The following is a 57,258-nucleotide window of genomic DNA, read 5'->3' as shown; positions in this document are numbered from 1 at the left end:
CGCGATCGCCTCGGGTCTATGCGCGGATTTTGCATGTATCAGCGCCAGGTCGTGGCGCCTGGTCTCTCATTCCCCGTTGGCATTTTTGAACTCCCGTCCGGCATCGGTCGCCGCGGCAGGTTGCGCATGTTGAGTTCCGAGGGGAAGAGCATGGCCTTAGTGACAGAAACAGCCAAGGCATCTGCGGTGTCAGACGACGCATTGGCGCCGACCGCATGGCAGCGTTGGCGCTATCGAATGAAGGTCGCCTCGCGGGAGCCGACAACTTTGATTGGCATTCTGACCGCTCTTTTGTTCACCTATATCATCGTCGTTCCGATCATCTCGATCGTGCTTGACGCGGTGCAGGTTCAGTTCGGCCATGAGCGGCGCCTGGGCAAGGATTTCGGCGAGCTCACGCTCTACTATCTGGATCGCGCCTTCCTGTCGCCGGTCTCGGTTGACCTCTTCTGGCGACCTCTGCTCAACACGCTTTCGGTCGCACTCGGCGCCATCAGCCTGTCGCTTATGATCGGCACGGTGCTCGCGTGGCTGATCAGCCGCACGGACATGTTCGGAAGGCGCTGGTTTGCGACCGCGCTGATCGTTCCCTACATGCTGCCGGCATGGACCTTCGCGCTTGCCTGGACCACGCTCTTCAAGAACCGCACGGTCGGCGGCCAGCCGGGCTGGTTCGAAGCGATGGGGCTAACGCCGCCGGACTGGGTCGCCTACGGGCGTTTCCCGATCATCGTCATCCTGGCGCTCCACTATACGCCCTTCGTCATCCTGCTGTTCGGCTCAGCGCTGCGCCGTTTCGATAGCCAGCTCGAAGATTCGGCCCGCATCCTTGGTGCAAAACGTTATCAGGTGGCGATGCAGATCATCCTGCCGCTGATGCGTCCAGCCTTGCTATCCTCGATGGTTCTGATCTTCGCCAAATGCCTCGGCGAATTCGGCGTACCCTATGTGCTCGGCCTGCCGGTGAAGTTCGAGGTGCTCTCCACGTCGCTCTTCCGCAGCATCGCGTCGCGCCAGACCGGTGTGGCCGGCGTCGTTGCCGCCTCGATCATGCTGATCGGCATCATCACCCTGATGATCGACGCCCGACTTGTCCGAGAGGCCCGGCGTTTCGTGACCGTCGGCTCCAAGGGATCGATGAACCGCCAGAGCCGGCTCGGAAAGTACCGCCTTCCGGCGACCGGCTTCGCGGCCCTCATCTTCTTCCTGAGCGTTGGCCTGCCGCTGCTCACCCTGTTCTTGTCCACCGTCATGAAGCTGCCGGCGCAGTTCACGCTCGACAATTTCACGCTCGACTACTGGATCGGCCGCGACCTCCATACGGTGGCGCTACAGACCGGCGTGCTGTTGAGCCCAGATCTCTGGGCCGCCGCCAAGAACACGCTTATCATCGTCGGCCTCGCGTCGCTGACCTCGGGCATTCTCGGACTGCTCGTCGGCTATGTCGTCATCCGCACACCGGTCAAGGCCCTGTCGGTCTATCTCAGGCAGGTCACCTTCCTGCCCTATCTGGTGCCCGGCATCGCCTTTGCCGCCGCCTATCTCTCGCTTTTTGCCGTGCCGCGTGGACCAATGCCGGCGCTCTATGGCACGGTCACCATCCTGGTCCTGGCGTTGATCGCCGACCAGATGCCCTATGCCTCGCGCGCCGGTATCTCGGCCATGACCCAGCTTGGCAAGGATCCTGAGGAGGCAGCGCAGATCGCCGGTGCCGGCTGGTTCCGGCGGATGATCTCGATCGTCATCCCGATCCAGAAGGGCTCGCTCGTCACCGGCGTCCTGCTGCCCTTCATCTCCGGCATCAAGGGCCTGAGCCTCTTCGTCATCCTCGCCGTGCCGAGCACGGACGTGCTGACCACCTATTCGCTCAGGCTCGTCGACTACCACTACACGCAAGCCGCAAACGCGGTCGTGCTGATCATCGCCGCCATCGCCTACCTCGGAACCCTGGCAGCCCAGAAACTGACCAAGACCAATCTCGCAGAAGGACTCGGAAGCTGATGCCCACCATCAATCTCAGCGGCGCCCAGAAGAACTACGGTGTCAATTCCGCCAATGCCGTGTCGAACCTCGACCTCGAGATCCGTGATGGTGAATTCATGTGCCTTCTCGGACCCTCCGGCTGCGGCAAGACCACGACATTGCGCATGATCGCCGGTCTTGAAAACCTTTCTGACGGCGAGATCCGCATCGGCGAACGTCTGGTCGACTCGGTGAGGGCAGGCGTGTTCATCCCGCCGGAGAAGCGCGAGATGGGGCTCGTGTTCCAGAGCTACGCGCTCTGGCCGCACCTGACGATCGAGCGCAACACCGACTTCGGTTTGCGGCTGCGCAAGCTGCCGAAGGAAGAGCGCGAGCAGCGGGTCGAGAAAGTCATGCAGGCGCTCGACATCGCCAAGTACCGCGACCGCTATCCGTCGCAGCTTTCTGGTGGCCAACAGCAGCGCGTGGCGCTTGCCCGCATGCTCGCGGTTAATCCGGGCGTGCTTCTGCTCGACGAGCCGCTGTCGAACCTCGACGCCCGGCTGCGCCTCGAAATGCGAGCCGAACTCAAGCGCATCCACAAGGAATTCAAGACGACCATCGTCTTTGTCACCCATGACCAGTGGGAGGCGATGACGCTGGCAACGACCATCGCCGTGATGAACGAGGGCACGCTACAGCAGATGGGCACGCCCAACGACATCTACGACCGCCCGGCAAACCGCTTCGTCGCCGAATTCGTCGGCAGCCCGCCGATCAACATCCTGACCTTCGGCTCGTCAGCAGCCTCGGAATTGTCGCGTGCGGCCGAAGCGTATCTCGGCGCGCGTCATCCGACGCTACGCGGCATCGGCTCGGTCGGCCTTCGGCCGGAGGCGATCGGCTACGCCATGAAGGGCGGAGATGTTCCTGCCGGCAGCTTCGGCGGCGAGATGACGGTAACGGGCGTGCTGCCGACCGGCGGGAGCTGGATCCTTGAGCTTAGGAACGACAGCGACACCCTGTTCTTGACGACCAATAGCCTGCCGCGCGTCGAGACTGGAACACGGGTCTCGTTTTTTGCTCCGCCCGAGGCGCTGCACGTCTTCGACAAGGACGGGCAGCGCGTCGCCGAGGCGGATGCGCTTCTGCGCAAGAACGCCCTGAACTGAGCCGCTTTGGCGCCAGACAATGAACCGAAACATAATCTGAGGGAGGAACAGACGATGCATTTTCGGACGAAAGACAGGGCAGGGCGCGCGTTGAGGCGCGCATTGCTGGCAACCACCATCGTCGCTTTCGCCGGACCGGCGCTGGCGCAAGAGCCGTTCGACCTGAACGCGCTGATCGAGGCGGCACGCAAAGAGCCGCCAATCACCGTCTATGACAGCACCGGCAAGATCGTCGAAATGGCCAAGGCCTTTGCCGAGAAGTACGGCGTCGGCGCCGAAGGCTCCAAGGTCAAGGCGACCGCGCAGCTCGAGATGATCATTCGCGAAGCCCGTGCCAACAACATTCAGGGCGACGTCTCTATCATCAGCGACGCGCCGGCCGCCATGGCCCAGCTCATTCCGCAGGGCTTTGCCGAGAGCTGGCTGCCGCCGGATCTCGCAGAAAAGATCGCCGCCGAATATCAGAACCCGCTGACCGTTGTTACCAGCGCCAATGTCTGGGCCTACAACACCGAACTCTTCGACAAGTGCCCGGTCACCAACATCTGGCAGCTGACCGGACCGGAATGGAAGGGCAAGGTCGCCATGCAGGACCCGCTCGGCAAGGCGTCCTATGTCGACTGGTTCAACCAGATGTCCAAGCACGGCGACGACAAGGTGGCAGCGGCCTACAAGGAGCTCTACGGCAAGGAACTCGTGGCCGACGACGGCAGCGCGACAGCCGCCTGGGTGAAGGCGCTCGCCGCCAACGCGCCGCTCTTGACCGATGCCGATGCGGCGGCGGCCGATGCGGTTGGCGCACCGGGGCAATCGCAGCCATTCATGGGACTGATGAGTTCGGCCAAGTTCCGCGACAATGCCGAAAAGGGCATGAAGCTCGGCCTTTGCAAGGACCTGAAGCCGTGGCTCGGCTGGATGTATCCCGGCGTCGGGCTGATTACCAAGGGCACCAACAGCCCCAACGCGTCGAAGCTCTTCATCCACTACGTGATGACGGCCGAAGGCATCGCGCCGCAGGCCGAAGACGGGAAGATGTCCACCAACAAGGACGTCTCGCTGCCCGCCGACGAGCCGTCGGGCATCGGTGCCGTTCTCGACCAGGTCATGCCCTACCAGATGGCAACCAGCCTTGAGGACTGGGATGCGCGCGAGACCTGGCAGGATCTCTGGCGGCTCAACTACCAGAAGTAAGTGCAGCAACGTTTGAAACGGTCTCCTTGGGAGGGGAAACCATGAAGAAAGCAAAGAACAAATACTTGGCATTCGGGGCGGCATTCGCCGCCCTGACAACGGCCATCGCAGTCGAGGCACGTGCCGAGGAGGCGTTCAATCTCGATGCGCTCATCGAGGCGGCAAAAAAGGAAAAGCCGATCAACGTCTATGACAGCACCGGCAAGATCGTCGAAATGGCCGAGGCCTTCAGCGCGAAGTACGGTGTAAAGGCAACCGGCGTCAAAGTCTCGGCCAACAGCCAGCTGGAAATGATCATTCGCGAGGCCCAGGCCGGCAACGTCCAGGGTGACGTTGCGCTGATCACCGACGCGCCGGCAGCGCTGGCGCAGCTTCTGCCGCAAGGTTTCGTCGAAAGCTATTTGCCCGGCGACATGAAGGACAAGATACCGGCGGCCTTCCAGAATCCGCTGGCGATTTCGACCAATGCCAACGTCTGGGCCTACAACACCGAGGCCTACGACAAGTGCCCCGTCTCCAACATCTGGGAACTGACGGAAGCGAAGTGGAAGGGCAAGATCGCGTTGGTCGACCCCTTGACCAAGAGCACCTACACCGACTGGTTCAACCAGCTGGAAACGCATGCTGACGCCGCGGTGAAGGAGGCCTACAAGGTCCACTTCGGCAAGGATCTCGAAACCGCCGAGAAGAGTGCGGCCGCCGCCTGGATCAAGGCTTTGGCGCAAAACGGGCCGCTCGTGACAGACGGTGACGATCCCGTCGCCGAAGCGGTTGGCGCCAGCGGGCAGAAGGAGCCCTTCTTCGGACTCTTGAGTTCCGCCAAGTTCCGCGACAACGAGGGCAAGGGCTACAAGCTCGGGCTCTGCACCGAGCTTCAGCCATGGGTCGGCTGGACCTACACCAAGCTCGGCCTCGTCGCCTCGAAGTCGGCAAGCCCGAACGCCGCCAAGCTCTTCATCCACTATGTGCTGACGGAGGAAGGCATTGCGCCGCAGATGAAGGACGGCAAGCTGCCGACCAATATCGACATCAAGATGCCTGCAGACGAACCGTCGGGGATCATGGAAGTGGCGGACCGCCTGTTCCCCTACAATGCTGCCACCGGCCTTGATGACTTCGACCGACGCGAGGAATGGCAGGACTTCTGGCGCGTGAACTACAGCAAGTAGAAAACGCAGCCGGCGCGACAGCACGAGGACAAGGTCGCGCCGGCCTTTTCGGCATGGATGGGAAGAGAGCATGAACAACGCCAACAAGGCCGTGGGCCAGAGGGCCTCGATCGACGAAGAACGGCTCGACCGCTCACGCCAATTGATGCGCATTGCCGAGGGTGCTGCGCGAGCGGTCGGCGGGCCGCTGCTTGCGGCCTTTCGCTCGGATATGGCGGTCGACTACAAGCGCGACCTGCATGACATCGTGACCATCCACGACAGGAACGCCGAGACCCTGATCCGCGACTTCATCTTTGATCACGAACCGAACTCGGCCATGCTCGGCGAGGAGGGCGGCCAGGTCGGCGACGGCGAGATCCAGTGGTATGTCGACCCGATCGACGGCACCGCCAATTTCGCCCGCGGTCTCGCATTCTGGTGCATCTCGATAGCGGCCGTCGAACGGGGAGCCGTCATCGCGGGCGTGATCTACGATCCTGTCGCTGATCTCTTGTTTTCGAGCGACGCCACGCGCGCCTATCTCAACGGCGAGGTCATCGCGTCGAAGTCGGTGAGCGAGGAAAGCCGCGCGACGCTCATTACCGGCTATCCCGTTTCGCGCGACTTTCGCCTTGATGGACGGGTTGTCGCCCTCAGCCGTTATGGAGACCTGGTCGAAACCTTCTCGACCGTCCGCCGGCCCGGCAGCGCAGCACTCAGCATCGCCCATGTGGCGGCAGGATACGTCGATGTCGCCGCCGGTTTCGGCGTCAACGCCTGGGACGTGGCCGCCGCGATCTTGATCCTGAAGAATGCCGGCGGCCGCTATCAGCCACTTACGCTTGGCAAGGTGCCAGAGGGCTCCGCCGACTATTTCTGCCCCGGCTATCTGGCCTATGGCGCCGGTGCGGACTACCCGACCTTGAACCGCGTCGCCCAGGCCATCTGCGATGGCCGCAAGGGAAAAACACCATGAAGCACGAGGACAGCATGTACGGGAATTCAGCCGATGTCGCGACCACCAGCAAGGCCAGCAGGGAGCTCGCGACGCTCAGCCTCGTCTATTCCAAGCATCCGGCCTACGACGTCGACATCTTCATTGCCGGCAAGGAAGGCGCAAGCGATCTGGACCTGCTGCGCGCCAATGGCATCACCACCGTCGTGAATTGCGCCGTCAACCTGGACTTCAATTTCGTCGCAGAGCCCAAGCTTGTTTCGGATCACCGCAACAGCGTTCATGGTCCCGGAGAGATCCGCTACTACAAGATCGGGCTTATCGACGGCGACGGCAATCCCGATACGCAGATGCTCGCGGCGCATTACATCCTGAAGGCTGCGTTCGAACAGGTTCTGCCGGAAAAGCCCTCCTATCCGCGGCGCGAGCACGGCGGCATTCTCGTCAACTGCCGCGGCGGACGATCGCGCTCTGTCGTCGTCGTGTCGCTGTTCCTGCATCTGACGCTGCCGGCCGAGTTCCCGACGCTGGAGGCCGCGATCGCGTTCGTGCGCGACAAGCGGGGCCTGCCCGCGGACGAATGGTACAAGGCACCAAAACCGGTTCTTACAGCAGCTGCGCAACGAGCCGCAGCATGGGCGCGCGCGATCGAAGCCGGTGGTATCTGACCATGCAAATACGCCACCCGGCAAAGGTGGGTTTGCGGGGCTTTGCAAAGTATTTTTTCGACACCGCCAAAGGTTGTATTTACGCCTGAGTTCAGCACGCAGGGATGGCCTGAATCGGGCATCTCGTCTGCCCCAACCTAGCAAAAGTCATTGCCCTAGACAGTTCATCGGATGCCTTGCAGGCCATTGCAAAGATTCTTGCATCACAATCATTGACGGCAGCGAAACTTGCAGAGACCATACGTCCAGCAAATGAACTTGCAGGGACGTCATGACCATACTCGATCGCATCAAGGCGCATTCCAGGCGACTGACCGAGGCAGACCAGAAGCTGATCGCCACCATGCTGGAGAACCGGGCGGAAGCAGCCTTCCTGTCCGGTCCGCAGCTGTCACAGCGCGCAACGGTGCATGAGGCGACCGCCACGCGGCTCGCACAAAAGCTTGGCTACAAAGGCTTTCCGGATCTGCGCGCCCAGCTGCAGCGAGAGGTCCTCGATGATCAGGATGCCGCCAACCGGATGCGCCGCTCTGTCTCAAAGGTCGAGCATGGCGACTATCTGACCGATCTGATCGCAGCCGAGATAACGGCACTCGAAACGCTTGCACGCTCGGTGGAGCAGGCGGAGATCGACAGGGCGGCGGATCTGATCTTTGCTGCGCGCCGCGTTTTCATCTTCGGGCAGGGGCACGCGCAATCGGTGGCAGGTTTCCTGCAGCGCCGCCTTGATCGTTTCGGCATGACCACGGTTTCGCTCACCGGACGCGGCAGGGATATCGCCGAGCGTCTGGTCTGCATGGAAGCCGGCGACCTCGTGGTCGCGCTCGCTTTTCGCAAGCAGCCACAAAGCTACGGGCCGCTGGTGCGGCATGCGGCGCGGATCGGCGCCCAGTCGATCCTCATTTCCGATCTCGCCGGCCCGCTGATGGAGCCGCCTGCGGATCTCATGCTCTCGGCGCCCCGCGGGCGCTCGGGAAGCGAATTCCAGACACCGACGATCCCGTTTGCGATCGTCAACGCCATCGTGCTCACGATTGCTGGCCGTCATCAGGGGAAGGTGATCGGCAGGCTGGAGAAACTGTCGGAGCTGTTCAACGACTTCGACTGAGAGAAATTGATAAGGGAGGAGAACAACATGTTGAAAAGACTGACCAATGCCACGCTTGCCGCGTGTTTCATCCTGCCGTCGATCGCTGTCGCATCCGATCTCGACGGAATGACACCACAACAATTGCTGCCGCTGGCGCAGAAGGAGGGCAGCGTTACCGTCTTCTCCCTGTCGAGCCGCATCGCGAAGATCGAAAAGGCCTTCGAGGCTGCCTATCCCGGCATCGACCTGATCGGCCTCGACATGAGCTCGACGAAGCAGATCGCCCGCATCGAGGCCGAGCAGCAGGCAGGAGTCCATGCGGTCGACGTGCTCTACATTGCCGATACACCCGTCGTCTTCACCAAGCTTCTGGAGGCTAAGCGGATCGTCAACTACGTACCGCCGCGCGTGACTGGCGAATTGGAGGACCGCTACAAGGGGCCGCTTCTGACCCAGCGCCTTTCCACCAAGGTGCTGATGTACAATGAGAAGGCGTTCCCGGACGGTTCGCCCGTTGCCAATCTCTGGCAGCTGACGGAGCCGCAATGGCAGGGCAGGGTGCTGATGGTCGATCCGAGCCAGCGCGGCGAACTGCTTGATCTCTTGACCGAGATCGCGCTGCATCCGGACGAGATGGCCGCCGCCTACAAGGCACATTTCGGCAAGGATATCGAAGTGGAGGCCGACCTTCAGGGCGCCGGAGAGCAGTTCATCAAGGACCTCTTCGCCAACGACCTCATCCTCGTCCCCAACAGCGACGTGCTCAACAAGTCGGTCGGCGACGTCAACGCCAAGAACCCGCCAGTCGGCTTCGGCACCTATTCCGATCGCCGTGACAACGAGAAGGAAGGCTGGGCGCTGCAGATCGCCAACAATGTCGAACCGGCCAACGGTATCCTCTTCCCGGCTGTGCTGACCGTTGCCGACAAGGCACCGAACCCGGCGGCGGCGCGGTTGCTGATCGACTTCATGTTCGGCGACGACACACCATCAGGCGGGCCAGGCTTCGAGCCCTTCAACGTCCCGGGCGACTATGCCACCCGCAGGACGATCGCCGATCACCCGGACTCGGTCAAACTCGGGGAGTTGAAGGCCTGGACGATCGACCCGGCAAAGACGGCCGCCGCGCGCGGACGCATCGCCGATCTGATCATCACGCTCCAATAGGGAAGATGCCTGCCGGCACACATCTTGATGCGTGCCGGCAACCTTCGAGGCCTCTCATATGACATCGTTATCGCTCTTCGCGCCATCGGGCGGCCGGCTGCTCCGATCGGGCTTTCTCCTGCCGGCATTTCTCATCGCCGTCGTCGCCATTCTCGTGGTCGCACCGCTTCTGCGTATCCTTCTCACAACCCTGACGCCTGAGGGTCTCGCAGCCTGGAAGGCGGTACTCTTCAGTCCGCTTTCCGCCAATCTCTGGTGGCGACCGCTCTTCAACACCATGATCCTCGGCTTCAGCGTCGGCGCCGGTTGCCTGCTGATCGGCGGTTTCCTCGCCTGGCTGGTGGTGATGACCGACGTGCCGGGGCGGCGCTACCTCGGCCTGATGGCGACGCTCCCCTATATGATCCCGAGCTTTGCAGCAGCGCTTGCCTGGGGGACGCTCTTTCGCAATTCCCGCCTCGGCGGCTCGGCCGGTTTCTTCGAAACCAGCGGCCTTGCCATTCCCGACTGGCTCGCCTGGGGCCTCATCCCGACGGCGATCGTGTTGATCGCGCACTATTATTCGCTTGCCTACACGATCATCGCGGCGGCACTGAGTTCGGTTGGTGCCGATCTCGTGGAAGCAGGGCAGATGGCCGGCGCCAAACGCCCGCGTATCTTCTTCGGCATCATCCTGCCGGTCGTCACACCGGCGCTGATCGCCGCCGCGTCGCTGACCTTTGCCGGCGCCGTCGCCAACTTTGCAGCACCGGCGCTTCTCGGATTGCCGGTGCGCATGCAGACGCTGTCGACCCGCCTCTTCGGCATGATCGAGACCGGGCAGAACGAACGCGGCTTTGTGCTCGCACTGCTGCTGATCGCCGTCTCGGCACTGTTTCTCTGGCTATCGGACCGCATCGTCTCCGGCCGACGTGCATTCGTCACCGTGACGGGCAAGGGCGGGCGCACCAAGCGTTTCCCGCTCGGCGCCTGGCGCTGGCCGCTGTTTACCGTGGCCGTGGTGATTGGGCTCCTGACCACGGTGATGCCGGTGCTGGTCCTGGCCGCGTCGAGCCTGGCACCACAAAGCGGAGCGCTGTTTTCCAACTGGACGCTGCATTTCTGGATCGGGGAGGGCGGTGGCGAGATCGCGCAGGGACAGGCGGGTATCTTCCGCAACCCGGTGCTGATCGATGCGCTCTGGAACACGATCCGGCTCGGCCTGGTCGTCGCCTTCACGACCATGCTGCTTGGCCTTGCGCTCGCCTATACCATCGTGCAGCGCCGGGGCAGCCTGCTTGCGACCGTGCTCAGCCAGCTGGCCTTTCTGCCGCTGCTGGTGCCGAGCATCGCCTTTGCCGCCGCGTATATCGCGCTGTTCGGCGCGCCGATCGGGCCGCTGCCGTCGCTCTATGGCACCTTCGCGCTGCTCGTCATCGCAGCGTCGGCTCACAACCTGCCCTTTGCCGTGCAGTCGGGCCGGTCCGTGCTCGGCCAGATCTCGGCCGATATCGAGGAGAGCGCCCGGCTGACCGGGGCAGGGCTGATCCGACGCCTGTTCGCCATCATCTTTCCATTGGCGATCCGGGGCCTTTTTGCAGGCGCGATCCTCGTCTTCGTGAAAATGGTGCGGGACCTCTCGCTCGTCGTCCTTCTGTTCACGGCCACTTCGCCGGTGCTCAGCATGGTCGCCTATCGCTATGCCGCCGAAGGCTTCATGCAGTTCGCCAACGCCATCACCCTCGTCATCCTCGTCGTCTGCCTGGCAGCCTCGCTTCTTGCCCACAGCCTGCAGAACCGTGTCCAGAAATGGAAACAACCATGAATGCGATAGCAACCGGCGCTGCGGACGCCATCAAGATCCGCAGTCTCGTCAAACGGTTCGGTGCGTTCACCGCCGTCAAGGACGTCAATCTCTCGGTGCCCGCGGGCGCGTTCCTCGTGCTCGTCGGCCCGTCCGGCTGCGGCAAGTCTACCCTTTTGCGCATGCTGGCGGGACTTGAGGCCCCGAGCGAAGGCGAAATCGGGTTTGTTGGGCAAACCGTATCCAGTGGCGTGGGCGGCGTGATCGCCGACGCCGGTCGGCGTAACGCCGGCCTTGTCTTCCAGAGCTACGCGCTCTGGCCGCACATGACGGTTGCCGGCAATATCGCCTGGCCGCTGAAGGTCGCAAAATGGCCAAGGGACAAGCGCGATAGACGTGTCAGGGAAGTGCTTTCCCTTCTCGGCATCAATGCTTTGTCCGAACGTTATCCGGCAGAAATCTCCGGCGGCCAGCAGCAGCGCGTGGCCATTGCCCGCACGATTGCGCCGGAACCGAGCATCCTTTTGTTCGACGAGCCGCTGTCGAACCTCGATGCCAAGCTGCGCATCGAGATGCGCAGCGAACTGATGCGCATCCACAGGGCGACCGGGGCCACCTCGGTTTATGTCACCCACGACCAGGTGGAGGCCATGACCATGGCCACCCATGTTGCTGTGCTCAACAATGGCCGCGTCGAACAGTTCGGCAAGCCGATAGATCTCCTGCGTAATCCGCAAACCACCTTCGTCGCGACATTCCTTGGCACGCCGCCGGCAAATCTGCTAGGCGTCCGTCGCATTGACGACGGGTTGGTCTTCGGGGAAACGACGCTCGCGCCAGCTGCCCTTGCTGCAGACCACGATGAAGTGCAGCTGCTCTACCGGGCCGAGGACGTCTGCGTCGGAGTGACCGCCGGAGCACCGTCGCTTGTCGCCCGATTTGCCGAAGCCGCGCCGATTGCCGGTCGCACCATGGTCACCGCGATGATCGGCGAGCTGCGTGTGACGGCCATGGCCGACGGCTACTTCACCGCGACACCGGGGGAACAGATCCCCCTTTCGTTTATTCGCACACCCGATGCGGTTTTTGCCGCCACCGGAGAAAGGATCCATCAATGAGGCTCATCCTCATGCGTCACGGCGAAACGGAATGGAACGCCGAACAGCGCCTGCAGGGGCAGGACAATTCGCTGTTGTCCGAGCGCGGTGTCGCGCAGGTGAGGCGGTTCCGACCCTATGCCAAGGCGCTGAAGCCCGTCCGCATTATCGCTTCGGACCTTGGCCGGACACGGCAGACCGTCGCGTTGATCGGCCATCCTGACGCACCGACCGACGAGCGCTTTCGCGAGCTGGACATGGGGGAGTGGACCGGGCGTCGCAAGCCGGACCTGATCGCCGAGCGCCCGGAGGAGTATGCCGCCTGGCGCGCCGGAACGTTCACGCCGGCAAACGGGGAGACCTGGAGCGCGTTCCGGGGGCGTGTGGCGGACGGCGTGCGCGACTGGATGTCACGAACGGAAGGTGACCTGTTGATCGTCGCCCATGGCGGCGTCGTTCGGGCGGCCTGCCACGAGTTCCTCGATCTTCCGCCATCGCGGGTCGTCCCGGTGACGCCGGGAACGGCGACCATCCTGCACTTCCCGCGACGCGACAGCACGGCCGCGCAGCTTGAAGGCTACAATATCGGATCCGTCGCTCCCGACGAGAGCGTCGCCGACTGACGTTGAACCGGGGTCGAAGTGGGTGCAACGAAACGAAAAAGGTGGAGCGCCGCGGCAAGCAGCGCACACCTAACCTCACACCGCTCACGTTACCACCCACACGCGCCGGTTCTCGGCGCGCGTGTAGATCCGTGATCGTGAATGGGAGACGCTACGGCTTGGGCATGACGCCCTTGGTCGCCAGCCACCCCTCAAAGGTGCCCGGGCACCCTTCGCTGGTCCATCTCCCGCGATAGGAGAAACCGGGAGCTGCCCGCGCCGTGCCGACGAACCCGTCGTAGACACTGCGGTCGGCTCCGCCGATTTTGAATGCTTTTCCGGGATGCTTCCTCTTCGCCTTCGAGAACTTCATTGTCCGCCCCTTACGCACTACAACCATGAAGCCGTAGCGTCTCACAGTGCACGTGTCAGTCAAGGATTAGGCGGGACACACAAATGGGTTAGCGCTTCACGCCCGACGCGGCTTGTGGCCGAGCGGAGCAGCGCCCCGTGTTTGTGCAACCACTAATACGTCGCATACATGAGGGTCGAGGTGTGGACCTGGAGCCGACATTCGATCCCCGCGCCGCCAAGTGCATACCGTTAATTGGTCCAAAGCATTAAATGCTTGGCAAGGTTAGCTGCAGGATGAGGAGCGAGTACTCGTCATCTAGCCGCAAAGAACTCGCCATGACCATCCTGAACCTGTTTCCGTTCTCACGCTGTGCCCAAGCCTTGCTGCACTGCCGGTCCGGCAACTTCGGCCTCTTGGCCGCGTTGGTCACAATTCCACTCATTGCCGCTTTCGGCATCGCGCTCGACTTCGCCGCCGCATTCAATCGCAAGACCGCCATGCAGAGCGCTGCCGATGCCGCGGCACTGGCGGGGGCAGCCGCTGATCCCGGCGCGGAACAGACAATCGCCTACGGATTCCTCGGCGCCCACATTGGCCATAAGGACGCGACGGGCCCCAAGCCATCGCCCCACTGGAAGCATCAGGTCACCGTCGAACGCGACACCGTGGCGGTGACTGTGCAGGAGGATCACCGAACCGCAATCATGCACTTGTTCGGGTTCAAGACGCTTCATCTCTCGGTCCACGCAAAGGCCGCCAGGACATCCGGCAGCGCCGCTTGCGTCCTGATCCTTGACCCGAACAAGGCGGATGCGCTGAAAATCATCAACGCGAATTCCGTGATCAACGAATGCGGCTTCCAGGTGAACTCGTCGCATAACCAGCGTGCGTTCTACATGGAAAACCAAGGCAAGTTCTCCGCGTCCGAGATCGCCGTCAGCGGCCAGTCCAAGCTGGCCGGAAAGATGATCTCGCCAGCGCCGGTGGATGGCTCGCCCGTCGTCCCAGATCCCCTGGCCGACATGGCAGAGCCGGTGGCGCGGACCGCAGCCTGTACCTCCAAGACCCTGAAGACAATCAACGCCCAGGGCAAGACGTCGCTCGAACCCGGTGTCTATTGCGGCGGACTGACGTTGAACGCGTCAGACGACGTGACGCTGAAACCCGGGATCTACGCATTTCGAGGCGGTGCCCTTACCCTGAACACATCGGCCAAAGTGATGGGGAAGGACGTCCAGTTCTACTTCGAGGATGCGCAGTCGCCATTGATGCTGAACGGAGCCGCGATCCTGCAGGTTTCGGCTCCCACGACCGGTACGCATGCCGGCATCCTCATGTTCCAGGGGCGCCAGGCGAAAGACAGCAATGTCCAGTTCCGCATCAACACGTCTGCGGGCAGTTTCTACAACGGCGCGATCTATCTGCCCTATGCCGTGATCGACTGGAACGTCAGTGGTAGCCTCAATACGGAATCGAGCTTCACGGCGCTGATCACCAAGGTTTTGAACCTCTATGTGTCGGGAACGACATACTTCAAGAAGCCGACTGCAGTCGGTAAAGATTTCGTACCCAATGGTTTTGCCAAAACAAGCGGCGTTCGGCTGGTGGAATAGCGCTGGATCCGGCTCGTCCGTTTTTCGCATTGCCGATCATGACCAAGTTGGAAATGCTGCCGGATGAGAAAACAGCAGACGTGCGCCGCCCGTGCACGACGCCTGGAGAGGTAATAATGGCGGAAAGACGCTATGGCGCAGCGGCGCCAAAAACCGAAAACACGATTGCCGGCGCCGACTGGTACGGTCGGCAGATCGAACGTGAGCGTCACGAGAACACGTTCTTTGTTGATCTTGACCTGACTGAAGCGCAGACCGTGGGCGTGGTCTTCCACGAATGCACCTTTCGGCGCGCCCGCTTCAACTCCTCGTCTCATCAGGCAAGCGCCTTCGTGAACTGCACCTTCGTCGCCTGCAAGTTCTTCGACAGCCGTTTTACCGAGTGCAAGTTCGTCGGCAGCATGTTCGAGGCCTGCGATTTCGATCAGATGCAGGTTCAGGGCGGCGACTGGTCCTTTACCGGCTTGCCCGGCGCCGCGCTCGGCCGCGCATCTTTCAAGGAGACCCGTCTGCGGGAGGCAGATCTGACGGGCGCGTCCTGCAAGGCGGGATCGCTGCGCGATGTCGATCTCTCCGGCGCCTGGCTGCACGGGGCGGACTTCAGCGCCTGCGATCTCAGGGGCAGCGACCTCAGTGCGTTCGATCCGGAAAGTGTCCGGCTCAAGGAGGCGATCATAACGATCGACCAGACCATCGTGATTGCCCAAGCACTGGGTCTCGACGTCAGGCCGAAGTGACAGGCGGCAAGCATAGACCCGGCGCCGCCACAGTATCGACGCGGGCGACTGCGTCGCCCTGGTCACGCAAAGCGCATCGCCGATCGCGCGCGTGCCTTCGCTGCCTCTTCGTCCCGATTGCGCGGGGGTTGTGAGGTTTCGAGCGCGTCGATGAGGTCGCGGGCGCATGCCGCGATGGAGTCGACCGCATGGGCGAATGCTGCCTCATTGCGTTTCGACGGCTTGGTCGTTCCGCTGAGCTTGCGCACGAACTGCAGCGCCGCATCGCGGATCTCGTCGTCCGTCGCTGGCGGCTCGAAATTGAACAGCGGCTTGATGTTCCGGCACATGACGAGCTCCCGATCCTCTTTGCGTTTGCGCAGACGATCTCAACATAGGTCGTCTGCGGCAACAGGGAAGAGCAGTCGAACCGTCAGCTGCTCCTGCCGTTCGATGCGATCCGCGTGCCGGCCGCGCGGCCACCGCTCGGGACGACGACGATCTGCCTGACCTTGCCCTGCTTGAAGGCAGTCAGGAACCGCGCATAGTCCTTGAAGGCGACACAGCCATGCGATTCCGCCCGGCCTCCGCGCAGCAGGTAGCTGTGGGTCAGGAACCCGTCGCGGCCGTGCTTGTTTTTGCCGTCGATCGGCAGCATGCGGATCGCCTCCACCCCGTGGAAACGCGTTTCGCGCATCTTCAGATTATAGGTGTGCGGCGGGGTCGGTCCGGTCATCTTGACGTCGACATAGCGCGGATTGTCGGCCATCTTTCCGATGCCGGAATGGGCCTCCAGCACGGTGCCATCGGGCATGTAGACCTTGGCCGCGGTGATGTCGTAGACGGCAACACCGTTTCCGGCCTTGGCTCCACCGCCAAACATGTTGCGAAGCGCCTGGCCGAAGCCGGTACCGGCGCTGCTCTTCGCCGGATCGTCCGGCCGCACAAAGGCGACCTTCTGTTTCGGCGTTTCACGCTCATCAGGCTTGTCGGCTTTGTCCGCCTCTTCGGCTTTCGCTGCGACCGCTTCCTCTGCCGGCTTGCTCGCAGGCTTCTCGGCCGCGACGTCCGGCTTCTGGACCTGTTCATCACGCGGACGAGACTGCGGCAGAGGACCGGAGGAGGGCGTGTTCTCGTAATCCGGCAGTGCGGCCGCCTCATCATCGACGCTCGGCTCCGGCGACGCTGCGACATCGTCCTCGATCGGCGCTGTCAGCACCGCCGAAAAGGCGGCGCCCGTCGCCCCGCTTTGGGCGGGGGTAGCATAGGCAAGCTGGGTGAGGGGCTTGTCCGTCGATCCGCTGACCGGCGGTCCGAAGCGCTCCGGTGCGGGAACCTCGAACTTTGCCGAGGCCTGAAGCGATTTGGCAGCGGCGGTGTGCTTGAAACGACTGACGAGGAGCTCGGGTGTCAGACCGGCCTGCTTCGCCAAGGCGTCAAAGCGCGACGCGGTGGCATCCACCTCGGCCGGAAGGACATAGCTGCGACCGGATTTGGCTTCACTTGCCGAAAGGCTTGCGAATGTCGGGGGCTCCGATGCGGCGGCAGCAACCAGCTTCTGTGCCGGGCCAACGCGCGCATGCTTGTCCCACGGGCGATCTTTGGACCGCTCAGTCAGATAGAGTTGCGGCTTGGGCAGGAGGTGGCCCGAACCGTGGGTATGGGAACTGCCCATCGCGACCATACCGACCAACGACCAGGCTGCGGTGCCGGCAAGTGCGGTGCCGCAGCAAGTGATCAGCAGTGGCCGCAACAGGCGGTGCAAAAACTGTGAACGAGCGATCTTACTCAACTACGCAAATCAAACCAGCAAACCACGCAAGTTTCTTCGGGCCGACGAGCGACCACTTCAGCGCGACTTCCGGATTGTCCCCTTCTTGACGACGGATTGAGAAAGGATGGACAAGTATGGTTAAATTTTGCTTTCCAACCGCGAAATGATGCCAAAATCGCCTTTTTTTCGCCCTTCCAACCCCACAAGACTGATCAACAGTTGTCTGCCCTGGAACCCGCAACCACGTTTGACGGCACCGGAGGCATTTGGCACGCCTATGGTTCGCGTGGGCAAAAGGCGCGCCATAGCGTCCCGTGGCCCTTCAATATTGACAAACTTTGCCAATCTATGCCATCATCCGTGCTGGAAACGGAGGCTGCCATGGCCACGATGAACGTATCCTTGCCCGAACCGATGAAGGACTGGGTGGAAGCGCAGACACGGACAGGTCGCTATGCGAACGCCAGCGACTATGTGCGCGATCTGATCCGCAAGGATCAGGAGCGCAACGACAAGATTGCCGTCATGCAGCGCTTTGTCGACGACGGGCTGAGAAGCGGCGTTGGCGACCGCTCCAAGGACGACCTGTTTTCAGCCGCGCTTGCTCGCGCCGAAACGCCGCGTGATCGTGGATAATGGGATTTCTGCTATCGCGGGCTGCCGAAGACGATGTCATCGCCATCGCCGAACAGGGCATCCGCCTCTTCGGCGCTACGCAGGCGCGGCGCTATCACAACGAGCTTTTCAGTGTCTTCGAGATGGTTGCCGCGAACCCCCGCATGGCGCGCGAGCGCCTGGAATTGTCTCCACCCATGCGCATCCACCCATTCAAGGCACATCTCGTTGTCTATCAAATCGAACCCAGCGACGACATTCTCATTGTCCGCGTTCGCCATGGACATGAAGATTGGATGAGCAACGCCTTCTAGCGGCCCTGCCTTTGCCAGCACGTGCCATCCCCCACACCGCCCGGTTCCATGCCGCTTGGAATAGAGAAAGTACCCATGCCAGTCGTCGCCTCGTTTCTGTATCGGGATGGAAAACGCGTAGAAGAGCTGCCGCTTTCCCCAGCGCCGAAAGCCCTCGGAGAAAACGAATTCGCGTGGATCGGCCTGCACGCCCCGACTGCCGACGAGATGGCGACGCTGCAAAAGGCGTTCGGACTGCACCAACTTGCCGTCGAAGACGCACTCAGCACGCAGCAGCTGGCGAAAGTGGAGATCTACGGCGAGCAACTGTTTGTCATCGCCAAAACGGCGCATCTCGAAGGTGACAAGATCGCCTACGGCCAGACGGCGCTGTTCGTCGGACGCAATCACATCATCTCGGTCAGGCAGGGCTCGGCCCGTGCCCATAGCGATCTGCGCGCACAATTGGAGGCGTCGCCGCAATTGCTGCAGAAGGGTACCGACTATGTGCTGCACGCCATCATCGACTTCGTTGTCGACGGCTATCTGCCCATCGTTCAGACGATCGAAGACAAAGTGCTGGCAATGGAAAAGCACATGCTGGTGGCCTTTCTCGAGCGGGAGGAAATCCGGCGGATCTTCCGGCTGAGGCGACAGGTCATCCTGTTCCAACGCATCCTTGGGCCGATGTCCGAGGTGGCAAGCAAGCTCTCAAACCTCGACTTGCCGTGCATCGATGACCACGCCAAACCCTATTTCCGCGACGTGCTTGACCATGTGAGGCGCGTCGAGGGTACGGTCGGGGGCCTGCGCGACGTCATCACCTCCGTCTTCGAGGCAAGCAACCTGCTGGAGCAACAACGGCAAGGCACCATCACCCGGCAGCTGGCATCCTGGGCGGCCATTCTTGCGGTGCCGACGGCAATCGCCGGGATCTATGGAATGAACTTCGAGAACATGCCGGAGCTGAAAACACACTACGGCTACTTCTTTGTCCTCGGGACCATCGCGATCCTCTGCTCATTTCTGTTCTATCGCTTCAAGAAGGCCGGCTGGCTCTGAGGTGCCAATAGCCGGCATTTTCTCGAACACAAGGTCAGCTCAAGGGGCACGGCCCAATACACCAAGAAGTTCCAAAGATGCGGTTTCGGCTCTACAGCTGGGTGGGCGACTTGCAAAAGCTGATGTACCGTTTGCAACTTTGGGAGGTGTGTTCGGACCTGGGTGCTGCACATTGATTGCGCAGCCAATCGCATCGATGACTACTCGATCTTATTGTACATGGCCGCCAAAATAAAGCTGTTGACCTGACCGGCCAAATAAAAGATTAGCAGGAAAAGAATAAATGCTACTCCTGACTTCCACTTCTGAAGTCCCGACAGGTTCCTGAACGCGCCCCACCCGATAAAAATCCAAATAAGGATAAATACAATTCCTAAAGAAGCGACAACAGACCCTAAACTGAATGTATTTGACTCCCATGGCGGCGCCGTCTCCAACAAAACTGAAAATTTATTGCCTAATTGATTAAATTCATTCTCACGAATCGATTTCAATACAGAAGAATGATATGTTGGAGCATAACTCTTTAAAAATCCAAGATAAGTTAACGTTAATATTATCGTCATCCAATTTATAGCCGCGTAGTAATATAACATCACAACGAATATCGGTTTTGCCGCTCTTTTCCATCCAACCGCCCTCCAGGCAAGCATAATAGACATAGATATGAGCCCAATAGATATAAATGATGCGGCATAACCTAGAATAAGAAATACAATTAAATTATTAATTCCATATATAGTAAGCATAGTTATGAATAATAATAGTACCGTTATCGCCGCAAACACCAACGCCGATTCAAAGGCTTGATCAGAATACACATCCTTGGATTTCACGAACTCTTTCGGGCCTGAAACCAGATTGCCTAGCTCAAGAAAATACCGCGGCAGAAGCCCAGCGATTTTTTCGAGCAGTCCCTTTAGTTCGCCCGCGTCGCTCATGCCGCCGCTCCCGCAATGACAGCCGCTCCATCAAAGATCTATTTCAGCGCTCAGACTCTTCAGATTTCAACTGCTTTTGGATTTCCAACCCCGGTACGGGCAATCTCCAGTCGAGGTTCGACAAGGATAGGAATTTGGCCGTCGGCTCTCTGTCAAATTCCTTAGGCGACACTTCTCGCCAGGCTCGCCGGAGCTGCTGCGACTATCTCGTCAGTGAGATCGATATCGCGCACGAGGAAGACGGTTTCTACGACGCAAGTTTCGCGGTTTAGAGCAGGGTTCGATCAAGCCGTTGACCGAACTATGGAGCCAGAAGGCAATGTTTGCCAAAACGCACGGTAGTTCCATAATTCAGATTATCTGATTTCTGTGGGTAGCCGGGTACATTTTATTTCCAAGTGCGACAGCGATTAATTGGCCCAGACGACCCATTGCCAAAAAAAGAGCCCCGCTCGAGGCGGGGCAAGCGCGCATCCCCAGCTTTGCAGGATGCGAGGGAACTCTAGGCTTGGATGCGGATCATCGCGCCGCCCCTTCGGCCCGGGCGCTTATTTGCTCAGCTTCGAAAGGCAGAAGCTCGTTCGGCTTCTTGAGTTCGAACTGGCGGTCTGACGTGATGTAGTTGTCGGCGTGCAGTCTCGCGATGGGTTGATAGGTTTCGGGATTGGCATACCGCCCCTCGCCGTCCAGGCACCGGTCCTGGATATGCATATGCACGACCTTACCGATCACGAGGACGCGCTTGTCATAGTCGAGTGTGCGCTCGACCTTGCATTCGAAGCTGCAAGGACTTTCAGCAATGCGGGCCGCGTCGATCTGGTGACACTGTATCGGCGTCAGGCCGGCAAAATCGAGTTCATCCACTTCAGACGCGAAATTGACGCCGCAAACGATCATCGCTTCGGAGAGCGCCATGTCGACCATGTTGACGACGAATTCGCCCGTGCGGCGAATGTTTGCGACCGTATCCTTTTCATCCCCATTTCCACGGTTCTGGATACCCAGCACGACCAGAGGCGGCTCATGGGAAAAAACGTTGAAGAAGCTCATCGGGGCAGCGTTGTTGCGTCCGCCAGGCGACCGGGTTCCAACGAGTGCAATCGGCCGGGGTCCGACAAAATTGGTAAGCAAGCGATAGCGGTCGGGCGGAGGAAGCGTGGTGAAATCGATCTGCATTGCGGATCTCCTGCATATCTACCAAATGCTGGCCACGAGGCCACAACCCAGCGAGAGGTGTCATTGACACCGGCGGATGTGATCACCAAAGCAGCGGACGAGTTCCAGTCGACAGGCTGCACCGGGATCGGCGCCTCCTGCTTGTTACCTTGTCAACGCGATGCCCTTTCTAAGGCATATTTCGTATCCAATATAAAGTCAATATTGTATCCACATTGCTATGAAAACCATGCCGCGCCAATTCATGTGATGAGATCGGCACCCAGGCGCGCATTTCCAACAATGCGGTGCGTCCAAATGAATTAATTCCGTATACTCAGTATGTTAATTTCAAACATTGACGCACCGATGGCCACCTCACACGGCCCGATTCCGCCTACCAAGTTGGCCAAAATGATTGAAAGTTGGCTGAAGATCGAAAAAGCGCATCGGAGGTGGGTCGCATTCTTGTATGCAATCTCATACGCCTTTGACCTTCAGAAAGAATAGTGCGCCACTTTCGCAACGACGAACTAAACGGCCTAAAGGCCCTCTTCTCTAGCATAGGCCGCCAACAGGTCAGACAGGTCATTCTCTGAACTGCTTGTGAGCAGCGCCCGCGAGGTGATCGCCTCGATGTGGTGCCCCATCAGGGCGCAGGCCTTTTCACGATCATTCCGCGCAAGGGCAGCAATCAGTTCGCGATGCTCCGACACGGCACAGTCGGACGAATGCGGGCGGCCATAGAGCGACAGGATCATGGATGAGCGCGAAACGAGTTCTGTGACGTAACGCGACAGGATTGCATTGCCTGTCAGTTGCGCGAGCAGCACATGAAACTCGCCTGCGAGCTGGATCGAGGCCGAAGAATTCGTGAGCCTGGCCCTGTCTTCGGAGTCGACGTGCGCTTCAAGTTCTCTGATCATCGGGGCCGTCAACTTGCCGATCAGGCTATCGACGACCAAAATCTCAAGCGCGCGCCGCACGGCGAAGATATTGTGCCCGTCCTCAAGGCTGGGGTGGCTGACGCAGGCTCCCTTGTTCGGGCGCAATTCGACCAGCCCTTCCCCATTCAGCCGCGCCAGAACCTGACGCACGATCGTGCGGCTCACACCAAGCCTCTCACCAATGGAATCTTCGGGAAGCTTGGTCCCGGCGGAAAACGCTTGATCGAGGATCGCGCGTTTCAAGATGCGGTAGACCGCGTCCGATTTCGGAACCGCCGATTTCTGTATGCTGTCACTGGGCTTGGAGGTCATGACTGTCCTTGAAACTGGCCAGGGCGGCTTGAACCGATTGTGGATCGCAAACAACAAACACTCTAGAGCATCCTGCCTTCAAGGCGAGTCGGTGGGGCAGAAAAATTCCCTAGAATCAAATCGCTAGAGCGAAGCGGTCTTTCGCCCCTTCGCGCCGCTTCATTCCAGCGCCGGCAAATTGCCAACCAGCTTTCCGCCGTCGACGACAACGCGTCCGCGTCGGATGACGGTACGCTCGCGTGGCGTCAGGGCGACCGCTTCTGCCAAGGTGCGGGCCGGCACCAGGACCAGGTCGCCGACGCAGCCTTCGGAGAGGCCATAGTCGGCAAGGCCGATGCCTTGCGCACCTCCGAAGGTGCAGATGCGGGCTGTCTCTTCAAGATCGGCGTCGTTGGCCATGCCGTTTCGTTGCGCGAGATACTTGGCCCGTTCCAGCATGTCCCCGCTGCCGAACGGATCCCAGGTCCCTTGTATGCCATCGGAACCGGAGGCGACGGTCAGACCATACTGGCGCATCAATTTCAGCGGCAAGGCGGGCGCCGAGGGACTGCCGGCCGTCATCACCGCGATACGCTCTTGAGCCAGCGAGCCAATCAAGGCCCCCTGTCGCCCGGCCTCAAGCATTCCGAGGCAATAGGCATGGCTGACCATGACCTGTCCCTGCAACGACAGGGCACGGGTGCGCTCGATGATCAGATCGAGACAGAAGGCGCCGAGCTCTCCCGGTTCGTGCAGGTGGATGTCGACAGGTTTTCCATGACGATCCGCCAACGCGAAAATCGCATCGAGGTGGCGGACCGGATCACGCTCGATGGAGGCGGGGTCGATGCCGCCAACGATGTCGGCGCCTGCCCTCAACGCCTCATCCATCAGTTCAAGCGTTCCTTCGCGAGGCAGCATCCCGCTCTGCGGGAACGCCACGATCTGCACATCGACCAGATCGCGCAATGCGCCCCGCGTTTCGAGCACCCCCTCGATGTTGGCAAGGCCGATTTCCGTATCGACATCGACGTGGCTGCGTATGTTCAAAACGCCATGGATAAGGGTCTGAGCGATCTGGCGGGCCGATTGTCGACGCGCGTTGATGCCGAGCTCGCGTTTGGCGTTGCGGTCGGCCAGGATCCGGTCGTTGCGGGTCGGGCCCACCCGGTTCTCGAACCAGCCCATGCCGATGAGTGTCTTGTCGAGATGCGTATGGGCTTCGACTAGGCCCGGCAGGGCGATACATCCGGTCGCGTCGATCTCGGCCAGTGGACGGTCATCATGTGACGTAGAGAACCGGCCGTTACGGACCAGGATATCCTGGACGGGCCCGCCAAACGGACGGGCATTGCGGATGAGAAGGTTGGCACTCACGGTAGATCCTCCCTGTTGCGGTATCAGGCGCGGCCGCTGAGGCCAGCACGGGCCATCGCAAGATGAAAAGCGGCGGAAGCACGATCGAGGATCGCCCCTTCATGCTGGCCGACAAGGCGGCGCCCGCGCATCAGGACCCGCCCGCCGACAATGGTCGTATCCACGTCCGCGCCGTTGGCGTAACGGGCAACGCGCTGCACAGGATCATGCGGCGGCCAGAGATGCGGCTGCCGCATGTTCAGGAGGATGATATCGGCGCGCTTGCCGATCTCGAGCGAACCGATCTCGTCCGCCATCATCAAAGCCCGAGCGCCCCCGATCGTCGCCATCTCCAGCAGTCGTTCCGGCGGCAGCACCGCATCGTCGGCGAAGTGGCGCGCGTGGTAGCGATGCGCCTGGAACATGTTACGAAACATGTCGAAGGAGCGATCGGGTGCCGCGGCATCCGTGCCGAGCGATACCGTTACACCGTCCTCGATCAGCTCCGGCGCCGGGCAGCGACCGTAGACAGACATCAGCGCACTCGGATTGTGGGCAACCTTGGCGCCGGTTCGTGTCAGAACCGCCCGGTCGTCTTCGGTCAGGTCAATACAATGGGCAAGGAGCGAGTGGTCGTCAAAGAGACCGAGCCGGGCGTCATTGGCGGCGATGGAGCCGTTGCGGTGGCCGTCCTGCACCAACAGGACTCCCCTCTCCCGCGCGCGATCACGCACTTTGCATGCGATCTTATAGATCGCCTCATCCCCCAGCTCTTGGTCATCGAAAACGGGTAGGGAAAAGACAACCCGCAGCCGGTCGTCACGCCCGGCCCACGCGTCGACCAGAGCCGTGGCGACGTCGATCTGCTGGTCCGGGGAAACGACAGTGTCCTTGTGGGACGTCGCCGTGTACTGGCGATAGACGTGATCCCGCCCGGTCCGGTTCGGCCCGATGGCCAGAACCTCACGAACTCCCATGGCGGCGACTACGGCGAGATGGGCCTCCGCCGCATCAGGGGCCTCGCTGCGCATGATATCCGGGCCGCCGCCGAACAGCAGTGCCGCTGTCGTCGTGCCGCACCTGATCCTTTCTGCCGCCGACAGCGCAGCCTCTGCCGCCCAGAATTCGGGATCGGTTGCCGTCGCGTAGATACGGCCGGTCACCTCCATCCAGTCTTCGACCTCGTCGCCGAGCCCCTTGGTCAACGTATGTCCGGCATGGGCGTGCGTGTCGATCAGCCCCGGCATCGCGACCATGCCGATAGCATCGATGCGCTGGGGGACCCCTCTCCCCACAAAGTCTCCCTCGCCGATGCCGACGATGCGCCCGTCCTCGACCAGGATATGGCCGCGCTCAAGGAGGCGTCGGTCCGGGTCCATCGTAATGATCGCGGCATTTTCAATCAGCAGTGCGTTCGTCATCGCAACTTCCCTTTCCGGCTGTCGGGCTCAGTGATCTTTTTTGACAAAGCGCCACCAAAACCGCTTTTCGCCATCTTGATATTGTTCTCGTCAGATGTACACTATTTATGGGAACACTCGTATCCAATAGAAAACAAAATATGTATACGCCAACCGGGAGAAACCAATGAAGACGACTATGAAGACTCTTTTGGCGGGGCTCGCCCTGCTGGCGCCGCTGTCAGCGCCCGCCTTCGCCGAAACGCTGCGCTGGGCCTCGTCCGGCGACGTCATTTCCTACGACCCCAATGCTCAGGTCGACAGCTTCACTCAGAGCGTTCACCACATGGTCTTCGACCCCCTGGTCCGTCGCAACAAGGACTTGAAGCTGGAGCCCGCACTCGCCACGTCCTGGGAGGTCGTCGAGCCCACCCGCTGGCGCTTCAAACTGCGTCAGGGCGTGAAATTCCATGAGGGTCAGCCCTTCAACGCCGACGACGTCGTGGCGACGATCCAGCGCCAGATCGATCCGGGTGCGCGTAACCGCGAAAACCTTTCCACCGTCGTGGGTGTCGAGAAGGTGGATGAATTTACCGTCGACCTGATCCTGCGTGCGCCTTACCCGCTGCTGCTCAACGATCTGGCGGCGATCTACATCATGAGCAAACCCTGGATGGCGGAGCATGACGCGCTGAAGCCGGGCAATGCCTCGACCGGCGTCGTCACCTATGCCAGCAACCATGCCAACGGCACGGGCGCCTTCAAGCTGAAGGCCTATGAGCCGGATTCGCGCTCGGTCTTCGAAGTGAACAAGGAGTGGTGGGACAAGCCGCAGCATAATCTGGACGAGGTCGAGTTCCGTCCGATCGCCTCCGATGCGACCCGCGTTGCGGCGCTGCTGTCGGGCGAAGTCGACATGATTGCGCCCGTTCCGCTGCAGGACGTCGACCGCATTGCAGCAACCGACGGTCTGAAGGTCGTCGAAAACCCGTCGCTGCGCACCATCTTCTTCGTATTCAGCTACCGGCCAGAATTGCATGCAACTCCGGGCCAGCCCAATCCCCTGCGCGACGTGCGCGTGCGCCAGGCCCTTTGGCATGCAATCGATGGCAACACGATCCAGAAGCGTCTGATGCGCGGCAAGTCGCGCACCGCCGGCATGCTCGTGGCACCGGCCGTGACCGGCTACGACGAGGACATCGACGTGCCGTTGCCCTACGACGTCGCCAAGGCCAAGGCGCTTCTGGCAGAAGCCGGATATCCGGATGGCTTCAAGACCGGGCTCGCCTGCCCCAACGACCGCTACATCGCCGACGAGCAGATCTGCCTTGCCGTCGCCTCCATGTGGGCGCAGATCGGCGTCCAGGCCAACGTGAGCGTCGAGAGCAAGACGACCTACTTCCCGCGGACCGACAAGGGCGAGTTCGACGTCTACCTGCTCGGCTGGGCGTCGCTGCCGCCGATGGACGGCTTCAGCCCGCTGCAGGCGCTGCTTACGACCAATGACGGCACCTTCGGCGGCAGCAATGCCGACGGTCTGTCCAACCCCGATATCGACAAGCTGGCCTATGCCGCCGCAGGCGAGCTCGACGAGACCAAGCGCGTCGAGATGCTGAAGGAAGCCTTCCGCATCACCCATGACCAGGTGCTTTACCTGCCGCTGCACCAGCAGCCGGTCGCCTGGGCGATGAGCAGCAAGGTCGACATGCCGCAGTTCCCGGACGAGTACGTGCGTCCGTGGTTCGCGCAGATCAAGAAGTAATCGGGATCTTCCCAAGCGCAGTCCCGGTCGGCGAAGGCAAGCCGGGACTGCCCACAACCGGGCCAACTCCTCCATGCGCCACTGGCAGCCTGGAGAACGCGGGAGCGCAGCCCCCGGTTTTCGCCTCAGGGCAGGATCGCTCCCACGCAAGGACTTTCCGATGATCAGACTCTTTTCAGTCCGGTTGCTTCAGGCCATCCTCGTGATGGTCGCAGTCACCGCCATCGCTTTCGTCATGTTCCGCTTTGTCGGTGACCCCGTCGCCTCCATGGTGCGCGAGGGCGCGACCCAGGCGGAGAAGGACGCCGTGCGCGCGACCCTCGGCCTCGACAAGCCGGTGGTGGTGCAGTTCGCCACCTTCGTCGGACAGGTGCTGACGGGCGATCTCGGCACGAGCTACCGCTACCAGCAGCCCGTGACGACCCTGTTGCTCAGCCGCCTTCCCGCCACGCTGGAACTGGTGATTGTCGCCACCGTACTTGCGCTGTCGCTCGGCATTCCGCTCGGCGTGCTCTGCGCGCTGAAGCCAAACGCCCTTCTGTCGCGGCTCACCCAGTCTGCGACGCTGATCGGCATTTCCATGCCCACTTTCGTCACCGGACTGCTGCTGATCCTGGTCTTCGCGGTGAACCTGCGCTGGCTGCCCTCCTCCGGGCGTGGCGATCTCGTCGATATCGGCGTCTGGCAGACCGGATTTCTTTCGCTGTCGGGGCTGAAGTCGCTGATCCTACCGTCGATCACGCTGGCGCTGTTCCAGCTCACGCTGATCATGCGCCTCGTGCGCTCCGAGATGATCGACGTCCTGTCGTCGGACTACATCCGCTTCGCCTTCGCGCGCGGCCTGCCGCGCACCTACATCTACGGGCGTCTTGCGCTCCGCAACGCGCTGATGCCGGTCGTAACCGTGACGGGCCTGCAGATCGGCCAGCTCATCGCCTTTGCGATCGTCACCGAGACGGTGTTCCAGTGGCCGGGCATGGGCCTGCTCTTCACCAACGCCGTCGGCTACCCGGACGTGCCGGTGCTGGCCGCCTACCTTCTCTTCGTCGGCTTCCTGTTCGTCACGATCAACATGATCGTCGACATTCTCTACACCTTCATCGACCCGCGCCTGAGGACACGATAATGGCCACGCAATCCCTGATGCGCCGGCTTCCGCCGGTTTCCGTGATGGTCGCCAGCCTGGTGGTTCTCATCATGCTGATCCTCGTCATCTTCGCGCCGCTGATTGCGCCGATGGACCCGCGGGACGTCGCCTCCTATTCGCTGATGGACATGGAGATTCCACCCGCCTTCATGGAGGGCGGTGATCCCCGCTTCCTGCTCGGCACGGACAACCAGGGCCGCGACCTCGTCTCGGTCATTCTGTTCGGCCTGAGGATTTCCGTCGTGATCGGCCTTGGCGCCGTGGTCTTCGCGGCCATGCTCGGGGTCGTACTCGGCCTCATCGCCGGCTTTTTCGGCGGTGTCGTCGACGGCATCGTGATGCGCATTGCCGATATCTTCGTCAGCTTCCCCACCATCCTCGTCGCGCTGCTGATCAGCGGCATTGCCCGCGCACAGCTGAGCGCCGAGACCATGCTTGCCTGGGCGCCGCTGGTGCTGATCTTCTCCATCGCCATCAACGAATGGGTCCAATACGCGCGAACCGTGCGCGCCTCGACCATGGTGGAGATCGCGCGGGACTATGTGCGTGCCGCCAAGGTCATAGGCCTGCCCTCGGCCCGCATCATGGGCCGCCACATCCTGCCGAACATCATGAGTTCGGTCATGGTCATCGCCACGATCAACCTTGCGGGTGCGATCCTGACGGAGGCAACGCTTTCCTTCCTCGGCGCCGGCATGCCGCCGACCTACCCTTCGCTCGGCACGTTGATCCGCATCGGCAACCAGTTCCTGTTTTCCGGCCTCTGGTGGATCGCGGTGATGCCCGCCACCGTGCTCGTCATCCTCGTGCTCGCCGTCAACGTCATTGGCGACTATCTGCGCGACCATTTCAACCCGAAACTGATGGCTCGATGAGATGACCGAAACAACGCGCCCCGTCCTCGACATCCGCAATCTTCGTGTCGAATATCCGCTCGCCAACGGCACCACGCTTGTCGCCGTCAAGGACACCAATCTCGTCATCCGCCCTGGCGAAATCCACGCCCTGGTCGGAGAATCCGGCGCCGGCAAGACCACCGTCGGCAACGCGCTGATGGGTCTGTTGCAGGCCCCCGGCAAGATCACCGCCGGCTCGATCATCATTGCCGGCAAGGAGATCGACCTGCGCACCGGCCGCACCGAAGGCATCGTGCCCGGACGCGATGTCGGCGCGATCTTCCAGGACCCGATGACGAGCCTCAACCCGCTCTTCACGGTCGAAAGCCAGCTTTGCGAAGGCATGCTCACGCACCTGAAACTCTCATCCAGGGAGGCCAAGGCGCGCGCTCTGGAACTGATGAAGGCTGTCGGCATTCCGGAACCGGAACGCCGGCTCGGCAGCTATCCGCACCAGCTGTCCGGCGGACAGCGCCAGCGCGTGGTCATCGCCACGGCCCTTGCCTGCAATCCGCAGCTGATCGTTGCCGACGAGCCGACCACCGCGCTCGACGTCTCGGTACAGGCGCAGATCCTGAAGCTCATCCGCGATCTGGCGGACGAACGCGGGGTTGGTGTGCTTCTCGTGACCCACAACATGGGCGTCGTCGCCGAGATCGCCGATCGCGTCACCATCATGCAAAACGGCGCGGTTGTGGAAAGCGGTCCGACGCGCGAAGTCCTGACGGCGCCGAAGGCACCCTATGCCCGCACGCTGATCGCGGCCGTGCCGCCCATCGATGCACGCCTCGACCGCTTGCCCGTGCCAAGCGAGGAAACCCCGGTGACGCTTGATGCGCGCGCCGCCGTCCGCCGCAAAAGCGCCAGGAACGAAACCGGCAGCCGGGAGGACGTGGTCCTCAGCGTCCGCGACCTTGCCGTGGAGTATGGGGGCCGCTCCTTGCTGCCGGGCCGCAAGGCGTCGGTCTTCAAGGCCGTCAAGGGCGTATCGTTCGATGTCCGGCGCGGAGAGATTTTTGGTCTCGTCGGAGAATCCGGTTGCGGCAAGACCACCGTTGCCAACACCATCGCCGGCCTTGTCACCCAGAGTGCGGGCTCGATCGATTTTCAGGGCACGGCGCTTGGCGCCCGGCGCGAAAAGTCGATCCGCCAGTCGCTGCAGATGGTGTTCCAGGATCCCTATTCGGCGCTCAACCCGCGCCTGCGCATCAACGCCGCCATCGCCGAGCCGATCCTGTTCTACAAGCTTGCCTCAAACGCGGACGAAGCCCGACAGGACGCCAGGACGTTGCTGGAGGCCGTCGGTCTTCCTGCCGACGCCGGCACGCGCTTCGCGCACGCCTTTTCCGGCGGCCAGCGCCAGCGCATCGCCATTGCTCGCGCCCTCGGACCGCGCCCGTCGCTGCTCATTTGCGACGAGCCGACGTCGGCGCTCGATGTTTCGGTGCAGGCACAGCTCCTCAACCTCTTGAAGGATCTGCGCGACCTTGCCGGCCTCTCCATGCTCTTCATCAGCCACGACCTCGCGGTAATCCGTCAGATGTGCGACCGGGTCGCAGTGATGAAAGCGGGCGAGATCGTCGAGCTTGCGGACACAGAGACCCTCTTCACGGCACCGAAACACGAATACACGCGCGAGCTGCTGCGCCTTGCTCCCTCGGTCGAACGCATTTTTGGACGAGAATTGGCGTCAGCGTGACCATGGGAACCGGGTTTGACATGCGGACACGCCAGCATGCGCCGGGGCCAAGCCGATGAAGCTCTGGTGACAGAGCCAAACGATCGACAGGTGCCGCAGGAACGGCCCTGTCGGCTGAGAAGCGAGAAGTGCGGCGGCTTCTCCCCGAAACCGCTTGCGCCATCGCGCGCTCGGCCCTGCCGAGAGGTTCGGGCCGCAGGAAACAAGAAAAAGACGTAGAGGAAATTCCCAATCATGTCCAAATCGACCCAGCCCAAGACGGGCCGGCAATGGCTGCTGCTCGTTCTCGTCGTGATGGTCGCCATCAATTTGCGGCCATTTCTCACGGCACCAGGGCCTGTTCTGTCCGAGATCGTCGCCGATACCGGCATGGGATATGGCAGCCTGGCGTTGCTGACGCTGCTGCCCATGATGCTCATGGGTGTGGGCGCCTTCATATCGCCGTCGCTGCAGGCGCTGATCGGCACGCGGCGCGGCATCCTCATTGCCTTGCTTGTGCTGGCGGCCGGCTCCCTGCTGCGGCTCGTCGCACCCGGAGGCGTGGCGCTGGTGATGACAGCCGCGCTTTGCGGCGCCGGCGTCGCCTTCATCCAGGCGGCCTTTCCCGGCATCATCAAGGCAGAGTTTCCTGAAAGCATTCCCGTCGTCACGGGCCTCTATTCCGCGATCCTGATGGGCGGCGGAGCGTTGGGAGCGCGGCTGACTCCGTTTCTCGTCAGTCACGGCTACGGCTGGCGCCCGGCACTCGCCTGGCTCGCAGCGCCGGCGATCGTTGCTTTTGGCGCCGCCTTCCTCATCCTTTCGGATGCGCGCGGCAAGCGGCCAGACAGGGCGCTGACCGGGCGACTGCTGCGCCGGCCTCGCACCTGGACGCTCATTCTCGCCTTCGGCTTGGTCAACGCCGGCTATTCCTCCGCCGTCGCATGGCTTGCCTCCTACTACCAGTCGCTCGGGTGGAGCGCGAGCGACAGCGGTAATCTCGTGGCGCTGATGGCGATCTGTCAGGCGGCTGCCGCCCTCGCCCTGCCGATCCTTGCGCGACAGAACATCGATCGCCGCGCATTCCTGCGTTTCACGCTCGCAATGCAGGCGATCGGCTTTGCCGGTCTGGCCTTCATGCCGCAGACCGCGCCCGCCCTTTGGGCCGGCCTGTGTGGCGCGGGCCTCGGCAGCAGCTTCTCGCTGGCGATCGTCACCGCGCTCGACCACCTGCCGCGACCGGAAGAGGCCGGTGTCCTTGTGGCGCTGATGCAGGGCGGCGGCTTCCTGATCGCATCGCTCGGGCCGTTCGCGACCGCGTTTCTGCACGAGGTCAGCGGCAGCTTCGCGCCAGGCTGGACGCTGCACCTGCTCTGCGTCGCCAGCGTGTTCTTCCTCTACATGCGGTTCAACCCGTCGCGCTACGCGCAAGCCATGCAGTCGCCAATCTGAACGGCAGGCTCGCGACGGAGCACCGGTCTCTTGGCCCCTCCCCGATTGGTTGACGCGGGGTAGCCGGGGCGCGCGGAGGCCACCGCGTCGTCGCGAACCGCATTTTGCGGGTCACCGTCGCGCGAGTTCGCCTGTCGGGAGGCCAAACCACTGGACATTCCGTCATTTTGTATGCAATTCGAAGAAACAATTGTTGCGACTTGGAGGCTTGGGAATGGCAAAAAACGAGAGCGATCGGGGCAGTGGCCGCGCTCAGGCCGTTCATCGCGTCCTGAAACGCGCCATCCTCGACCAGGCACTATCTCCGGGGTCAAAGCTCCCGGAGGATTCGATCGGCGAAAGGCTCGGCGTCAGCCGCACGCTCGTGCGCGAGGCGCTCGTCCGGCTCAGCCAGGAAGGGCTTGTGGAGCTGCGACCGAACAAGGGCGCAATGGTCGCGCGGCCAACCCTTGAAGAGGGGCGCAACCTGTTCCTGACGCGCATGGCGCTGGAACGTCTGGTGGTCGAGACGCTTTCAGGCAAACTGACACGCGAGCAGATCGACGCGCTTGCCGCGCATATTGAAGCCGAGGAGGCGGCAAAGAAGGAGCGGGCTCCTTCGATTCGCCTGGCAGGAGAGTTCCATACTCTACTTGCGCAGATGACCAACAACATCAGCCTCATGCGCTACGTGAACGAACTGGTCGCCCGAAGCTCGCTGATCCTTGCGCTCTACGGCCGGCCGCATTCGTCGGAATGCGCGGTGTCTGAACACCGCGACCTGTTGGACAAATTGATTGCCGGCAAGACCGAAGAGGCGGTGGCGCTCATGGCCCATCATCTCGATTCGGTGACGACGCGTGCGCTGCTTCCGCCGGACGGGGACCGAAACATCAAGGAAGTGCTGGCCGCCTATGCTGTGGCCGAGGGCCTTGCCTAGACCAGGAGAGAGGTGCGCCGCAGAGGCACACCTCTCGTTCCACGACGCTCGGCAGGAACGCAGCCGATGGCCACGCTCCGATGCCGAACGTCGTTTGGAGCAGACCCGGCTTGATCAGGCCTGGTCAACCGCACCCGCCACGAGGCGGCCGCGATGGAACGTGGCGCTTCTGGCCGACACACGGGCGACGGCTTCCGCCGAGCAACTCGCCGCGGCAAGTGTGAACGAAGCCGCATCGCCGACTTTCGGCCAGGCCCGCTTGCCCTGATCATCAAGCGGCAGGATGCCGCCTGTCGCAATCGACAGGGCACGCGAGAGGCGGAACTCGTCCGATCCGCGGTAGAGCTGCGCGTAGAGATAGGCCTTTTCGAGCATGTCCCCGCTGCCAAATGGCGACCAATGGTCAATGACGCTGTCGGTTCCGGTCATGACGAAGACGCCCTTCTCGGTAAGCTGCGGCAGGGGCATCATCAGGCCACCGATCGGCACGGTCGAGGCGATCGAAATCTTGTACTCGGCCATACGCGACGCCGTCTCCTCCAGTTGCTCCGGAGTAAGGGTCGTTAGCGCAAAGGCGTGGCTGATCGTGACCTTTCCGTGCAGAGCAGGGTTTTTCTCCACCGTGTCGATCATGTAGTTCACCGCCGCAACGCCGGCTGGGCTGGTTTCGTGCAGATGAATGTCCACGCCCTTGCCGGTGTCGAGCGCAATCTGGAACATGGCGTCGAGTGATTTTTCCATGGCGGCATCGACATTCGTCGGATCGAGACCACCGACGTACTGGACGCCCATCTGCATCGCTTCGCGCATCAGGCCGTCGACCTTGGAATGCAGCAGGCCGTGCTGGGGGAAGGCGACGATTTCGCATTCGAAGTCATCGCGATGGTTTTCCAGCGCCCGCTGCAGGTGCTCGAGGCTCTTGAGGCCGCTGACCGGGTCGATGTTGCAGTGGCTGCGCGCCACCGTGCTTCCCTTGGATTGCAACAGGGCAATCAGTCCCTCCGCGCGCTCCTGCGACGTCGGCAGCAATTGAGGCAGCAGCTTCTCCTCAAGCGCGATCATGTCCATGATGGTCTTGCCCTGGCGCGGACGCGGCGCCTGCCACGGACCGCCATAGAAGGTCTTGTCCAGGTGGATGTGCATGTCGCGCATCGACGGCAACAACAGCTGCCCGCGCGCCTCATAGCGTGGGAGGCCTTCGGGCAAGGCCGCTTTTTCCGGGTGCAAGGCGACGATCGCGCCGTCCTTGATCTCCAGGGCATAAAGCGCCGTGCGCGTGGCAACGACGATGTCGTTGTCGTATTCGAACCCCTCTTCCAGCCGCACGCCAGTCAAGAGATAGTGGCGTTCCGCGACCGCCTTGGTCAGCACCTCGCCCCCACTGTCACCGGACTTTGCCGATGCTTCGCGAACCATTCCGCCAGACAATCCAGCGACGGCGCAAGCGGTGGTCAGCATGCCCGTCTGGCTGAGAAACGCCCTGCGGCTCTGCGGTAGCATCTGTTCCAACATTTTTTGCCTCATCGTGGATTGGGATCGAGGCATCAATCTAGCGAACGACGCCGTCTCGTGGCAGCGACATTTGCCAATGATGGCTATTCGATTTGCCAATGCACGAACGCGAAATTGGCACACGCGCAAATGACAGGCGTGGCGCCGTTTACCGTCGCAGGCCGCAATACGCGATAAGATGCTCCGCCAGAGTGAGTGTGGCGGGGCTGGCATCGTCACGGAAAAAGAGGGCCAGTTCAAAGTCGTCGACAGGTGGCAGGCCTTCGCCGGCGCCCAGCACACGGTGGGACGGCAGCCGGCAGCTTGCAGGCAGCAGACTAACGCCAAGACCGGCCGCGGACGCAGCAGCGAGTGCGGCGAGACTGGCGCTGCTGTAACTGATGCGCCAGCGAATACCGAGACGCTCCAACGCCTGACACAGTTCGTCGCGGTAGAGGCCGTTGAGCGGAAACACCGCCAACGGCACCGGCGATTGCTCGATTGCCGGGCGCATTTGACTGTCCAGCCACAGGAGCGGCTCCGGCCTCGCTGCGCGCGGCATCTGGCTACGGCGCTGTTTGACCAGGACCAGATCGAGCTCCCCCTCAAGATACGCCCGCTGCAGGTCCGCGCTCAGCCCACTGGTGACGTCCAGTCTGAGGTTCGGATGCTGGCCATTGAACGATGCCAGCAAATCGACCGTCGGCACCATGAAATCCTCGGGCAGGCCCAAACGGAGCACGCCGTCACGCCAGGGACCGGCGAGCGCATCATGCGCCTCCTCGTTCAGCGCGATGATGCGACGGGCATAGCTCAAGAGCTTGACGCCCTCTTCCGTCAGTTGCACCAGATGCGACGAGCGCTCGAAAAGCGGCTTGCCCAGCATGTCCTCAAGCCGGCGAATTTGCTGACTGACGGTCGACTGGGAGAGGTTCACGCGCTCGGCCGCGCGGGTGAAGCTGCTGCTTTCGCAAACGGCCACAAAGCTCAGCAGCAGCTGCGGGTTGAACATAGGGTAGCGGCTCATTCATCCCCCGAGGCTGGGTTCGTTCATTGGCGAAAACAAACGGCTCGCCAGGTATTCGACGTCGGTTGCTGCCGGCGTCGGCCTACGCGGATAGTGCGACAGGCATCGGGACGATCCTTTCGGCTTTTTCCGCCATCCGGATCTCGTAGGCCTTGCCCCAGTGTGCCATGACCGTCACCGCCTGGTTCAGGCTGCGGCCGAACTCGGTCGCTGAGTACTCCACCCGCAGCACCTTGCCCGGAAGATCGTCCGCCTCCATCTCGCGCAACTGCTGGGTCAGCATTTTCTCGCTGACCCCGGACAAAACTCGCTTCAGCTCGCCGAAGCGGCGCGGCGCCACGTTAATCTCCCAGAGGATATCTGTTTTCCACTTTCCGCCGATCACGTTGAGGGCGCTCGCAAAACCACAGTCGTCGTCAGGTAGGCGCTTCATCCGTGTCTCCTTACTTCAGGGTAACCAGTTACTTGAAAGTGCGTAATTTACCAACGCGCTCGGGCCGACCTATCAAGTGGCATCTTCGGAACTGGAGTTCAAATTCGATGACGACAACAGAGGAGACGCACACCGCGACCTGCTCCTGCGGCAGTTTCCGTTTGACTGTTCAGGGTCCACCCGAGCGCGTTTATGCATGCGCCTGCCTGGAGTGCCAGAAGGCAACCGGATCTGCGTTTTCCTATCGTGCGCGTTACAGCAAACGAGCCGTTACGGTAGACGAAGGGGACAGGCGGCGGTTTCGGCGCATCAACAGTGCCGGCAAGTGGATGGACCAGGTGTTTTGCCCGAGCTGTGGAACGATCATCTACATGGATGCTGAAGTCATCGAGGATAAGATCGTCGTTTCCGTTGGCTGTTTCGGTGAGCCGGATTTTCGGGCACCTGCCTCGGTCTACTGGTCGCGGCGGCGCCATGACTGGTATCAGCCGGATGCAGACATCACCCTTATCGAGTAGCGACAATCCGGGCGGCGCGACAGACCTATCTTCCAGCGACCCAGCCCTCTAAAGGGTAGCCTTCGAGCGCGCGGCGGCGGACCAGAGTGTCGTGGTTCCGCGGACCACCAGGGGTCCGTCGACTTTAATGGTCATTGGCCGCATGTGCTTTCCATGGATCGCCATGTCGATCAGGATTTCGGCCGCCCTTTGTCCCATTTCGTAGTTCGGCAAGACCAGCGTCGAGAGCGGCGGATGGGTGTAGCGCGCCAGTTCCTGGTCGTCGTACCCCATGACGGAGAGATCGGCCGGCACCCGCAAGCCCTTCTCCTGCGCCGCCTCCATGACGCCGATCGCCATCAGGTCGTTGCCGCAGAAGATCGCGGTCGGTGGGTTCGGCAAGGAGAGCAGGTCGAGCCCGGCCTCGTAGCCGCGCAGCGGCAGCCAGTCGCCATCGCGCACGAGGCTCTCGTCAAAGGCGATATCGGCGGAGGCCAGCGCCTGCTTGTAGCCCTTCAGCCGATCGACTGCCGCATCCATCCAACGCTCGCCATTGATGAAGCCGATGCGCTGATGGCCAAGCGCGGTCAGATGCGCAGTGGCCGCAAAACCGCCTGCGACTTCGCCCGGAACGACCGCCACGTGCTGGCGCGGTTCGCAGTAGCAGTTGAGAAGCACGGTCGGGAGCGGCGCCAGCGCCTCGGGCACGGCAACCTTGCGGGTGAAAATCGTGGCGTAGATCACGCCCGCGATCGAAGGGTCTCTGAGAACCGAACGCAATACCGCGGCCTCAAGCTCCGGGTTGGAGCGGGTCACATGGGCCGACACCAGCATGCCCTGCTCGAAGGCATAGTCGCGAATGCCGTCGAGGCTTACGACCGGATGCGGGCTGGTTGAGATTTCGTCGACGATGAAGGCGATCGTGTCCTTCTCGACTTCGGGCGCGCTTGTCACCGGCCCGCGGGTCGCCGGCAATTTATAACCGATTTTATGAGCAGCCTCCCGCACCTTCTGCTGGGTTTCCGGAGATATGCGCGAACCGGACATTTCGTTGAGCACGAGGGAGACGCTCGACTGCGATACACCGGCTATCCTTGCGACATCCGTCATCGTCGGGCGTCCTTCGCCCCTTTTGTCCGGACTGCGCCCGTTTCCCTTGGCCATGCGTGCCCCCTACCCTCAAGCGTGCATTGCACTGCACGCGGGCTTTTGCAAGTGCTCATAATTTTTGGCCTTGACTGCTAATATTATTAGCGCAAGATTTGACGATGTGAAGCGCAAAAACGCTCACGTCCGGTAGAGGAGCACCGGCCAATCTGGGAGGAGAACCCGATTATGACCATGATTTCCCGTCGCACTTTCATGCTTGCGGCAACGGCCATCGGCGCGCTCGCCATGGCAGGCATCGCGATCGCCGAAGTGCCGAAACTTGCGCAGAAGGAAAAGTACAAGGTCGGCTTCGCGCAGACCGAATCCAATAATCCCTGGCGCATCGCCCAGACGAACAGCATGAAGGCCGAGGCTGAGAAGCACGGCATCCAGCTCGTCTACACGGATGCTGCCGGCTCGGCTGCCAAGCAGGTCGCCGACGTCAATTCGATGATCGCGCAAGGCGTCGACGTGATCTTCCTCGCGCCCCGCGAAGAAAAGCCGCTGATCCCGGCCGTGATGGCCGCCAAGAAGGCCGGCATTCCGGTGATCCTGCTCGATCGCTCCGTCGATCCGTCGCTCGCCAAGGCCGGCGAGGACTATCTGACCTTCATCGGCTCGAACTTCGTCGAAGAAGGCAAGCGCGTCGCCGAATGGCTGGTGAAGAACGCCAACGGCAAGTCGAAGATCATCGAGCTGGAAGGCACGACCGGATCGTCGCCCGCCAACGACCGCAAGAAGGGCTTTGACGACGCGATCAAGGCAGCTGGCGGTTTCGAAATCGTCGCCTCCCAGACCGGCGACTTTGCCCGCGACAAGGGCCGCCAGGTGGCGGAAGCCCTGCTCCAGGCGCACCCGGACGCAGACGTGATCTACGCCCACAACGACGAGATGGCGATCGGCGCCATCGCAGCCCTCGAGGCCGCCGGCAAGGTGCCGGGCAAGGACGTTCTGGTGCTGTCGATCGATGGCGGCAAGGAGGCCGTTCAAGCGGTCGTCGACGGCAAGATCGCCGCCGTCGTCGAGTGCAATCCGCGCTTCGGACCCAAGGCCTTCGAGACGATGATGCGCTACGCCAAGGGCGAAACGATCGAGCCGAAGCTCATCAATGACGACAAGTTCTACGACGCTTCCAACGCGGCCGCGGAACTCGCCAACGCCTATTGATATCATCTCCCGAGCCTATGCCGGCCGATCGGACCAACCGTATCGGCCGGTTTTTTGACCGCGACAGTGCCAGGCATGACCTTCGGCCCGTTCACGTGTAGGCTGGCAACGCCCACCTTTTTGAGGAGCGGCGGACGGCGGAGATAGGGAGGAGACCCATGCTTCTGTCCATGCAGGGCATTTCCAAGGCGTTCGCCGGCGTGCCGGCGTTGAAATCCGCCTCGCTCGAGGTCGAGCCTGCGGAGGTCATGGCGCTCGTCGGCCAGAATGGTGCCGGCAAGTCGACGCTGATCAAGATCCTCACCGGTGCCTATCGCCGCGATGAGGGCAGCATTTCCTTCGATGGCAGAGATGTCGACTTCTCGATCCCGGCTGAGGCGCAGGCGGCTGGCATCGCGACCATCTACCAGGAAATCAACCTGGCGCCGCAGCGCTCCGTGGCGGAGAACATCTACCTTTCGCGCGAACCCAGGCGCTTCGGCCTCATCGATCATGCGGCCATGCGGCGCGGTGCGCAGGCGGTGCTGAAAACGTTCAACCTGGCAATCGACGTCGACCGGCCCGTCGCGCATTTCGATGCGGCGACAAGGCAGATGGTGGCGATCGCCCGCGCGGTAACGCAGAACGCGCGCCTCGTTATCATGGACGAACCGACATCGTCGCTCGACGAGCGCGAAGTCGCCATTCTCTTCGAGACGATCCGGACGCTAAAGCGCTCAGGCGTTGCGGTGATCTTCATCGGTCACCGGCTCGATGAACTCTACGAGATCTGCGACCGCGTCACGATCATGCGCGATGGCCAGACTGTGGCAAAGAGCCTGATGACGGACATGCCGAAGATGGCGCTGGTGCGCCACATGCTCGGCAAGGAATTGGCCGCCTTCCAGGCGATTGCCCCGGACGCGCAACCGGCGCATCGGCCTGTCCGCCTCGAACTCGACAAAGCCTCGGCAGGGGTGCGCGTGCGCGACGTCAGCCTCGCGGTCCGCGAAGGCGAAATATCGGGCCTGGCAGGCCTGCTTGGCTCCGGCCGTACGGAAACCGCGCGACTGATCTTCGGCGCCGACAGGATCGAGCGAGGCACGATGCAGATGGAAGGGCGGGAACGCACATACCGTGAGCCCGCCGACGCGATTGCCGACGGCATCGGCCTCGTCTCCGAGGACCGCAAGATCGACGGCATCGTGCCCGACATGAGCATCCGCGAGAACATGACGCTTGCCCTTCTGCCGAAGTTGAAGAAGGCGGGAATCGTCGACCGCGCCCGTCAGGACGAGATCGTCACCCGCTACATTCGCGTCCTCGGGGTCAAATGTGCCTCGCCCGATCAGCCGATCAAGGAGCTCTCCGGCGGCAACCAGCAGAAGGTGCTGCTTGCCCGCTGGCTTGCCACCGATCCGCGGGTGCTGATTGTCGACGAGCCGACGCGTGGCATCGATATCGGCGCCAAGTCGGAAATCCTGAAGCTCCTGCGCAGCCTTGCCGATGACGGGCTGAGCGTGCTGATGATCTCTTCCGAACTGGAGGAACTTCTTGCCGCAGCCGACCGCGTGACGGTGCTCAGCGACGGAACGTCGGTCGCGACCCTGTCGCGCAAGGACTTGAGCGAAGCGGCGCTGCTTGGCGCCATGGCCCACCAGGTAGAGTGATGATGACGACGATCGAGACCCCTGCCCCGCAACAGTCAGGCTCGGTTTCATCGGGCAACCGGTTGCTGACGCTTGCGAGCCGCTACGGCACCTTCGTCGCCTTTCTGGCGCTGATCCTCTTCAACGTGGCCGTCACCCCCAACTTCCTCTCCTTACAGACGCTGAACGTGAACCTGACACAGGTCGCGACCATCGTCATCGTGGCGACGGGCATGACGCTCGTCATCGCCACAGGGGGCATTGATCTCTCGGTCGGATCGTTGATGGCCATTGCCGGCGCATTGGCGCCGATGATCTTCATGGGGCAGTTCTGGCAGGTGGAGAGCATGGCTCTGGCGGTGGCGCTCGCCTTTCTGCTGCCGGTGGTGGTGGCTGCCCTCTTCGGCCTGTTCAACGGCTTCCTGGTCACGCGCTTTTCGATCCAGCCGATCATCGCCACGCTGGTGCTCTTCATCGCCGGCCGCGGCATCGCCCAGGTCATGACCAACGGAAATTTGCAGGTCTTCAAGAACGAAGGCTTCCAGTTCATCGCCCTTGGTCGCATCGCCGGCATCCCGGCGCAGGTCGTGCTGATGCTGGTCATCGTCGCGGCCGCCTGGGCAATGATCCGCTATACCGTCATCGGCCGCCAGATCATCGCCGTCGGAGGCAACGAAAAGGCGGCGCGCCTCACCGGCGTACCGGTCAAAAGGGTCAAGCTTTTCGTCTACATGATGAGCGGTGCGCTTGCCGGCATCGCGGGCCTCATCGTCGTGGCGCGCAACTCAGCAAGCGACGCGAACCTTGTCGGCCTCGGCATGGAACTCGACGCGATCGCCGCAGTCGCCGTCGGCGGCACGCTTCTTTCCGGCGGTCGGGCCAACATCGTCGGCACCGTGCTTGGCGCGCTCGTCATCCAGCTGGTGCGTTATACGCTTCTTGCCAACGGCGTGCCGGATGCGGCTGCCCTCATCGTCAAGGCCGGGCTGATCGTCACGGCCGTCTTCATCCAGCAGCGTGCCGGCCGGCAGTAGAGGCAACCACCATGCAAACGATCCTTCGTCTCTTCATGGTCAAGAACGCCGGCGATCTCGCGAGACTCGGCGTCATTCTTGCGCTTGCCGGCCTCATTCTCTTCGGGGCGCTGCGCTATGACAATTTCCTGTCGCCCTACAACATCCTGAGTTTCCTGCGCTACAACTCCATGTTCGCGCTGATCGCGCTCGGCATGGCCTTCGTCATCATCACCGGCGGCATTGACCTGTCGGTCGGTGGAACGGCTGCGATGGCAAGCGTGGTCGCAGCACTGCTGTCGCCCTATCACTGGGCGGCGGGCCTTCTCGGCGGGATGCTGGCGGGCCTTGCCGTTGGCGCACTCAACGGCCTCATCATCACGAGAATGCGCATCCAGCCTTTCATCGCCACGCTCGCGACCATGCTGGCCGCCTACGGCACGGGCCTGCTTCTCGCCGACAACCAGTCGGTTTCCGTCTCCTACGACAGCGGCTTCACCGTGATCGGACAGGACGATTTTCTCGGCTTTCCGATCCCCGCCTGGATCGCGCTTGCGGCTTACATCCTCGGCTGGCTCGTGCTCGAAAAGTTGCCCGTCGGACGTCATGTCCTGGCGATCGGCGACGGCGAAGCGACCGCAGGGCTGATGGGCCTGAAGGTCGAACGGGCCCTGGCCGGGGTCTACCTCGCCTCGGGCACCCTTGCCGGCCTTGCCGGTGTCATCCTTGCCTCGCAGTTTGGGGCGGGACAACCGACCGAGGGCGTCGGCTGGGAGCTTTTCGCGATCGCCTCCGTCGTCGTCGGCGGCACGCTTTTGACTGGGGGCTCGGGCTCGGTCGGCGCGACGCTCGCGGGCGCGCTGCTGCTGGCCATGGTGTTCAACATCCTGAACTTCGAAAACGGGTTGGGCTGGATCTCGCTTTCGGCCTACTGGCAATCCGTCATCCGCGGCGCCTTCCTGCTCGTCGTCGTCGTCCTTCAGGCAAAGCTGATGGCGCGGCACCGCAGCGCCTGAACGTCACGCCTCCAGCGATAGCAAGCGGGCTTTGATTAGGTCAAACGCATACTGGACAGACCGCATTAACTTGACTAGTTAACTCATGATATTTCGCATGGCCATGCCGGGGCTCCCGGGTGGCCAGTCAAGGGAGTGAACTATGTCGAGCCGCCTCGGGACCCACATTGCGTTGGCCTTGTCCCTTTCGATCCTCGTGCCAGCAACGGCGCTTGCCGAATCCTCGTTTCTCGACCACCGCGGAAAGAAAATCACCTTCGCCAAGCCGCCGGAGCGCGTCGTCACGGTTGTCCGGTCCGCGCCGATCGTCTACCGCGCGGTTGACGAGAAGGCCGACCACATTGTCGGCATGAACAAGGATTCGCTGACGCGGTATTTCACCAAGGGCATCTACGCCGAGATGCTGCCGGAGATGGCCAAGATCAACGCCAGCGCCGCGCAGGACGGCTTCGTGCCGAACGTCGAGGCGATTCTTGCGGAAAAGCCAGATGCGGTGATCCAGTGGACCCACGACGAAAAGCTGATCGAGCCGCTGGAGCGCGTCGGCCTGACCGTCGTCGGCTGGCAGTGCTGCTCCGAACAGGACCGCCTCGACTACGTCACCCTCAGCGGCTACATGACCGGTCGCAACGATCGCGCCCAGGCGATCCTGAAGGCCCAGTCCGAGACCTTGAAGGCGCTCGACGAAAAGGTCGGCAAGCTCGACAAATCAGCACTTCCCACGGTCCTTCACATCGACAAAGTGGCCGATCAGATCCAGGTGATCGCCAACGGCTCGCAGGATCTGTCGCTGAGCGGCGTGACCAATCCGGCGGCCGACAACACAGGCGAATGGTGGCGTACGGTCGATTTCGAACAGCTTCTCGTCTGGAACCCGGACATCATCATCATTCCGGCCTACGCCACCGATCTCGATCCGCAGAAATTCTTCGACAATCCGGTCCTTGCCAGCCTGAAGGCGGTGAAGGAAAAGCGGGTCTACAAGCAGCCGGTCTTTGCCCGCACGCCCGACGCTCCGGAAATCTTCCTGACATCGGAGTGGCTCGCCGCCGTCGCTCACGGTGCCGCGTTTGCACCCGACTTCAAGAAGCAGATCGTCGACACCTACAAGCTGATCTATGGCGCCGACCTGTCGGCCGAGCAGGTCACGGCGATCCTCGAATCCGAAAGCAACACGCCGGCGAACCAGTATGCCGAGCTCTTCCGCTAAGGCTGCGGCAGGCGAAACGACAGAAATCCGGAGCCGAGCGAGACTCGGCTCCGGTTTCGTCCTTCCTGCCCTCATCTGTCTTCTCGTCGCCGTGACGCTCTATTCGGTGACGATCGGGCGTTACGATCTCTCCGTCGCGGATGTCGCTTACATCCTGATCGACAACGTCCACCCGCTGGTGACCCCCTATTGGGATCCGGTGCAGGAGATCGTGGTCGAGCAGGTCCGGGTGCCACGGATCCTGGCCGCGATCGTCATCGGTTTCGGCCTGTCCATGTCAGGCGCGGCGTTGCAGGGGCTTTTCCGCAACCCGCTCGTCGATCCGGGCATCATCGGCGTCACGTCTGGCGCCGGCTTCGGCGGCACGCTGGCAATTCTCCTGGGATTGCAGGGCTACCTGCTTCTGACGATGGCTTTCCTCTTTGGCATCGGCAGCGTCTTTCTCGTCAAGCTCCTGTCGACGGTGCGCGGGCGAACCAGCATGCTGACGCTGGTCCTGGCCGGCGTGGTGATATCGGCCTTCTTCTCCGCCGCCATTTCCATTGCCAAGCTGCTCGCCGATCCCTTCCAGAAACTGCCCGCCATCACCTATTGGCTGATGGGCAGCATCGCGTCGAGCAACTACCTGGACGTCCTTCTCGTCGCCGCCGCCGTGGTGCCGTCTGCCATTGCGATCTACCTCCTGCGCTTCCAGATCAACATCCTGTCGCTCGGCGAGGAAAAGGCCAGGGCGCTGGGCGCGAAGGTCCTGCTGGTGCAATGGATCGTGCTCGTCGCTTCGGCACTGATATCGGCAGGCGTGGTGGCAACGTCCGGCATCATCGGCTGGGTCGGCCTGGTGATCCCGCATGTCGCCCGCGCGCTCGTCGGCGCGGACCATCAGCGGCTGCTGCCGGTCTCCGGTGTGCTTGGTGCAATCTACCTGCTGCTGGTCGACAATTTGGCGCGCACGGTCACCACAGCCGAGATCCCGCTCGGCATCATCACCGCCCTGATCGGCGTTCCGGTCTTCGCCGTCATCCTGCGCCGTCTGCATGCCAAGGGAGGCTGGTCCGGTGATTGAGGCAAGCGACCTCACCGTCGAGCGCGGCGGCAAGACCATCCTTGAGAGCTACACCCTCAACCTCGAGCGCGCGCGCATCCTTGCGGTGCTCGGCGCAAACGGCGTCGGCAAGACGACCCTGATCAACACCCTGATCGGCGTCATAAAGCCGAAATCGGGGCAGCTTTCGATCGCCGGTCCGGTGGGCTTCGTTCCCCAGCTCTTCGAAGTACCGTTCTCCTACTCGGCTTTCGATATCGCCTTGATGGGAAGAGCACGCCATCTCGGCCTCTTCGGCGCGCCCGGACGCAAGGACTACGAGATCGTGCGGCACTACTTTCATCTGCTCGGCATCGAGCCTCTTGAACAGCAGACGTTCAATTCGCTGAGCGGCGGCCAGCGGCAACTGGTCATGATTGCGCAGGCGCTCGCCTCGGAGTGTGAATTGCTGGTGCTCGACGAACCGTGCGCGGCCCTCGACTACAAGAACCAGGACAAGGTTCTGGGGCTCCTTGAACACCTCAGGGACAAGCACGGCATGACGATCGTCTTTTCCACCCACATGCCGCAACACGCCGTCGAGATCGCCAGCGACGCCCTGCTGATGCTGAGCGGCACCGACTATGTCTGTGGGCCGACCACGGATGCGCTCAGCGCCGAAAACCTGTCGGCGCTCTACGACCTGCCGATCGCCCGGGCGGATTTCGAAGGATTGTCGAAACACACCTACGCGCCCGTGTTCCGCCACGATGGAGGACGTTTCGATGGCTGAAGCAGCGAAGGCAACCCGAGCAGGCATCGCCTACATCCACTGGGGTAACAGCTGGCAGCTTCGGAGCTTCCAGGATTTCCGCCACTGGCTCGACGACCTCATCTACATTCACGACCTTCCAAACGTCGATCTCGCGCGCTACGCCGCCGTCGTCATGCCGGACGCAATGGACGCCGCCGTCGTCGCTCCGCATGCGCAGCAATTGAACGCCTATCTGAAGGGGGGCGGTTTTCTCGTGGTCCTGCTGCAAGGCCATGCCGCCTGGCTCGACATTCCGGGGCTTGAGTGGACGCCTGGAAACTGCCGCGACTGGCTGTGGTGGACGAAAGGCGAGCAACTGGAAATCAGTCTCTCGTCACCACCCCACCCGATCACGGAAAGCATGCCGCTTGCCCATATGAGCTGGCATTGGGGCGGGTCCTACAATGTGCCCGAAGGCGCGCGTTCGATCGTGGAGATCGACGGCGGGCGCGGCAGCCTGTTTCTCGATTTCCCGTCACTGCCGAAAGGCGGACGCCTGCTTCTTGCGACGCTTGATCCGCACTCGCACAACGGCCAGCGCTTCATGCCGGCAACCACGCAGTTCCTGCGGTCGTTCTATCCCTGGCTCAATCGCGAACTCGGCATCGACAGGCCGGGGAAGAACCGGTTCACCTACCTGCAATGCTCGCATGTCCCGTCGGAATGGCACCCGGACTGGATCGAGAAAAGCCTCGGAGGAGCCGGCTTCGAAACGCAGTTTGCCCCCCTCTATCAACTCGGCCCCGAATTGCTTGAAAAGACGGATACGCTCTACATTCCAAGCAGCCACGACGAGTTTTTCCTGAAGCGCAGAGCCGAGGATCTGCTCGCCTTTCTGGCGCGGGGCGGAAACCTGATCATCTGCGCCGAACCGTGCCAGCCATGGCTGCCCTTCATGGCGCCGTTCCACGCCGTCAATCCCCGCCCCTTCTCCAACATCAAAGTGCGCGTCCGGGACGATCGGTTCCAGATCTTTTCGGATCTGGGTGACGGCTTCGACGGATGGGAGGGGATTTTCGGCCAGTACGCACGCGGCTGGAGCGACCCGCCTCCCGGCGCCATCTGGCTGACCGATGTCGGCCCCGTATCCGACCCCAAGCCGGCCGACTGGGTCTGGCAATATCCGACCCCCGATGGACGTGGCGGCTATGTCTTCATGCACAATGGCGACAACATGACCCGTTACCCCGACCGTGGCCCGAAGAAAGAGGCGCTCGTCGCCAACATCGCTGTCGCGCTCAGAAAACTCTCAACTGGCGCAATGTTGTTTTAGGCATCACGCCACCCTCGACAGGCCTGACCGCACGGAGTTCAGCAAGTGCTGAAGCGTCTCGAACGGTACGAGAACATCCACAGGACGAAGCGGGTAAGTCTAATACCGGGCTAACCCGCGTGGAGGAGGAACATTGCGTGATTGTGGCAGGCACGTGAAGGCGACGGTGCCCGCCCACTTCGCGCCGTCATTGCGTTGGCGGTTCGCAGTCCCACGAGCAAAACGTGCGGCTTGGTGATTGGTGGCAGGATTGATGCTCCGGCCACCTCGATGTTCGATCGGCCACGCCGTTCACGCTCCCTTCGGCGCGCGCTGGCTGAGCCAGATGCTACCGATGACGAGCAGGATACCGGCAAGCTGAAAGGCGCTGAGCGCCTGCCCCAGAAACACCCATCCGAGCACCACGGCCGTCAGCGGGCTCAGGAAGAGAAGGGCCGATACGGCCGACGATTCCAGCCGCGCCACACCGCGAAACCAGAGAACGTAGGTCAGAGCAGCTCCGATCACGCTCAGCCATGCAAGGGCGAACAGATTGGGAATGGTCGGAACGGGAATGGATGGTTCGAGGACCAGCGCCACCGGGACCAGCAGCAGTCCGCCGGCCGTCAGCTGCCACGCCGTCGACGTCAGCATCGTTTCGGGCGATTTCCACTTCCGCGCCAGAACGTTGCCGAACGCCATGGAAATGGCTCCGGCAAGGCCCGCGGCGATACCGATCTCATCCAGAGCCGCCTGCGGCGTCAGCACGAGCAGCGCGACGCCGGCGATGCCGACCAATGCCGCAACGACGGCCACCGGACGGATCGGCGTTTTCAACAGCAGTGCCGCGATGAAGACGACGATCAGAGGCTGGACCGCGGCAACCGTCGCCGCCACGCCGCCCGGCAGGCGGTAGGCGGCAACGAACAGCATGCTCAGGAAGAACGAGATGTTGAGGGCGCCGAGCACGAAGGAGCGCCACCACCAGATGCCTGTCGGCAGTCTTCTGACAATCAGGAGAAGGAGCAAGCCCGCAGGCAGCGCGCGCAACAGCGCGACAGTCAGCGGCGAGAAGCCTTTCAGGAACTCGGTAGTGACGATGTAGGTGCTGCCCCAAATGACGGGCGCCAGCGCCGTGAGAGCAATGTCGGAACGATGGGGTCTCATGAGAAATGCAAGACCTCGCCAGTTGCGCGGCGGGACTTTTGAGGCCAGTTTCCGGTTGCTGCGCGACCGACAGCCAAGAGCATGACGGGAACTTCGTCCGGTCCAAGGTCGAACTCACGCGAGACGCCGTCAGCGTCGAACCCGCCCATCGGGCCAGTCGACAATCCCTGAGCTTCCGCCGCGTAGATCAGCGTGGCGGCACCGAGCGTTGCCGAACGCACCGCTTCGTCACGAGCAGCCTTTGCGTCGGCATATTGGGTGCGCACGCTCTCCTGCCAGCCGGATGCGGTCTCAGCGTGCATGAGGCCCGTATCGACGAAGGGACGCAGCCTTTCGGCAAGCGCCCGGTGGTCGGGATGCTGGCCGATGACGATGAAGGTCACGGCCGCCTCCAACACCTTCGCCTGGCCGTATGCCAGACGACGCAGCCGCGCTTTGCCTTCCGGTGTCCTGACGGCGATGAAGCGCCAGTTCTGGAGATTGTAGGCCGTTGGGGCACGGGTCGCCAAACGCACCAGCTCCTCGATTTGCGCGTCCGCCAGTTCGTGTGTTGCGTCGAACAGATTGGCCGACACGCGCTGTTCGATGAGGGCGATCATGGGGTTTGTCATGTGTCTGATCCAATTGATTGGCTGTTGGACCGACGATAATTGAATTTACCTGCAGTTGATAATAATACAATATGGCAAGACATAATTCACAATTGGAAAACAGTGATGGATCGCTATACCGCGCTTAATGTCTTCCGCCACGTCGCCGAGCTCGACAGTTTCGCCGAAGCCGGCCGGAGGCTGGGCCTGTCGCCGGCGGCTATCAGCAAGAATATTGCCGAACTTGAAGCAAGGGTCGGAACTCGGCTGATCAACCGCACCACACGGCGCATGGCGCTGACCGACGAAGGCAAGCTCTATCTCGAACATGTCGTGCGCGGGCTCGACGCTTTGCAGGAAGCAGACAAGGCGTTGGACCCGGTTAGGCAGACACCGGGGGGCATTCTGCACGTTGCGGCGCCGATGACCTTCACCCTGATGAAGCTCTCAGCAACGATCCCGGCGTTCCTGTCGCGCTACCCGGATCTCTCGCTCGACCTTAAACTTGACGACAGGCGCGTCGACATTGTCAGGGAAGGCTTCGACCTCGCCATTCGCGGCAGCGACAGTCTCGAGGACTCCAGCCTCATCGCCCGGAAACTCACGGTCATGCCGCATGTGGTTTGTGGGTCGCCCGCCTATTTTGCGGCCCACGGAAGACCCGCGACGCCCACTGAGTTGAAGCCACACAACTTCGTCCGCTTCAGTCTGTCAGGACATGCGGACGCATGGGAGTTCCGCAAGGACGGCCGAACGGAACGGGTGGCGGTCAAGGCCCGTTATTCGGTGACGTCGAGCCTGGCGGTCCGCGATGCGCTCCGCGCCGGTTTCGGTCTCAGCCTCATCCCCCATGCCTATGTCGAGGACGACCTTGCCAGCGGCAGGCTGCAACGGGTGCTCTCCGACTGGGAAACGGTCGAGACCGCGCTCTATGCCATCTATCCGTCCCGACAGCACCTTGCACCGAAGACCCGCGCATTTCTGGATTTCCTGTCCGAAACGTTCGGCCGCGCGTAGTTGCCCGTCACCGTGTCGCAACGGAGCCGCTCGACGGGCGAAGCAGACGCGATATCCCCTGCCTCAGATCCTCCATGTAGAGGTAGATCACCGGCGTGACGAAGAGAGTGACCAGTTGTGACACCAGGAGCCCGCCGACCACGGCAACGCCGAGCGGCTGGCGCAACTCAGCGCTTGCGCCACTGCCGAGCGCGATCGGCAGGGTGCTCATGATCGCAGCAAGGGACGTCATCATGATCGGGCGGAAGCGCATCAAACAGGCCTTGTGAATGGCCTCACGGGACGGCGCGCCGGCGCGCTGCAACACCAGCGCCACGTCGATCATCATGATGGCGTTCTTCTTGACGATGCCGATCAGCATGAGAACGCCCACGATGGCGATGATCGAAAGGTCGAAGCCGCAAAAGTAGATCGCGAGAAGCGCGCCGGAAATGGCCGAAGGCAGCCCGGAAAGCACGGTCAGCGGATGGATCAGGCTTTCATAGAGGACGCCGAGCACGAGGTAGATCGTGACGATCGCCGCGAGGATCAAAATCCCCTGGTTGGCGGCAGCGTCCTCGAAAAGCTGGGTGGTGCCGTAGTTGTGCGTCGTCACCTCGCTTGGCATGCCGATGCTCGCCTTGAGCCGATTGACCTCGGCAAGGGCGTCACCGAGCGCGACGCCGGCCGGCAGGTTGAAGGATAGGGTCACGGCCGGCAGCTGGCCCAACTGGTTGATGGTGAGCGGCCCTGACACCGTCTCCGTGCGGGCGAAAGCCCCGAGGGGCACGAGCCCGCCATTGGCGCTTTCGACACGCAGTTCAGCTAACTTGTCTGCCGACCATTGCACTCCAGGATCGAGCTCCATGATCACGTCGTAGCTGTCGCCGGGCGTATAGATCGTCGAGATCTGTTCCGAACCGAAACTGCCATAGAGCATCGTGCGCACAGCACTTGCGTCGACCCCGAGCGTCGCCGCCTTGTCGAGATCGACCTGCAATCGTGCCTGTGGCGCGTTGATCTGGAGGTCGCTGTTGACGTCGGTGAAGAAAGTCCTGTCAGCGCCCATCGCATCGCGGAGCTTCTGCGCCCATTCGTTCATCTGCGGCTGGTCGAGGCTCTGAAGCACGAGCTGATATTGGCTTGCGGAGGCGCGCGATCCGACCGAGAGGTTCTGGATCGGGGACATATAGGCCTGGATGCCAGGGATCGTTGCAAGCGCGCGACGAAGATTTGCAAGAACGGTTTGAAGCGGCGGTCTGTCTGCCTTGGGCTTGAGCTCGACAAACAGCCGTCCGGTGTTCAGCGCGGTCGACGTGCCACCTGAGCCGATCGTGCTTGCCACATGGGCGACGTAGGGCGAGCGAGCGAAAACCTCTTCCACCTTCGACTGCAGCTCAGACATCGCAGCGAAGGAAATGTCCTGCCGCGCCTGGGTCGTGACCTGTAGCTGCCCGATGTCCTCCTGGGGGAAAAATCCCTTCGGGATCGTGGCGATCTGGTAGCCGGTGATCGCGACCGTCGCGCAGAAGAACAGAAGCACCAGCGCACGTTCTCGGATGCAGATCGAAAGCGCCCGCTCATAGGCTTGCGTGATGCGGGCGAAGCCACGCTCGAAAGCAAGATCGAGCCGCGCAAGCGAGCCGACATGTCCTCCACCACGTGCGTTGGCGGGAAGGCGCGCCGACAGCATGGGCGTCAGCGTCAACGAGACAAACGCCGAGGCAAGAATCGCCACGGTGACGACGACGGCGAACTCGTTGAGGATGCGGCCGATCACGCCCCCCATCAGCAGAACCGGGATAAACACCGCGACCAGCGAGAGCGAGATCGCGACGATGGTGAAGCCGATTTCCTTCGACCCGACCAGTGCCGCCGTGAAGGCATCGAGCCCCTCCTCTTCCATGTGCCGGACAATGTTTTCCAGCATGACGATGGCATCGTCGACCACCAGCCCGACAGAGAGCGTGAGCGCCATCAGCGAAATGTTGTCGATCGAAAAGCCGAGCGGGTACATCGCCGCAAAGGTTGCGACGATCGAGATCGGCACGGCGAGCGCCGGGATCAGCGTTGCCCAGAGGCGGCGCACGAAGGCGAATATGACGAGGATCACCAGGCCGACCGTAAGGATGAGGGTGAATTGAACGTCCCGGACGGCGCCGCGCACGGAGGTCGAGCGATCACTGAGCGTTTCGATGGTGGCGGAAGCCGGCAACGACTGGCGCAAGGACGGCAGCAGTGCCTGTACCCGGTCGACGACTTCGACGGTATTGGCGTCTGGTTGGCGCTGGATTGCGAGGATGATCGCGCGTGAGCCGTCATGCCAACTGGCCGTCTGGTTGTTGGCAACGGAATCGATGACGGTGGCAACGTCGCCCAGGCGCACGGACTTGCCGTCGACGCTCTTGATGATGATGTTTGCGAAACTCGCCGCGTTCATCCGCTGGGTATCGGCGACAATCGCCACCTGTCGGTCGCGGGTTTGCGCAGTGCCAAGCGGCGAATTGTCGTTGGCCGCTGCGACCGCTGTTTTCAACTGATCGACGGAAATGCCGCGGGCGGCGAGCGCGTCCGGATGCATCTGGATGCGCACGGCAAACTGCTGGCTGCCGAGGATCGACACTTCGGCGACGCCATCGAGCACCGACAGGGTGGGCGAGATGACCTGCTGGGCGACCGCGTCGAGGTCGGTAAGCGGGACCGTATCGCTCTTCAGCGCCAGCAACAGCACGGGCGCATCCGCCGGGTTGACCTTGCGGTAGCTCGGCGGTGCGGGCATGTCCTGAGGCAGCAGCCGGAGCGTTCTGGTAATCGCGGCCTGCACGTCGGCTGCCGCCGCATCGATGTTGCGCCCGAGCACGAACTCGATCGAGATCGACGTTGCTCCCAGCGCATTCGTCGTCGAGATCGTGTCGATGCCGGCGATGGTGGCGAACTGCTTGATCAGCGGCGTGGCGACCGAAGTTGCCATCGTCTCGGGCGATGCGCCGGGCAAGGTGGCTGACACATTGATAACCGGGAAGTCGGTGCGCGGAAGGGCTGCAATCGGCAGGACGAGATAGCTGAAGGCGCCGGCAAGGATGAGCGCTACCGACAGCAGCGCTGTGGCGATCGGACGGCGAATGCTGAACTCGGACAGTGGCATTTCCTTCACTCCGAACTGTCGCCAATGGCAACAGGATCAATCGGTGAGCGTCTGCCCGCCGGCATTCGTCGCGACAACGACATCCCCGGCTTTCAGGCGCGCTTGTCCTTCGGTAACGACCTTATCTCCCGCTGCGAGCCCCGAGCCGATAGCCGCGACCTTGCCGTCGTCGAGCAGCAGCGAGACCGCACGCATTTCCACCGTGTTGTCGTCCTTCACATGGAAGACGAACGGCCCGTTCTGGCCGGGCTGGACGGCGACGCTCGGGATGGCAGGCGCCTGGTGTAATTGCTGCTTTTCGATATCAACGTCGACGAACTGACCGGGCCAAAGCTTTTGTGCCGAATTGGGGAAAGTCGCCCGCATGGCGATCGTGCCGGTGGTCGCATCGACGGAGGAGTCGATGAAATCGAGCATGCCTTCGCCAATGATCGTATCGGAACCGCTCGGCCGGGCGCGGACCCGTGTCGGCGTGCCGTGATCAAGCAGATCCTTGAATGTCTGCAACTGTTCTTCCGGCAGCCGGAACGTCACCTCGATCGGGTCTATCGCCGTGATCGTCACCAGATTGTTCGATGCCGAACCGGATTGCCCGACGAGATCTCCGAGCGCCACCTGAACGGCGCCGAGGCGCCCGGTGATCGGGGCGGTGATCTCGGTCAGGCTCAGCGTGACCTCATCGGTCTGAACCGTCGCGCGGTCGGCATCAAGCGTCGCATCAGCCGACATCCGCACGGAAAGGGCGGTGTCGTAAGCCTGCTGAGTGCCCGTGCGATCGTCGCGTAACGTTTTCGCGCGCTCAAGCTCGGTGTCGGCGTCGGAGAGCAATGCCGTATCCTTCGCGACCAACGCCTGGTCGCGGGCAAGCTGCGCCTTCACGGTGCGATCGTCGAGCGAAAAGAGCAGGTCGCCTTCCTTGACCATCTGCCCGTCCTTCACATGGATCGCGGTGATCTGGCTGGCGATGCGCGCGCCGATCTCCACCGTGTCCGGGGCCTGGACGCTGCCCAGCGCATGCACGACGACGGGCAGGTCGCGAAGCGTGACGGTCGCCGTCTCAACCGATACGCCGTTGCCATGCCTGGTGTCGACCGCGTCGGTGGAGAGCTTCGCCGCTGTTGGCACGGTGTATCGCGTCACGGCAAAGCCGATCGCGGTAAACAAGAGGATGATGACGGCGATGCGCAACATCATGCTGGATCGATTTGCCATTCGCGCCTCCCGCACAACTCGGTTTCGGCACCAGGCGGACCGCCCGCGCGGGAGGTTCCGTCGTTTCGGCAACGCGGCCTAGCGAAAGTGTTTCACATCGCAATCGGCGTCGTGCCAACGCGTTTGAAATTGGGCGCGAATCTGGCCGCTTCAATGGCGCAACACGCTGAAAAACAATTAAAAATTGTTCATGTTCGGGATAGGTTCCTTGCTGGCTACGGCATCAGCGTCGCCATAATCAGGGATCTCCTTCCCAGTGAGGCTTAGAGGGGAAATCGAGGTACGCCGACAATCTCGCGCTGGCCCGGCGCCTGCTCTCGTTCGTCTGCAAGCGGCTGGAGCAGCGCGTAACATCCGACGTTGCGTTCACCAGCGTCGTCCGGGCGATCAAGAAATGCGCTCTGCTCGGTGTAGACAAGACGGGTGCCGGCACTGTCGGCCGCGAACTGCAGAGTTCCCAACGATATCGAAATCGGTGTTCCCGAAACTGTCATCGTGTAGGAGAACACGATCCGCTCGTTTGGAACGATTTCCAGGTAGATCGTATCGTTGGTCATCGTCGGGCCGTCGCCGAAGCGGAAACGGCTCCTCTCACGTCCGCCTACCGTGAAATCCGAGGTGAACTCGTCAATCGTCCACCCCTCCCCCTCAACGAACCAGCGCCGCTTGATCGCGGCGTCGGCGAAGGCATGAAAGACGCATCTTGGCGGCGCGGCATAGCTGCGGCGAATGACGAAGGTGGCGTGGCCGACGGATCGTTCAATCATGGCGGTCTTCCTGGCCGCTGGTCATTTTATTCACGACCCACTGCTGCGTGGCGATCTTTTCGCTCTGGTAGGTGGTGTTCTGAGCCATCACGATCTTCCAGCTGCCTTCATAACGACCAAGTATGTAGAGCGGCCGCCCTTCCTCGTCGTCCTGCCGCCTGTTGCCTTCAGCATCGACCGGAACCTGCCGGACGTTGACGGCGGCGATCCCCTCGCCGAGGAACGTGATGCGCTCGGCCTCGTAGAAGGCCTGGAAATCGCGCAAGACGGTCGGAAGCACGGCACGCGTGAAGTCGCGTATCGCCGACCAGCCGTCGATCCGGCGACCGAAGGCTGTCGTCCACAGGGCTTGCGGCCCAAGCAGCGCGCAAAACCCGTCGGCGTCGCGCAGCCACTGGGTCTGTTCCACCCGGGCAACAAGATCGAGGATCGCCTCGACATCGCCGATATCTGGCCCAGGCCCTCCGTGGATTTGCACAACCTCGGGAACGGATCGCGGGCGCGGGATCAATGCACGTATCCTTGCGCGCCCGTTTGCGCCAAGATCGCATCGATAGTGACAGCACCGACACCGACTGCGGCACGCCCGTCGACGGCATCGATCACTGCCGCCGCACCCGCGCTGGTGAAGCCGCCATAGAGTTCGATCAGGCCAACCCCGTCTTCAACCAGAGCCATGGCGACAGATGCGGCAACGCGCTCGTCCGGTACCGGAACAAAGATCAGATGTTGCGGTGGGAACGCCGGGACGAAACGATCGTGAACCGGATCTGCGCCAGGCTCTAGCAGCAGAAAAGCCCCGTCCGGCGGCCGGCCGGCGATAGAGGCTTCCCTGAAGCGATGGGCGGCGCCGAGCGACTCGACGCCGAAGGTGACGGAGCTCACGCGGACACGAGAACCGGCCGCCGCCGCAACGACTGCGCGCCAACGGGGCGAAATGCCGCCACAAAGTTCGATGAGCTGAACGCCGTCATCGGCCAGCCCCCTTGCGATGTACGGCAGATCATCGAGATTATCCACCGCGACGATGGTGAGATCAGCGCGACGGATGCGATCACGCCCCTCCCGTGCACCCGATGCATAATAGACGATCGCCCGTTTCATTTCCCGCTCCATAGAACCGTCCTCGAAGCATTGCCTCAACTGAACGATCCATGTAATTGCTCGAATATCGATCACTCTGATCATGAATGGCGATCATGCTCGATGCCCTTACGCTCGACCAGTTGCGCGTTTTCGTTGCCGTCGTCGACCACGGCTCGTTTCGGGCAGCCGCACGTGCGCTCGGACGGGCGCAATCCGGCCTCAGCAGCGCCATCCTCAACCTGGAAGCCGAACTACGCCTGCCCTTGTTCGATCGCTCCCAGCACCGGCCGCAACTGACCGACGAAGGCGCAACGCTGCTGGCCGAAGCAAGGACGCTGCTGATCAAGGCGGATGCCTTGCGTGCCCGGGCCAATGGCTTCAATCAGGGCATGGAATCGGCGCTGCGGATTGCACTCGATCCCTTGCTTCCCCTGCCGGATATCGCCTCGGTCCTCAGCGATTTCGCACGCGCACATCCGGCGGTGCGGGTCGAACTCGTGACGGCCCCAATGACCATGGCGCTCAATCTGGTGCTCGACGGGGATTGCGACCTCGGACTGACGGCCGCGCAGGAGACAGACCCCCATATCGCCAGCGAAGCGATCGCCGCCTTTGCGGGCATGGTTCCGGTCTGCGGCCCCTCGCATCCGCTCGCGCTTGCGCCTGAGGGCACTGCCGGACTGACAACGGTCGATCTGGCCGACCACGTACAGATCGTCGTCGCCGATCCCATCGTCGATGCGAAGGGGCGTAGCTACGCGGTTTACTCACAGCAGACGCTGCGGGTGAGCGATCTTGCAACCAAGCACGCACTCATTCTTGCCGGAGCCGGCTGGGGGCATCTGCCCCTCTGGCTGGTGGCCGCGGATCTTGGCGAAGGTCGACTAACCGAGGTTCCGCTTGCCGCCCGCGACGGCCTCAGCAGGCCAATGCTGCCGTTCTATACGATCCGCCGCATCGACCGGGTCCGCGGCCCGGCGATGGAAAGTCTGTGCCGGCTCATGATCGAGCACTTCCGCACCCGGGCGCAGGATAGATAGCCAGCGGACCCTGTTGCGATCCCCGCCGTTGCTTAGCGTGGAAGAGGCACTCGCGCGCACCGTTTCAACACTTGACGCAGGCCCATCGAGCGTTTGAGATCGCGGCCGACGTGGATTCCGTCTTGCAACGGGGTGACCGCGTCCCCATCTCAGTTCCTCTGCGCCGCCTCGCCAGGCGACGCCTTCCCCACCGGCCCGATCATGCCACCTCGCGCAATCGACGCGATGAACATCATTCAGCAAAGGCTACCCCATGGCGCATTATCCGGACATTCTCCTTCACATCGACGGCACCTGGCGCGCTGCGCGCTCCGGCAAGAGCATTCC

At 62.1% G+C, this 57,258-nt stretch carries 52 protein-coding genes; 33 read left to right on the top strand and 19 right to left on the bottom strand.

Going from position 1 to position 57,258, the window contains the following annotated elements; genetic code table 11:
* The first annotated feature begins 150 nt into the window (after positions 1-150).
* From VGO04_RS04685 to VGO04_RS04635, 11 genes are all read left to right on the top strand, one after another.
* Positions 151-2,001 (top strand): iron ABC transporter permease, encoded by a 1,851-nt coding sequence (locus tag VGO04_RS04685; RefSeq protein ID WP_327494800.1) that lies wholly within the window; start codon positions 151-153, stop codon positions 1,999-2,001.
* Positions 2,001-3,134 (top strand): ABC transporter ATP-binding protein, encoded by a 1,134-nt coding sequence (locus VGO04_RS04680; RefSeq protein WP_327494799.1) that lies wholly within the window; start codon positions 2,001-2,003, stop codon positions 3,132-3,134. The genes VGO04_RS04685 and VGO04_RS04680 overlap by 1 nt, the downstream gene beginning before the upstream one ends.
* A gap of 54 nt (positions 3,135-3,188) precedes the next feature.
* The gene (locus tag VGO04_RS04675; RefSeq protein ID WP_327494798.1) at positions 3,189-4,325 is read left to right on the top strand and encodes an ABC transporter substrate-binding protein; all 1,137 of its coding nucleotides are present in this window, start codon (positions 3,189-3,191) and stop codon (positions 4,323-4,325) included.
* A gap of 41 nt (positions 4,326-4,366) precedes the next feature.
* A complete protein-coding gene (locus VGO04_RS04670) occupies positions 4,367-5,494 on the top strand; it encodes an ABC transporter substrate-binding protein (RefSeq protein WP_327494797.1) in 1,128 nt (375 codons plus the stop codon).
* A gap of 70 nt (positions 5,495-5,564) precedes the next feature.
* The gene (locus tag VGO04_RS04665) at positions 5,565-6,452 is read left to right on the top strand and encodes an inositol monophosphatase (RefSeq protein WP_327494796.1); all 888 of its coding nucleotides are present in this window, start codon (positions 5,565-5,567) and stop codon (positions 6,450-6,452) included.
* A gap of 14 nt (positions 6,453-6,466) precedes the next feature.
* Positions 6,467-7,099 carry a dual specificity protein phosphatase family protein gene (locus tag VGO04_RS04660; RefSeq protein ID WP_414650513.1) on the top strand — a complete coding sequence of 211 codons (633 nt, stop codon included), beginning with the start codon at positions 6,467-6,469 and terminating at the stop codon, positions 7,097-7,099.
* 271 nt (positions 7,100-7,370) lie between these two features.
* Positions 7,371-8,207 (top strand): MurR/RpiR family transcriptional regulator, encoded by an 837-nt coding sequence (locus VGO04_RS04655; RefSeq protein WP_327494794.1) that lies wholly within the window; start codon positions 7,371-7,373, stop codon positions 8,205-8,207.
* Positions 8,208-8,234: 27 nt separating this feature from the next.
* Positions 8,235-9,356: an ABC transporter substrate-binding protein gene (locus VGO04_RS04650; RefSeq protein WP_327494793.1), complete on the top strand. Its 1,122-nt coding sequence runs from the start codon at positions 8,235-8,237 to the stop codon at positions 9,354-9,356.
* Between the two features lie 58 nt (positions 9,357-9,414).
* On the top strand, positions 9,415-11,160 hold the full coding sequence (locus tag VGO04_RS04645) for an iron ABC transporter permease (RefSeq protein ID WP_327494792.1): 1,746 nt from the start codon (positions 9,415-9,417) through the stop codon (positions 11,158-11,160).
* Positions 11,157-12,257, top strand: coding sequence for an ABC transporter ATP-binding protein (locus VGO04_RS04640; protein WP_327494791.1), 1,101 nt, complete (start codon positions 11,157-11,159; stop codon positions 12,255-12,257). The genes VGO04_RS04645 and VGO04_RS04640 overlap by 4 nt, the downstream gene beginning before the upstream one ends.
* The gene (locus tag VGO04_RS04635) at positions 12,254-12,859 is read left to right on the top strand and encodes a histidine phosphatase family protein (protein WP_327494790.1); all 606 of its coding nucleotides are present in this window, start codon (positions 12,254-12,256) and stop codon (positions 12,857-12,859) included. Before VGO04_RS04640 ends, VGO04_RS04635 begins: the two co-directional genes overlap by 4 nt.
* A gap of 151 nt (positions 12,860-13,010) precedes the next feature.
* Here VGO04_RS04635 and VGO04_RS04630 read toward each other — a convergent pair whose 3' ends face one another.
* Positions 13,011-13,211 carry a hypothetical protein gene (locus VGO04_RS04630; protein WP_327494789.1) on the bottom strand — a complete coding sequence of 67 codons (201 nt, stop codon included), beginning with the start codon at positions 13,209-13,211 and terminating at the stop codon, positions 13,011-13,013.
* Positions 13,212-13,528: 317 nt separating this feature from the next.
* Here VGO04_RS04630 and VGO04_RS04625 point away from each other — a divergent pair, with 317 nt between their 5' ends.
* Complete coding sequence (locus VGO04_RS04625) at positions 13,529-14,806, top strand: TadE/TadG family type IV pilus assembly protein (RefSeq protein ID WP_327494788.1); 1,278 nt, start codon at positions 13,529-13,531, stop codon at positions 14,804-14,806.
* A 116-nt stretch (positions 14,807-14,922) separates the two neighbouring features.
* A complete protein-coding gene (locus tag VGO04_RS04620; RefSeq protein ID WP_327494787.1) occupies positions 14,923-15,543 on the top strand; it encodes a pentapeptide repeat-containing protein in 621 nt (206 codons plus the stop codon).
* A 62-nt stretch (positions 15,544-15,605) separates the two neighbouring features.
* Here VGO04_RS04620 and VGO04_RS04615 read toward each other — a convergent pair whose 3' ends face one another.
* On the bottom strand, positions 15,606-15,872 hold the full coding sequence (locus tag VGO04_RS04615; protein ID WP_327494786.1) for a DUF2277 domain-containing protein: 267 nt from the start codon (positions 15,870-15,872) through the stop codon (positions 15,606-15,608).
* 83 nt (positions 15,873-15,955) lie between these two features.
* Positions 15,956-17,275 (bottom strand): tlde1 domain-containing protein, encoded by a 1,320-nt coding sequence (locus tag VGO04_RS04610; RefSeq protein ID WP_327494785.1) that lies wholly within the window; start codon positions 17,273-17,275, stop codon positions 15,956-15,958.
* Between the two features lie 402 nt (positions 17,276-17,677).
* Here VGO04_RS04610 and VGO04_RS04605 point away from each other — a divergent pair, with 402 nt between their 5' ends.
* The 3 genes from VGO04_RS04605 to VGO04_RS04595 all read left to right on the top strand — a co-directional run bounded on the left by VGO04_RS04605 (position 17,678) and on the right by VGO04_RS04595 (position 19,266).
* A complete protein-coding gene (locus tag VGO04_RS04605; RefSeq protein WP_327494784.1) occupies positions 17,678-17,932 on the top strand; it encodes a type II toxin-antitoxin system ParD family antitoxin in 255 nt (84 codons plus the stop codon).
* A complete protein-coding gene (locus VGO04_RS04600) occupies positions 17,932-18,225 on the top strand; it encodes a type II toxin-antitoxin system RelE/ParE family toxin (RefSeq protein ID WP_327494783.1) in 294 nt (97 codons plus the stop codon). Before VGO04_RS04605 ends, VGO04_RS04600 begins: the two co-directional genes overlap by 1 nt.
* A gap of 75 nt (positions 18,226-18,300) precedes the next feature.
* A complete protein-coding gene (locus VGO04_RS04595) occupies positions 18,301-19,266 on the top strand; it encodes a magnesium and cobalt transport protein CorA (protein ID WP_327494782.1) in 966 nt (321 codons plus the stop codon).
* 200 nt (positions 19,267-19,466) lie between these two features.
* On the opposite strand, the gene VGO04_RS04590 is transcribed toward VGO04_RS04595, so the two are convergent.
* The 5 genes from VGO04_RS04590 to VGO04_RS04570 form a co-directional block, all read right to left on the bottom strand.
* Positions 19,467-20,207, bottom strand: a complete 741-nt coding sequence (locus VGO04_RS04590) for a hypothetical protein (RefSeq protein WP_327494781.1) — start codon at positions 20,205-20,207, stop codon at positions 19,467-19,469.
* 519 nt (positions 20,208-20,726) lie between these two features.
* Positions 20,727-21,383 (bottom strand): flavin reductase family protein, encoded by a 657-nt coding sequence (locus VGO04_RS04585; protein ID WP_327494780.1) that lies wholly within the window; start codon positions 21,381-21,383, stop codon positions 20,727-20,729.
* A 521-nt stretch (positions 21,384-21,904) separates the two neighbouring features.
* A complete protein-coding gene (locus tag VGO04_RS04580; protein WP_327494779.1) occupies positions 21,905-22,621 on the bottom strand; it encodes a GntR family transcriptional regulator in 717 nt (238 codons plus the stop codon).
* A 159-nt stretch (positions 22,622-22,780) separates the two neighbouring features.
* Positions 22,781-23,977 carry an amidohydrolase gene (locus VGO04_RS04575; RefSeq protein ID WP_327494778.1) on the bottom strand — a complete coding sequence of 399 codons (1,197 nt, stop codon included), beginning with the start codon at positions 23,975-23,977 and terminating at the stop codon, positions 22,781-22,783.
* A gap of 23 nt (positions 23,978-24,000) precedes the next feature.
* Positions 24,001-25,377 carry an amidohydrolase family protein gene (locus VGO04_RS04570; protein WP_327494777.1) on the bottom strand — a complete coding sequence of 459 codons (1,377 nt, stop codon included), beginning with the start codon at positions 25,375-25,377 and terminating at the stop codon, positions 24,001-24,003.
* A gap of 166 nt (positions 25,378-25,543) precedes the next feature.
* Here VGO04_RS04570 and VGO04_RS04565 point away from each other — a divergent pair, with 166 nt between their 5' ends.
* The 6 genes from VGO04_RS04565 (at position 25,544) to VGO04_RS04540 (ending at position 33,210) form a co-directional block, all read left to right on the top strand.
* Entirely contained in the window at positions 25,544-27,118 is a 1,575-nt protein-coding gene (locus VGO04_RS04565) for an ABC transporter substrate-binding protein (RefSeq protein WP_327494776.1), read from the top strand.
* Between the two features lie 160 nt (positions 27,119-27,278).
* Positions 27,279-28,244 (top strand): ABC transporter permease, encoded by a 966-nt coding sequence (locus tag VGO04_RS04560; protein ID WP_327494775.1) that lies wholly within the window; start codon positions 27,279-27,281, stop codon positions 28,242-28,244.
* Positions 28,244-29,140: an ABC transporter permease gene (locus VGO04_RS04555; RefSeq protein WP_327494774.1), complete on the top strand. Its 897-nt coding sequence runs from the start codon at positions 28,244-28,246 to the stop codon at positions 29,138-29,140. Before VGO04_RS04560 ends, VGO04_RS04555 begins: the two co-directional genes overlap by 1 nt.
* Position 29,141: 1 nt before the next feature.
* On the top strand, positions 29,142-30,860 hold the full coding sequence (locus VGO04_RS04550; RefSeq protein WP_327494773.1) for an ABC transporter ATP-binding protein: 1,719 nt from the start codon (positions 29,142-29,144) through the stop codon (positions 30,858-30,860).
* A 234-nt stretch (positions 30,861-31,094) separates the two neighbouring features.
* Entirely contained in the window at positions 31,095-32,291 is a 1,197-nt protein-coding gene (locus VGO04_RS04545) for a cyanate transporter (RefSeq protein ID WP_327494772.1), read from the top strand.
* 214 nt (positions 32,292-32,505) lie between these two features.
* On the top strand, positions 32,506-33,210 hold the full coding sequence (locus VGO04_RS04540; protein WP_327494771.1) for a GntR family transcriptional regulator: 705 nt from the start codon (positions 32,506-32,508) through the stop codon (positions 33,208-33,210).
* 114 nt (positions 33,211-33,324) lie between these two features.
* On the opposite strand, the gene VGO04_RS04535 is transcribed toward VGO04_RS04540, so the two are convergent.
* From VGO04_RS04535 to VGO04_RS04525, 3 genes are all read right to left on the bottom strand, one after another.
* On the bottom strand, positions 33,325-34,722 hold the full coding sequence (locus VGO04_RS04535) for an amidohydrolase family protein (RefSeq protein WP_327494770.1): 1,398 nt from the start codon (positions 34,720-34,722) through the stop codon (positions 33,325-33,327).
* A 148-nt stretch (positions 34,723-34,870) separates the two neighbouring features.
* Positions 34,871-35,728 (bottom strand): LysR family transcriptional regulator, encoded by an 858-nt coding sequence (locus tag VGO04_RS04530; protein ID WP_327494769.1) that lies wholly within the window; start codon positions 35,726-35,728, stop codon positions 34,871-34,873.
* Positions 35,729-35,810: 82 nt separating this feature from the next.
* On the bottom strand, positions 35,811-36,161 hold the full coding sequence (locus tag VGO04_RS04525; protein ID WP_327494768.1) for a helix-turn-helix domain-containing protein: 351 nt from the start codon (positions 36,159-36,161) through the stop codon (positions 35,811-35,813).
* Positions 36,162-36,268: 107 nt separating this feature from the next.
* On the opposite strand from VGO04_RS04525, the gene VGO04_RS04520 reads away from it, so the two are divergent.
* On the top strand, positions 36,269-36,679 hold the full coding sequence (locus VGO04_RS04520) for a GFA family protein (protein WP_327494767.1): 411 nt from the start codon (positions 36,269-36,271) through the stop codon (positions 36,677-36,679).
* Between the two features lie 48 nt (positions 36,680-36,727).
* Here VGO04_RS04520 and VGO04_RS04515 read toward each other — a convergent pair whose 3' ends face one another.
* Entirely contained in the window at positions 36,728-37,822 is a 1,095-nt protein-coding gene (locus VGO04_RS04515; protein WP_327494766.1) for a LacI family DNA-binding transcriptional regulator, read from the bottom strand.
* Between the two features lie 171 nt (positions 37,823-37,993).
* Here VGO04_RS04515 and VGO04_RS04510 point away from each other — a divergent pair, with 171 nt between their 5' ends.
* The 8 genes from VGO04_RS04510 to VGO04_RS04475 all read left to right on the top strand — a co-directional run bounded on the left by VGO04_RS04510 (position 37,994) and on the right by VGO04_RS04475 (position 46,949).
* Positions 37,994-38,974 (top strand): ABC transporter substrate-binding protein, encoded by a 981-nt coding sequence (locus VGO04_RS04510; protein WP_327494765.1) that lies wholly within the window; start codon positions 37,994-37,996, stop codon positions 38,972-38,974.
* A 158-nt stretch (positions 38,975-39,132) separates the two neighbouring features.
* Complete coding sequence (locus VGO04_RS04505; protein ID WP_327494764.1) at positions 39,133-40,623, top strand: sugar ABC transporter ATP-binding protein; 1,491 nt, start codon at positions 39,133-39,135, stop codon at positions 40,621-40,623.
* Positions 40,624-40,625: 2 nt separating this feature from the next.
* Positions 40,626-41,636, top strand: coding sequence for an ABC transporter permease (locus VGO04_RS04500; protein WP_327494826.1), 1,011 nt, complete (start codon positions 40,626-40,628; stop codon positions 41,634-41,636).
* Between the two features lie 11 nt (positions 41,637-41,647).
* Positions 41,648-42,631, top strand: a complete 984-nt coding sequence (locus VGO04_RS04495) for an ABC transporter permease (RefSeq protein WP_327494763.1) — start codon at positions 41,648-41,650, stop codon at positions 42,629-42,631.
* Positions 42,632-42,773: 142 nt separating this feature from the next.
* Complete coding sequence (locus tag VGO04_RS04490) at positions 42,774-43,841, top strand: ABC transporter substrate-binding protein (protein WP_327494762.1); 1,068 nt, start codon at positions 42,774-42,776, stop codon at positions 43,839-43,841.
* On the top strand, positions 43,822-44,904 hold the full coding sequence (locus VGO04_RS04485) for an iron ABC transporter permease (protein WP_327494761.1): 1,083 nt from the start codon (positions 43,822-43,824) through the stop codon (positions 44,902-44,904). Before VGO04_RS04490 ends, VGO04_RS04485 begins: the two co-directional genes overlap by 20 nt.
* Entirely contained in the window at positions 44,897-45,655 is a 759-nt protein-coding gene (locus VGO04_RS04480; RefSeq protein ID WP_327494760.1) for an ABC transporter ATP-binding protein, read from the top strand. The genes VGO04_RS04485 and VGO04_RS04480 overlap by 8 nt, the downstream gene beginning before the upstream one ends.
* On the top strand, positions 45,648-46,949 hold the full coding sequence (locus VGO04_RS04475; protein ID WP_327494759.1) for a hypothetical protein: 1,302 nt from the start codon (positions 45,648-45,650) through the stop codon (positions 46,947-46,949). Before VGO04_RS04480 ends, VGO04_RS04475 begins: the two co-directional genes overlap by 8 nt.
* Positions 46,950-47,240: 291 nt before the next feature.
* Here VGO04_RS04475 and VGO04_RS04470 read toward each other — a convergent pair whose 3' ends face one another.
* Both VGO04_RS04470 and VGO04_RS04465 read right to left on the bottom strand, forming a co-directional pair.
* Positions 47,241-48,095, bottom strand: a complete 855-nt coding sequence (locus VGO04_RS04470; RefSeq protein WP_327494758.1) for an EamA family transporter — start codon at positions 48,093-48,095, stop codon at positions 47,241-47,243.
* Positions 48,092-48,706: a nitroreductase family protein gene (locus tag VGO04_RS04465; RefSeq protein ID WP_327494757.1), complete on the bottom strand. Its 615-nt coding sequence runs from the start codon at positions 48,704-48,706 to the stop codon at positions 48,092-48,094. Before VGO04_RS04465 ends, VGO04_RS04470 begins: the two co-directional genes overlap by 4 nt.
* Before the next feature lie 105 nt (positions 48,707-48,811).
* Here VGO04_RS04465 and VGO04_RS04460 point away from each other — a divergent pair, with 105 nt between their 5' ends.
* Positions 48,812-49,702, top strand: coding sequence for a LysR family transcriptional regulator (locus tag VGO04_RS04460; RefSeq protein ID WP_327494756.1), 891 nt, complete (start codon positions 48,812-48,814; stop codon positions 49,700-49,702).
* Positions 49,703-49,709: 7 nt separating this feature from the next.
* Here the strand turns inward: VGO04_RS04460 and VGO04_RS04455 are convergent, their stop codons facing one another.
* The 5 genes from VGO04_RS04455 to VGO04_RS04435 all read right to left on the bottom strand — a co-directional run bounded on the left by VGO04_RS04455 (position 49,710) and on the right by VGO04_RS04435 (position 55,909).
* A complete protein-coding gene (locus VGO04_RS04455) occupies positions 49,710-52,826 on the bottom strand; it encodes an efflux RND transporter permease subunit (RefSeq protein ID WP_327494755.1) in 3,117 nt (1,038 codons plus the stop codon).
* Between the two features lie 36 nt (positions 52,827-52,862).
* On the bottom strand, positions 52,863-54,038 hold the full coding sequence (locus VGO04_RS04450) for an efflux RND transporter periplasmic adaptor subunit (RefSeq protein WP_327494754.1): 1,176 nt from the start codon (positions 54,036-54,038) through the stop codon (positions 52,863-52,865).
* 263 nt (positions 54,039-54,301) lie between these two features.
* On the bottom strand, positions 54,302-54,805 hold the full coding sequence (locus VGO04_RS04445) for an SRPBCC family protein (protein ID WP_327494753.1): 504 nt from the start codon (positions 54,803-54,805) through the stop codon (positions 54,302-54,304).
* On the bottom strand, positions 54,798-55,316 hold the full coding sequence (locus VGO04_RS04440; protein WP_327494752.1) for an SgcJ/EcaC family oxidoreductase: 519 nt from the start codon (positions 55,314-55,316) through the stop codon (positions 54,798-54,800). Before VGO04_RS04440 ends, VGO04_RS04445 begins: the two co-directional genes overlap by 8 nt.
* Positions 55,313-55,909: a DUF6506 family protein gene (locus VGO04_RS04435; protein ID WP_327494751.1), complete on the bottom strand. Its 597-nt coding sequence runs from the start codon at positions 55,907-55,909 to the stop codon at positions 55,313-55,315. Before VGO04_RS04435 ends, VGO04_RS04440 begins: the two co-directional genes overlap by 4 nt.
* A gap of 95 nt (positions 55,910-56,004) precedes the next feature.
* Here VGO04_RS04435 and VGO04_RS04430 point away from each other — a divergent pair, with 95 nt between their 5' ends.
* On the top strand, positions 56,005-56,931 hold the full coding sequence (locus tag VGO04_RS04430; protein WP_327494750.1) for a LysR family transcriptional regulator: 927 nt from the start codon (positions 56,005-56,007) through the stop codon (positions 56,929-56,931).
* The last annotated feature ends 327 nt before the right edge of the window (positions 56,932-57,258 follow it).

It is taken from the genome of Ensifer sp., from assembly GCF_035999185.1.
In the GTDB taxonomy this organism is placed as follows: Bacteria; Pseudomonadota; Alphaproteobacteria; order Rhizobiales; family Rhizobiaceae; genus Ensifer.
The sequence above is the reverse complement of the archived record's forward strand: the minus strand, read 5'-3'. Positions and strand labels throughout refer to the sequence as shown.

Excerpts from the sequence above, each read along its gene's own strand:
- VGO04_RS04685 (WP_327494800.1), top strand. The coding sequence starts at position 151 with ATGGCCTTAGTGACAGAAACAGCCAAGGCATCTGCGGTGTCAGACGAC.
- VGO04_RS04680 (WP_327494799.1), top strand. The coding sequence starts at position 2,001 with ATGCCCACCATCAATCTCAGCGGCGCCCAGAAGAACTACGGTGTCAAT.
- VGO04_RS04675 (WP_327494798.1), top strand. The coding sequence starts at position 3,189 with ATGCATTTTCGGACGAAAGACAGGGCAGGGCGCGCGTTGAGGCGCGCA.
- VGO04_RS04670 (WP_327494797.1), top strand. The coding sequence starts at position 4,367 with ATGAAGAAAGCAAAGAACAAATACTTGGCATTCGGGGCGGCATTCGCC.
- VGO04_RS04665 (WP_327494796.1), top strand. The coding sequence starts at position 5,565 with ATGAACAACGCCAACAAGGCCGTGGGCCAGAGGGCCTCGATCGACGAA.
- VGO04_RS04660 (WP_414650513.1), top strand. The coding sequence starts at position 6,467 with ATGTACGGGAATTCAGCCGATGTCGCGACCACCAGCAAGGCCAGCAGG.
- VGO04_RS04655 (WP_327494794.1), top strand. The coding sequence starts at position 7,371 with ATGACCATACTCGATCGCATCAAGGCGCATTCCAGGCGACTGACCGAG.
- VGO04_RS04650 (WP_327494793.1), top strand. The coding sequence starts at position 8,235 with ATGTTGAAAAGACTGACCAATGCCACGCTTGCCGCGTGTTTCATCCTG.
- VGO04_RS04645 (WP_327494792.1), top strand. The coding sequence starts at position 9,415 with ATGACATCGTTATCGCTCTTCGCGCCATCGGGCGGCCGGCTGCTCCGA.
- VGO04_RS04640 (WP_327494791.1), top strand. The coding sequence starts at position 11,157 with ATGAATGCGATAGCAACCGGCGCTGCGGACGCCATCAAGATCCGCAGT.
- VGO04_RS04635 (WP_327494790.1), top strand. The coding sequence starts at position 12,254 with ATGAGGCTCATCCTCATGCGTCACGGCGAAACGGAATGGAACGCCGAA.
- VGO04_RS04630 (WP_327494789.1), bottom strand. The coding sequence starts at position 13,211 with ATGAAGTTCTCGAAGGCGAAGAGGAAGCATCCCGGAAAAGCATTCAAA.
- VGO04_RS04625 (WP_327494788.1), top strand. The coding sequence starts at position 13,529 with ATGACCATCCTGAACCTGTTTCCGTTCTCACGCTGTGCCCAAGCCTTG.
- VGO04_RS04620 (WP_327494787.1), top strand. The coding sequence starts at position 14,923 with ATGGCGGAAAGACGCTATGGCGCAGCGGCGCCAAAAACCGAAAACACG.
- VGO04_RS04615 (WP_327494786.1), bottom strand. The coding sequence starts at position 15,872 with ATGTGCCGGAACATCAAGCCGCTGTTCAATTTCGAGCCGCCAGCGACG.
- VGO04_RS04605 (WP_327494784.1), top strand. The coding sequence starts at position 17,678 with ATGGCCACGATGAACGTATCCTTGCCCGAACCGATGAAGGACTGGGTG.
- VGO04_RS04600 (WP_327494783.1), top strand. The coding sequence starts at position 17,932 with ATGGGATTTCTGCTATCGCGGGCTGCCGAAGACGATGTCATCGCCATC.
- VGO04_RS04595 (WP_327494782.1), top strand. The coding sequence starts at position 18,301 with ATGCCAGTCGTCGCCTCGTTTCTGTATCGGGATGGAAAACGCGTAGAA.
- VGO04_RS04590 (WP_327494781.1), bottom strand. The coding sequence starts at position 20,207 with ATGAGCGACGCGGGCGAACTAAAGGGACTGCTCGAAAAAATCGCTGGG.
- VGO04_RS04585 (WP_327494780.1), bottom strand. The coding sequence starts at position 21,383 with ATGCAGATCGATTTCACCACGCTTCCTCCGCCCGACCGCTATCGCTTG.
- VGO04_RS04580 (WP_327494779.1), bottom strand. The coding sequence starts at position 22,621 with ATGACCTCCAAGCCCAGTGACAGCATACAGAAATCGGCGGTTCCGAAA.
- VGO04_RS04570 (WP_327494777.1), bottom strand. The coding sequence starts at position 25,377 with ATGACGAACGCACTGCTGATTGAAAATGCCGCGATCATTACGATGGAC.
- VGO04_RS04565 (WP_327494776.1), top strand. The coding sequence starts at position 25,544 with ATGAAGACGACTATGAAGACTCTTTTGGCGGGGCTCGCCCTGCTGGCG.
- VGO04_RS04560 (WP_327494775.1), top strand. The coding sequence starts at position 27,279 with ATGATCAGACTCTTTTCAGTCCGGTTGCTTCAGGCCATCCTCGTGATG.
- VGO04_RS04555 (WP_327494774.1), top strand. The coding sequence starts at position 28,244 with ATGGCCACGCAATCCCTGATGCGCCGGCTTCCGCCGGTTTCCGTGATG.
- VGO04_RS04550 (WP_327494773.1), top strand. The coding sequence starts at position 29,142 with ATGACCGAAACAACGCGCCCCGTCCTCGACATCCGCAATCTTCGTGTC.
- VGO04_RS04545 (WP_327494772.1), top strand. The coding sequence starts at position 31,095 with ATGTCCAAATCGACCCAGCCCAAGACGGGCCGGCAATGGCTGCTGCTC.
- VGO04_RS04540 (WP_327494771.1), top strand. The coding sequence starts at position 32,506 with ATGGCAAAAAACGAGAGCGATCGGGGCAGTGGCCGCGCTCAGGCCGTT.
- VGO04_RS04535 (WP_327494770.1), bottom strand. The coding sequence starts at position 34,722 with ATGTTGGAACAGATGCTACCGCAGAGCCGCAGGGCGTTTCTCAGCCAG.
- VGO04_RS04530 (WP_327494769.1), bottom strand. The coding sequence starts at position 35,728 with ATGAGCCGCTACCCTATGTTCAACCCGCAGCTGCTGCTGAGCTTTGTG.
- VGO04_RS04525 (WP_327494768.1), bottom strand. The coding sequence starts at position 36,161 with ATGAAGCGCCTACCTGACGACGACTGTGGTTTTGCGAGCGCCCTCAAC.
- VGO04_RS04520 (WP_327494767.1), top strand. The coding sequence starts at position 36,269 with ATGACGACAACAGAGGAGACGCACACCGCGACCTGCTCCTGCGGCAGT.
- VGO04_RS04515 (WP_327494766.1), bottom strand. The coding sequence starts at position 37,822 with ATGGCCAAGGGAAACGGGCGCAGTCCGGACAAAAGGGGCGAAGGACGC.
- VGO04_RS04510 (WP_327494765.1), top strand. The coding sequence starts at position 37,994 with ATGACCATGATTTCCCGTCGCACTTTCATGCTTGCGGCAACGGCCATC.
- VGO04_RS04505 (WP_327494764.1), top strand. The coding sequence starts at position 39,133 with ATGCTTCTGTCCATGCAGGGCATTTCCAAGGCGTTCGCCGGCGTGCCG.
- VGO04_RS04500 (WP_327494826.1), top strand. The coding sequence starts at position 40,626 with ATGACGACGATCGAGACCCCTGCCCCGCAACAGTCAGGCTCGGTTTCA.
- VGO04_RS04495 (WP_327494763.1), top strand. The coding sequence starts at position 41,648 with ATGCAAACGATCCTTCGTCTCTTCATGGTCAAGAACGCCGGCGATCTC.
- VGO04_RS04490 (WP_327494762.1), top strand. The coding sequence starts at position 42,774 with ATGTCGAGCCGCCTCGGGACCCACATTGCGTTGGCCTTGTCCCTTTCG.
- VGO04_RS04485 (WP_327494761.1), top strand. The coding sequence starts at position 43,822 with ATGCCGAGCTCTTCCGCTAAGGCTGCGGCAGGCGAAACGACAGAAATC.
- VGO04_RS04475 (WP_327494759.1), top strand. The coding sequence starts at position 45,648 with ATGGCTGAAGCAGCGAAGGCAACCCGAGCAGGCATCGCCTACATCCAC.
- VGO04_RS04470 (WP_327494758.1), bottom strand. The coding sequence starts at position 48,095 with ATGAGACCCCATCGTTCCGACATTGCTCTCACGGCGCTGGCGCCCGTC.
- VGO04_RS04465 (WP_327494757.1), bottom strand. The coding sequence starts at position 48,706 with ATGACAAACCCCATGATCGCCCTCATCGAACAGCGCGTGTCGGCCAAT.
- VGO04_RS04460 (WP_327494756.1), top strand. The coding sequence starts at position 48,812 with ATGGATCGCTATACCGCGCTTAATGTCTTCCGCCACGTCGCCGAGCTC.
- VGO04_RS04455 (WP_327494755.1), bottom strand. The coding sequence starts at position 52,826 with ATGCCACTGTCCGAGTTCAGCATTCGCCGTCCGATCGCCACAGCGCTG.
- VGO04_RS04450 (WP_327494754.1), bottom strand. The coding sequence starts at position 54,038 with ATGGCAAATCGATCCAGCATGATGTTGCGCATCGCCGTCATCATCCTC.
- VGO04_RS04445 (WP_327494753.1), bottom strand. The coding sequence starts at position 54,805 with ATGATTGAACGATCCGTCGGCCACGCCACCTTCGTCATTCGCCGCAGC.
- VGO04_RS04435 (WP_327494751.1), bottom strand. The coding sequence starts at position 55,909 with ATGAAACGGGCGATCGTCTATTATGCATCGGGTGCACGGGAGGGGCGT.
- VGO04_RS04430 (WP_327494750.1), top strand. The coding sequence starts at position 56,005 with ATGCTCGATGCCCTTACGCTCGACCAGTTGCGCGTTTTCGTTGCCGTC.